We start from the raw sequence: 56,458 nt of genomic DNA on the forward strand, positions 1-56,458 counted from the left end.
CTGGCTGTGGTGGAACCCGTTGGTGCATGTCATCGGCCAGACCCGCAAAGGGTTCTATGCGGGCTATGAGGGCGCCTATCTCTCGCCGCTTTACGTGCTGACGGTTTCGGCGATCTGCTTTGCGGCGGGGCTGATCGCGCTGCGCCGCTATCACCGCGATATCGCGCCGTTCTGAGCCGCTCAGATGAAGATGAAGTCGGACGCGTCGAGGTCTTCGATCCAGAAATGCTCCAGAAAGATCGACTGGCCCGCGTAGGAAATCTCGACCCCGCCATCATGGGCTGAAATATCGAGCGCGCCGAACCGTGAGCCGCCGACCGGGGTCACGCCCATCAGGCGGATCTTGTCATAGCCATCCGCGAAATCGGTGATGACATCGGTTTCGCCTGCGAAATACTCGTTGAAGACGAAGGTATCGAGGCCCGGCCCGCCGGTGATCCGGTCATTGCCCTTGCCGGAGTTGATCGTGTCGTCGCCGGTGCCGCCGTCGATCAGGTCATTACCATAGCCCCCGGCGATGAAATCCTTGCCCGCGCCGCCCAGAAGTGTGTCGTCGGCCTCGCCCCCGCCAAGGCTGTCGTCACCATCCCCGCCGATCAGAATATCGCGCCCCGGCCCACCGCCAAGGTTATCGTTGCCCGGCCCGCCATCGACGCGGTCGGCGCCGTAGCTGCCAGCGATCTCGTCATTGCCCTCGCCGCCATAGCATTCGTCGTCGCCCGGCCCGCCGCTCATGTTGTCATGGCCGCCCTCGCCATAGAGCAGGTCATTGTGCGGCCCGCCGCCAAGCGTGTCGTTGCCCTCGCCACCGTAAAGCACGTCATCGCCATCGCCGCCGCCCAGATCGTCGTTGCCCAATTCGCCGTAGAGCACGTCATTGCCCTCGGCCGCGGCGATCGTGTCATCGCCATCCCCGCCGTAAAGCCAGTCATCGCCCTCACGCCCCAGAAGCGAGTCGTCCCCCGCGTGGCCGTAGATCGTGTCGTTGCCGCCATCGCCATCGAGGAAGTCATTCGACGAACTGCCCGAGATCAGATCGGCCAGATCGTCACCCACAATGATCAACGGGGCGGCCCCATTGACGGGCGGCGGAGGGTCGGGCTCGGGCGGGGGGAGCGTTCCGCTTTGCAGCGGGCCGACGGTGACGGTGACATGCGTGCCGCCCATCGCGATCAGCTGCGCGATATCGGATTGCGTCAGCGGCTGGCCCGAGGCGCTGCGCAGGATCAGGGTTTCCGCCCCAAAGCTCAGGATGCCGCCATCGCTGGTCGGCACGAACTGCGCCTGACTGGCGGCGTAGAACCCGCTCCAACCCGACAAGTCGATCCGGTCAACGCCCGGCGCGATATCGGTGATCGTGTCGCTTTTCCCATCGGCGCGCAGCACGAAGACATCGCGCCCCGCCCCGCCCGAAAGCACCTCCGACCCCGCGCCATCGCTCAGGATATCGTCGCCTGCGGTGCCAATCAGGCTGGAGCCCGTGGCCTGCGCGACGATGCCGAAGCTGGATAGATCGACACTATAGCTGCCCAAACCCGCCTCGGCCGAAGCAGTGGTGAAGATACGCAGCGTGTCGCCCTCGATCACTGCGGCGAGGGCGCTGACATTGTCGAGCACCGCCGCGCCGGTGTCGGCCAGCGTGCCCAGATGCACGAGCCGCCCCCATTCGGTCAGCACGAACAGGCTAAGCCCGTCATCGCTGCCCGCCACCACCACGAAAGCATGATCGCCATCCGAGACAACTGCCATCTGCGTGAGGCCCGCGAACCTGGTGCCCAGATCGTCGATCACATGATCGGTCACGCTCAGCGCGCCGCCCGCCCCCACCGCCATCACGGTCAGCGAGGATGACCCCGCCGCGCCCACCACCAGATAGGCGCCCCCGGCCAGTTGCGCCGCGCCGAGCGCCGTAACGGTATCGAGTGGCACGGAATCGAGTTTGCCCAACCCCGACACGGCACTCAGCGCGCCACCCGCATCAAGGGAATAGCCGGTCACGCCATCCTCGGTCGCCGAGCCCACGAAGACATAGCTTTGGCCGCCCACGCTCAGCCAGGCCATATCCGAGATCGCGCCGGCATGGGTCTCGGACGTATCGGCGAGGGTCTGCACCGGGGTCAGAACCCCGTTGGCCCAGGTGAATACCGTCAGACCCGCACCGCTTGCGGGCGCTGCCACCAGATAGTCCTGCCCGCCCGAACTAACCCCCAAAAGCGACACCGCCGTGATCTGCGAGGGCGCAAGCGACAAATAACCGGCCTGCGCGCTGTGATTGCCGATCAGACTGCTGGCAAAGGCCGCCTCGATCTCGGCCACCGACAGGCTTCCCGCGCGGCCCGCGATGGTGGCGGCCAGCCGCGTCTCGGTCAGATGGTAGCGTTCCAGAAGCAGGCTGGGGGCGCCACTTGCACCGATCCCAAAGATGTAGCTGGCGCCAAAGCCGTAATCGGCCACGGTGATCTGGCCGTCCGCGCTGAGCAGGATCGAGGCCATGGGCGAGGGCTGGCTCAGCCCGCCCCCGTAGATTGTCCCGGTGAAAACCAGATCCGACGCCATGCGCCCACCCCTGCCAGAAAGAAACCTCTGCCTGCGAGTGTCACCGATAGCCGTTTCGCAAGTGTTGATAAGGCAGGGTCAGGACAAGAATTGCCGCGCTCAGACCCGGTGATAGGGGGTGCCCGCCACGATCTGCCCGGCGCGGTAAAGCTGCTCGGCCAACATCACGCGCACCAGCATATGCGGCCAGACCATGCGCCCGAAGCTGAGCGACCAGTCGGCGCGGGCGCGCAGCGCGGGCGCGATGCCATCCGCCCCACCGATCACGAAGCTGACGTCGCGCGCCTGATCGCGCCAGCCTGCCAGTCGTTCCGCGAACTCGGGCGATGAAACCACATCGCCGCGCTCGTCGAGCGTGACCAGAACCGACCCCGCCGGGATCGCGCGATCCAGCAGCGCGGCCTCGGCCTCCATGCCGAGGTTCTTCTTGTCCTCGACCTCAATGACTGAGGCCGGCCCGAGCCCGAACGCCCGGCCGGCCTTGCCGAACCGTTCCAGATAGTCGGAGATGAGCTCCAGCTCGGGGCTCTTGCGCAGTCGGCCGACCGCGCAGATCGTCACTTTCATTCAGACGCGCCCGCCAGCCGGCATCCACATCTTTTCGAGCTGGTAGAACTCGCGCACTTCGGGGCGGAACACGTGGACGATGACGTCCTGCGTGTCGATCAGCACCCAGTCGCCCTGATCCTTGCCCTCGATCTTGCAAAGACGACCGAACTCGTCCTTGAGACGCTCGGTCAGCTTTTCGGCGATGGCGCCGACCTGACGCGAGCTGCGCCCCGAGCAGATGACCATGTAATCGGCAATCGACGAGCGCCCGCGCAGGTCGATCGTGACGATATCCTCGGCCTTGTCATCTTCGAGGGAGGAAAGGACGCGCGCCAGAAGCTGGTCGCTCGTCACTTCGGCACCTGCCAGCTTGGCCGTCATGAGTGCCACCTTTGCGCCGGAACTGCCGGACGCGACAGATAAATGAGACAGGACATTGTCCTCCAGAGGTTCAAGCGCCGCCTTTGCCCCGGCGCCGGGCATAATAAAAACGTAACATCGGCGGGGCCAAATCTCAACTTCCGGCCTGCGGATTTTCGCCGCTGGCCGTTGCGTCGGACGTGGACCCACCGAGAACCCGCACTTCGCGCTGCGGGAAGGGGATAGAGATTCCGTTCGCGTGGAACGCATCCCAGAGCGCCAGATACACGGCTCCGCGCACATTGGTAAGCCCCTCGACGGGGTCTTTGATCCAGAATCTGAGCACATAATCGACAGAACTCTCGCCAAATCCGGTGATATGGCACACCGCAGGGCGCGATCTGAGCACGCGCGAGACTGACTGCGCCGCACTGACGGCCAGTTCGCGTACCTTGTGCGGGTCGTCGTGATAGGAGGTGCCGAAGGTCAGGTCGATGCGGACGAATTCATCGGAATGGGACCAGTTGACCACCTGCCCGGTGATCAGATCCTCGTTCGGGATCAGGTATTCCTTGCCGTCGCGGGTCACCACACTGACATAGCGCGCGCCGAGCGAATTGATCCAGCCGAAGGTGTCGCCGATGCTGATCACGTCGCCCGGCTTGATCGACTTGTCGAGCAGGATGATCACGCCCGAGACAAGGTTCGACACCACCTTCTGCAAACCAAAGCCCAGGCCCACGCCGATGGCGCCCGACAGCACGGCCAGACCGGTCAGATCGAACCCCACCGACTTCAATCCGACAAACAGCGCCGCGCCGTAGAACAAGACCTGCATGACCTTGATCACCAGCTCGCTCATCGAGGGCGAGATGTCGGTATTGGCCCGGATACGCGCGGTGGCGCGCCGCGTGACCGCCCGCGCGCCGGAAACCAGCAGCGCCGTCAGCACCATCGCCTTGAGAACCGCCAGTGCCGAAAGCCGGAAGTCGCCAATCGTGATCGCGGCACTGTCGAGCAGCCCCGCCGCCTCGTCCGCAAAACCCAGATAGTAAAGCGCGACATAGATCCATACGCCCCAGGTCACGATCCGCCGCAACAGATCGTTATGGATCAGCCGCGCGAGCATGCCGACCACGAGCCAGGCCGTGACCAGCGTCGCCGCGAGCACCACGATGAAGCGGCGCGAGTAGAAGGGGCTCAGCTCGCTCAGCACGAACACCGCCGACCAGGCGAGCAGGATGAAGATCACGCCGCGCAGGCGCTTGCGAAAGATGATGGCGCTGCGCAGCTGCCGGGGGCTGAGTTCGCGGTTGCGCGCCCAGTCGTCCACCTTGGGCGCAAGCCAGATCCGGCCCAAATGCGCAATTCCGAAACAGACAAGGATGATTGCGAGTTGCCACAGCCGCGAAGGCAGGATGAGCGAGTGGAAGAAGATCTCCACCTGGTGCCAGATCGACTGGATGGTCTTGAGCGTCTCCGGGTTGATGAAGTCCACGTGGCCCTCCCTGAAACCACGATACAGGCAAATCAATTCCCGCCAACACGGTTTCTTTCATTGCCAGACTCGCTCGGGGCGCTTATTTAGCGGCGCATGAGCCGAATTATCGACATGGATGACCGCGCCCGCCTGCGCGAGCGCTTCTACGGCGAAAGCCGTTCCATCCTCGCCCGACTTTGATGTCGGCGCGGGGCCGCGATCATGCGTCCCTGTCGCCTGCGGTCGCCCCTTGCCGGCGCGGCCGCCTGCCCTGACCAATTCACAGCCATCGAAAGAGAGAGCCATGTCCGCTCCCAAAACGCTCTATGACAAGATCTGGGATGCCCACGTCGTTTCCCAGGACGAAGACGGCACCTGCCTGCTGTATATCGACCGCCACCTGGTCCACGAAGTGACCTCGCCCCAGGCCTTTGAAGGTCTGCGCATGGCGGGCCGCCCGGTGCGCGCCCCCGAAAAGACCATCGCCGTGCCGGACCACAACGTTCCGACCACGCTCGATCGCGTCTCGGGCGTGATCGCCAACGAGGAAAGCCGGATCCAGGTCGAGGCGCTCGACAAGAACGCCAAGGATTTCGGCATCAACTACTATCCGGTGAACGACATCCGTCAGGGCATCGTGCACATCGTCGGCCCCGAGCAGGGCTGGACGCTGCCGGGCATGACCGTCGTTTGTGGTGACAGCCACACGGCCACCCACGGCGCTTTCGGCGCGCTGGCCCACGGCATCGGCACTTCGGAGGTCGAGCACGTTCTGGCGACGCAGACGCTGATCCAGAAGAAATCGAAGAACATGAAGGTCGAGATCACCGGCAAGCTCAAGCCCGGCGTGACCGCCAAGGACATCACGCTCGCCGTCATCGGCCACACCGGCACCGCCGGCGGCACCGGCTATGTCATCGAGTATTGCGGCGAAGCGATCCGCGATCTGTCGATGGAAGGCCGCATGACCGTGTGCAACATGGCGATCGAAGGCGGCGCCCGCGCCGGCCTGATCGCGCCGGACGAAAAGACCTTCGAATATGTCAAAGGCCGCCCGCACGCCCCGAAAGGCGCGCAATACGAGGCCGCGCTGAACTGGTGGAAGACGCTCTTCACCGATGAAGGCGCGCATTTCGACAAGGTCGTCACCATCCGCGCTGAAGACATCGAGCCGGTCGTGACCTGGGGCACCTCGCCCGAGGACGTGCTGCCGATCTCGGCCGTCGTCCCGGCGGCGGAAAGCTTTACCGGCGGCAAGGTCGATGCGGCCAAGCGCTCGCTCGACTACATGGGCCTCGAGCCCGGCCAGAAGCTGACCGACATCAAGATCGACGTGGTCTTCATCGGTTCCTGCACCAACGGCCGGATCGAGGATCTGCGCGCCGCCGCCAAGGTGGTGAAGGGCAAGAAGCTCGCCAATGGTGTGCGCGCCATGGTCGTTCCGGGCTCGGGCCTTGTGCGTCACCAGGCCGAGGAAGAGGGTCTGGACCAGATCTTCACCGAGGCCGGGTTTGAATGGCGCATGGCGGGCTGCTCGATGTGCCTCGCGATGAACCCCGACCAGCTGGCCGAATACGAGCGCTGCGCCTCGACCTCGAACCGCAACTTCGAGGGCCGTCAGGGCTACAAGGGCCGCACCCACCTGATGAGCCCCGCCATGGCCGCTGCTGCCGCGATCACCGGTCACCTGACCGATGTGCGCGAGCTGATGGCCGCAGAAGAAATCGCCTGAGGAGCCGCGACGATGGAAAAGTTTCAAAAAGTGACCGGCATCGCGGCGCCCATGCCGCTGGTGAACATCGACACCGACATGATCATCCCGAAGGTCTTCCTCAAGACGATCAAGCGTTCGGGCCTCGGCGTGAACCTGTTCGACGAGATGCGCTATGACCGCGCGGGCAACGAGCTGCCCGACTTCGTGCTGAACAAGCCGCAGTACCGCGACGCCTCGATCCTGATCGCGGGCGACAACTTCGGCTGCGGTTCCTCGCGCGAGCACGCCCCCTGGGCGCTGGCGGATTTCGGCATCAAGGTCATCGTCTCGACCTCGTTTGCCGACATCTTCTTCAACAACTGCTTCAAGAACGGCATGCTGCCGATCGTGCTGCCGCAGGCCGAGGTCGATCTGCTGATGAAGGACGCTGAGAAGGGCGCCAACGCGCGCATGACCGTCGATCTGGAGAACCAGCAGATCACCACCTCGGATGGCGTCACCATTCCGTTCGAAGTGGATGCGTTCAAGAAGCACTGCCTGATCAACGGTCTCGACGACATCGGCCTGACGCTTGAGAAGGTCTCGGCCATCGATACCTTCGAGGCACAGTCGGCGCAGTCGCGTCCCTGGGTCTGATCCAGTTAGTGGCCTTAAACCACTGATATACAAGATATTGGGCCGCCCTCTGGGCGGCCTTATTTTTGCACCATTCTTGGTGCAAAGCGGCACCAGTCACTGGTGATTTGTTTTAAATTTGCGAGGATGGTGATTGAAAGATTGCCTGCCAATCCGGAATTGGGCAAAATGATGGCAAGAATGAGGCAGTCCGCCATAATCCGGCGGCAACAACATGGGACAAGGGGCCGGCATCGTATCGGAACCGTCCGTGGTGAGGGGTTAGAGCGGTGATTTCACGCATTGCAGGGGCGTTGCTGCGCGCAATTCTCGTGGGTCTGGTCATCGTGACCCCCGCGCTTCTGCTTCCTGCCGTGTCGCGTGATACTGTCCAGATCGTTGCTCTCGTGTCGCTCTTCGCAGCGATGTTCATCCTGTTCGAATATGCCTCGGTCTATCCCGGTCTGGTCGAGTTCCGCGACGCGCCGCCCTTCAATCGCATCCGGTTTCTGGCGCTTGCGGGGATCATCATCACCCAGTCGCTGATCATCCTTGACCGGTTCGAGCCTTCGACCCTGACCCAGTTCGTCGATGTGGTCAGCGCAAGCCTCGCTTCCAAGCTCGACTTTCCCTATAGCCCGGTGCGCATCCTCTCGCTGATGCTTCCGCGTGGCACCGACCCGGCGCATGTGGAGCTGCTGCGCACCGTGGGCGGGATCAGCTACCTGATCTCGATCACCACGCTTGGCCTCTTTATTCTGGTGATGCGTCTGGCGGGCTGGCCGACCGCGCGGGGCGGCTTCAACGTCTGGGTCAACCTGCCCACCTTCGACCCGACCGTCGGCGGCGACGTGGTCGAGCAGCTGCGCCGCGACAGCTGGGCCAATATCGCGTTGGGCTTCCTGCTTCCCTTCATCATTCCCGCGATCCTCAAGGCGATCTCGACGACCTTCGAGCCGATCACGCTGGAAACGCCGCAAACGATGATCTGGACGGTGACGGCATGGTCTTTCCTTCCGACAAGCCTGTTCATGCGCGGCCTCGCCATGGGGCGGATCGCCGACATGATCGAGGAAAAGCGCCGCCTCGCGGTTGGCTCGGGCTATCTGGCGGCCTGATCGCCCTTGCTCTGGCCGGGCCTGCTGCCGCTGAAACGCTTCGCATCGCCACCTGGACGCCCGATCTGACCCGCAAGGGGCCGGGCTTGCTACTGCGCGATATTGACGAAGGCAAGGATGCGCAGATCGCTGCCGCCATCGCGGTAATTGCCGAGACCGCCCCCGATATTCTGCTGCTGACCGGCTTCGACTGGGATTTCGACGGCGCCGCGCTGCGTGCCTTTGCCGATCGGCTGGCCGGGGCGGGGGTGGCCTATCCGCATCGCTTCGCCGCGCGGCCCAATAGCGGCATGGCAAGCGGTCTCGACCTGGATGGCGACGGCAAAACGGGCGGCGCGGGGGATGCACAGGGCTTTGGCCGCTTTTCGGGCGAGGGCGGCTTGGCGCTGTTGTCGCGCTATCCGATCGAGACTGAAGCTGCGCAGGATTTCTCGGGCTTTCTCTGGCGCGACCTGCCGGGAAACCTGATCGAGGGCGCGGGCCTCTCGCCCGAGGCGATGGCCGTGCAGCGTCTCTCTTCGACCGCGCATTGGGATCTGTCGCTGCGCGTGGGCGGCCAAAGCCTGCACCTGCTGGCCTGGGCCGCGACCCCGCCGGTTTTCGATGGCCCCGAGGATCGCAACGGCCGGCGCAACCATGACGAGGCCGCCTTCTGGCTGCGCTACCTCGACGGCGATTTGCCCATGACCCCGCCCGGGGGGCCTTTCGTGCTGCTCGGCGACGCGAACCTCGACCCGGTGGATGGCGAGGGCCGCCCCGAGGCGTTACGCGCGCTGCTGGCCCATCCGCGCTTGCAAGATCCCCGCCCCGCCAGCGTGGGCGCGGCCATGGCACCGCAGACCGGGCGCAACGCGCAGCATGGGGGCGAGGCGGCGCTTGATACAGCTGATTGGGACGATGCGCGCGTTGGCAATATGCGCGTCGATTATGTGCTGCCCTCGCGCGATCTGGCGGTGCGCGGCGCGGGCACCTTCTGGCCCGCCCCCGAGGCGCCGATGGCGCGCACAGCCGCAACCGCCTCGCGCCATGCTCTTGTCTGGGTGGATATTTCGCTGCCCTGAGGCGCATTTCCAAGGCTTGTCTTGACCCGGCGGCGGGCATTGGTTAGGCCGCTTCCAACCAATAGACGTTGGAGAAAACGAATGGCCAACCCTTCCATCCTCATCCTTGCCGGCGACGGTATCGGCCCTGAAGTCATGGCCGAGGTGAAAAAGATCATCAGCTGGTACGGCGACAAGCGCGGCCTCGTTTTCGACGTGAGCGAAGACCTCGTCGGCGGCGCCGCCTATGACGTGCATGGCAAGCCGCTGGCAGATGAGACCATGGCCAAGGCACAAGAGGTGGACGCGGTCCTGCTGGGTGCCGTGGGCGGCCCGAAATACGACAACCTCGACTTCTCGGTGAAGCCCGAGCGCGGCCTGCTGCGCCTGCGCAAGGAAATGGACCTGTTCTCGAACCTGCGCCCGGCGCAGTGCTTCGACGCGCTCGCCGATTTCTCGTCGCTCAAGAAAGATGTGGTCGCGGGCCTCGACATCATGATCGTGCGCGAGCTGACCTCGGGCGTCTATTTCGGCACGCCGCGCGGGATCTTCGAAGAGAACGGCGAGCGCGTGGGGATCAACACCCAGCGCTACACCGAGAGCGAGATTGAGCGCGTCGCGCGTTCGGCCTTCGAGCTGGCCAAGCGCCGCGGCAACAAGGTCTGCTCGATGGAGAAGGCCAACGTGATGGAATCGGGCATCCTGTGGCGCGAAGTCGTCCAGCGCATCCATGACGAGGAATATCCCGAGGTCGAGCTGTCGCATATGTATGCCGACAACGGAGCGATGCAGCTGGTGCGCTGGCCCAAGCAGTTCGACGTCATCGTGACCGACAACCTCTTTGGCGACATCCTCTCGGATTGCGCGGCGATGCTCACCGGCTCGCTCGGCATGCTGCCCTCGGCCTCGCTTGGTGCGCCGATGGAGAACGGCCGCCCGAAAGCGATGTACGAACCCGTCCACGGCTCGGCCCCCGATATTGCCGGTCAGGGCAAGGCCAACCCGATCGCCTGTATCCTCAGCTTCGCCATGGCGCTGCGCTACAGCTTCGATCAGGGCGACGAGGCGAGCCGCCTTGAGAAGGCGATCGAGAAGGTGCTGGCCGAGGGCGTGCGCACCGCTGACCTGATGGGCCCCGAGGGCGGCACCGCAGTTTCGACCGTCGAGATGGGCGCCAAGATCATCGAGGCACTCGACGCAAGCCTCTGATCAGCGGCTGACCGATTTGGAACGGCGCGGAGAAATCCGCGCCGTTTTGCGTTGCGTCCTTGCCAAATGCGCCACCCCGGGCGTATGGGAGCGCTAACAGGAGGGTTGCGATGCACGCAGGCAGATCCAACAGCAAGGGGGCGGGGCTCGCCCTGCTGGCGATGGCGATCTACGCGACGCATGATGCCGTGGTGAAGACACTGGGCGAGCGGTACTCGGCCGTTCAGATCATTTTCTTTGCCGCGCTGCTCAGCTTTCCGATCCTCTCGCTCATCATGCTCAAGGACAAACGCGAGGGCCATCTGCGCCCCATCCATCCCTGGTGGGTGCTGGCGCGCGCGATCTGCACCGTGATCACCGGGGTCTGCGCGTTTTACGCCTTTTCGCATCTGCCGCTCGCTCAGGTTTACCCGATCCTCTTCGCGATGCCGCTGCTGATCACGATCCTCGCAATTCCGGTCTTGGGCGAGAAGGTCGGCCCCCATCGTTGGGCGGCGGTGATCATCGGGTTGCTCGGGGTGCTGATCGTGGTGCGCCCGGGGCAGGCCGAGCTGGGCCTGGGCCATATCGCCGCGATGACGGCGGCGCTCTGCGGCTCGGTCGCGTCGATCATCATCCGCAAGATCGGCAATGAAGAACGCTCGGTCGTGATGCTGCTCTCGCCGCTTCTGGGCAACTTCCTGGCCATGGGGGCAGTGCTGCCGCTGGTTTGGGTCCCGCTGGAGCTGCGCGATCTGGGCTTGCTGGCGGTGGTCGCGCTCTTTGGTCTCACGGGGGCCTTTCTGCAGATCCTGGCCTATCGCGAGGGCGAGGCCGCGATCGTCGCGCCGATGCAGTATTCGCAGATCGTCTGGGCGGTGATCTACGGCTGGTTCTTCTTTGGCGAGGGGATTGACGGGCCAACGATGCTTGGCGCGGGCGTCGTCATTGCCTCGGGCACCTATATCGTCTGGCGCGAAAGCACTGCGAACGTGTCGCAAAACCGCCCCGTGCTGCAAACCCGCGGCCGCACGGAAACCGTGACAACACCGCGCTCGTCGCTGTTGCAGCGCGCGCTGAACCTGACCGGTCGCAGCGGCACAAGGTAACGGAAAAGACGCAGAATCCCCCTTGCAAATGCCGGACGGAGTCGGTAACTCGCCTCCACACGGTCGGAGCGTAGCGCAGCCTGGTAGCGCACCTGCTTCGGGAGCAGGGGGTCGGAGGTTCGAATCCTCTCGCTCCGACCAATTTCCCGACATCCTAGCCCAGACAGCCTCCTTTCTGCGCGGGTATGTCCGGCTGCCTTCATCAAGCCTCCCAAATCTGCCTTCGGCATGGGCTTGGCAGTCCGGTTCACATTGGGCCCCGCGCCTTTTTGCGCGCCCGCGGCGCGCCTGCCCCGGCATTCCACGCTCACACCCTGGCGAGGGGAAACCGTCGCAGTTGCCCGTGGCGCTGCGGGCGCGTAAAAGGGCGCGAACCCTACAGGAGGCCCCGATGACCCGTCCGAAACCTGTCGTGCTGTGCATTCTCGATGGCTGGGGCGAGCGCGCCGAGATCGAGGGCAACGCGCCTGCGCAAGCCAACACCCCCAACCTTGACCGCGTCTTCGCGACATGCCCCAAGGCCACGCTGATCACATATGGCCCCGATGTCGGCCTGCCGACCGGGCAGATGGGCAACTCTGAGGTTGGGCACACCAATATCGGCGCGGGTCGCGTGGTGGCGATGGATCTGGGCCAGATCGACCTCGCAATCGAGGATGGCTCCTTTTTCCAAAATGAGGCGATCTTGAAGTTCACCGAGACGGTGAAGATCGCTGGCGGTCGCGCGCATCTGATGGGCGTGATTTCGGATGGCGGCGTTCATGGCCATATCGAACACACGCTGGCCGCCTGCAAGGCGCTGGCCGGGGCGGGCGTTCCGGTCGTGGTCCACGCGATCACCGACGGGCGTGACGTGGCCCCCGACAGCGCCGCGCGCTTCATCGACGATTTCGTGGCGCGCCTGCCCGAGGGCTGCACCCTCGGCACGGTGATCGGGCGCTACTGGGCGATGGATCGCGACAACCGGTGGGAGCGCGTGGGCCTCGCCTATGACGCCATGGTCAAGGCCGAGGGGCTGCATGCCGCCACGCCGGCCGAGGCCGTCGCGCAATCCTATGCCAAGGGCGAGATGGACGAATTCATCAAGCCCACCGTGATCGCGGGCTACACCGGCACCGCCGATAATGACGGCTTCTTCTGCCTGAACTTCCGCGCCGACCGCGCGCGTGAGATCCTGCGCGCGCTCGCCGAGCCCGGTTTTGCCGAGCTCGATACCTCGGCCCGCCCGAAATGGTCGGCGCTACTGGGGATGGTCGAGTATTCGGTCGATCACAGCAAATACATGGACACCGCTTATCCCAAGCGCGACATCGTCAACACTTTGGGCGAGTGGGTCTCGAAACAGGGGCTGACACAGTTCCACCTGGCCGAAACCGAGAAATACCCGCATGTGACCTTCTTCCTCAATGGCGGCAAGGAAGCACCTTGGGAGGGCGAGGATCGCTTCATGCCGAAATCGCCCAAAGTCGCGACCTACGATCTGCAACCCGAGATGAGCGCGCCCGAGGTCACCGACAAATTCGTCGAGGCGATCGAGAAGGGCTATGACCTGATCGTGGTGAACTACGCCAACCCCGACATGGTCGGCCATACCGGCAGCCTGCCCGCCGCCATCGCCGCCTGCGAAGAGATCGACCGCGATCTGGGCCGCGTGCTGGCCGCGCTGGAAAAGGCCGGGGGTGCGATGATTATCACCGCCGACCACGGTAACTGCGAAACCATGATCGACCCGGTGACGGGCGGCCCGCACACGGCGCATACCACGAACCCGGTGCCGGTGGCGCTGGTCGGCGGCCCGGCGGGGGCCACGCTGCACAAGGGCCGTCTGGCCGATCTGGCGCCGACGCTGCTTGACCTGATGCAACTGCCCGTGCCGCCCGAAATGACCGGCAAGTCGCTGATCGGGCGGTGATGCGCGCCACCCTACTTGCCTGGATGCTGAGCGCCTCGGCGGCGCTGGCCAGCCCTGCCGCCGACAGCGCGTTGCAGGCGGCCGAGGATCTGCGCGCCTCGATCACTGCGTTGGATGAGGCGCAGACCAAGGCCGACCGCATCGCCGCGCTGACCGAGACGCTGACTGCTTATGAACGTGGCCTCGGTGCGTTGCGTGACGGGTTGCGCCGCGCCGTGATCCGCGAGCGCGAGATCAAGGCGGGCTTCGATGCGCAGCGCGACCAGATCGGGCGGCTTCTGGGTGTGATGAGCACGATGGAGCAATCCGAAGGGCCGCTCTTGCTGCTGCACCCAACGGGGCCTCTTGGCTCGGCGCGCTCGGGCATGGTGCTGGGGGCAGTGACCCCGGCCCTGCAGGCCGAGGCCGAGGCGATGCGCGGTGAGCTGGAAGAAATCGCCACCCTACGCGCCCTGCAAAAGAACGCGGCCGCGGTGCTGGAGGGCGGGCTTGCCTCGGCCCAAGCGGCGCGCACCGCGCTGAGCGAGGCGATCGCGCAGCGCAGCGCCCTGCCGGGGCGCTATCTGGAAGACCCCGAAGATCTGCGCCTGCTTGTCGAAAGCGCCGATACGCTGGAGGGCTTTGCCACCGGGCTGACCGGCCTCGACTATGACATCGGCCCGCCGCTTGAGGATTTCGCCAGCGCCCGTGGAACGTTGCCCCTTCCGGTCATGGGATCGGTGCTGCGCAAGTTCAACGAGGCCGACGCCGCAGGCATCCGCCGCCCCGGCCTTTTGATCGCCACGGCCCCCTCCGCGCTGGTCGCTGCGCCCTGGCCTGCGACGATCCGCTACCGCGGGCCGCTGTTGGACTACGGAAATGTGATGATCGTCGAGCCCGCAGAGGGCTATCTTCTGGTTCTGGCGGGGCTTGGCACGGTCTATGGTGAAACCGGCGATGTGCTTGAGCGCGGCTCTCCCATCGGGTTGATGGGTGGCGCCGAACCGGGCGCACAGGAATTCGGGGCGGAATTCGTTCAGGCGGCGCAAGATGGCGGTGGCGCAGGACGGACGGAGACGCTTTACTTGGAATTGAGAGAGGGCGATGCGCCCGTGGACCCCGCCGCGTGGTTCACCCAAACCAGAGACCAGTAGGATCAAGGGTTAAGAATGAAGAAGTTCGTGATGGCCGCAATTGGCGGCACCGTTGCCGGGGCGCTGATCTCCACGCAGATTGCAGCCCCCCTTCTGGCCCAGGAAGCGGCCAAGCCGGTGTCGGTCTATGAGCAGCTCGACCTGTTCGGCGACATCTTCGAACGCATCCGTCAGGACTATGTCGAGCAGGTGGATGACAAGAAGCTGATCGAGGCCGCGATCAACGGCATGCTCAGTTCGCTCGATCCGCATTCGAGCTACCTGCCGCCCGACGATTACACCGATATGAAGGTGCAGACGCGCGGCTCGTTCGGCGGTCTGGGGATCGAGGTCACGCAGGAAGAGGGCTTCGTCAAGGTCGTCTCGCCGATCGACGGAACCCCCGCGGCTGCGGCCGGCATTCAGGCCGGAGATTTCATCACCCATGTGGATGGCGAAAGTGTGCTGGGGCTGACGCTCGATCAGGCGGTGGACAAGATGCGCGGCCCAGTCGGCAGCGAGATCTCCATCACCGTCGTGCGCGAAGGCACGCCCGAGCCGTTCGACGTGGCCATCACCCGCGACACGATCAAGCTGACCGCCGTGAAGAGCCGGGTCGAGGGCACCACCGTCGTGCTGCGCATCACCACCTTCAACGACCAGACCTTCTCGAACCTTGAAGAGAACCTCAAGAAATCGGTCGAGGAAGCGGGCGGCATCGACAAGGTGAACGGCTTCGTCATCGACCTGCGCAACAACCCCGGCGGGCTGCTCACGCAGGCGATCTCGGTTTCCGATGCCTTCCTGAATGCGGGCGAGATTGTCTCGACCCGCGGTCGCAGGGCCGAGGAGAGCGAGCGTTTCAACGCAACCCCGGGCGATCTGGCGCAGGGCAAGCCGATGGTCGTCCTGATCAATAGCGGTTCGGCCTCGGCTTCCGAGATTGTTACCGGCGCGCTGCAAGATCATCGCCGCGCCATCGTTGTCGGCACGAAGAGCTTCGGCAAGGGCTCGGTGCAGACCGTGATCCCGATCCAGGGCGAGGGCGCCATGCGCCTGACCACGGCGCGCTACTACACGCCCTCGGGGCGCTCGATCCAGGCGCTTGGCATCGCGCCCGATATCGTCGTGGAACAACCCGCTCCGCCGCCGGTGACCGAAGAGGAAGACGAGGACAAGCGTGCCCCGCGTTCCGAGGCTGATCTGCGCGGCGTTCTGTCGAATGACTCGATGACCGACGATGAAAAGCGTCAGGCCGAGGAAGAGCTGAAGAAAGCCGAGGATGCTGCCAAGCTGCGGATTGAGGATTACCAGCTCGCCTATGCGATCGACATCCTCAAGGGCCTCTCGGCCATCGCCACCGCGCCCGAAAGCATCGTAGCTGCGCCCGCGAACTGATACCGGGGGCCTTCGGGCCCCCTTTTTTCTTGCCACGGATACCCCCAATGACGCCCGAACAGATCGCAGCGCTGCCCTATCGCAAGAATGTGGGGGTTGTGCTGATCAACCCGCAGGGGCTCGTGTTCACGGGCCAGCGGCTCGACAGCCAGGTGCCCGCCTGGCAGATGCCGCAGGGCGGGATCGATGAGGGCGAAAAGCCCAAAGAGGCCGCGCTGCGCGAGCTGTGGGAAGAGACCGGCGTGCGCCCCGACCTGGTCGAGAAACTCGCCAAGACGCAGGACTGGATCACCTATGATCTGCCCGCCGATCTGGTGGGCAATATCTGGAAGGGCCGCTATCGCGGGCAGAAACAGAAATGGTTCCTGTTCCGCTTCCTGGGCGATGACAGCCAGGTCAACATCGCGACCGAACACCCCGAATTTGCGGTCTGGTCGTGGAAGCCCCATACCGAGGTGATCGAAGGCATCGTGCCCTTCAAGCGCGCGGTCTACGAGGCGGTCTTCGCCGAGTTCCGCGACTTCTTCGCCTAGAAATCCAGCCCGAGGTCGAGCGTGCGCGCCGAATGCGTCAGCGCCCCCGACGAGATGTAATCCACCCCCGTCGCGGCCACTTCGGCGATGCGCTCAAGGCGCATGTTGCCCGAGGCCTCCAGCACCACGCGGCCCGCGTTGAGCGCGACGGCCTTGTGCAGGGTGGGGGTGTCCATGTTGTCGAGCAAGATGACATCGGCGCCGCCGACCTCCAGCGCCTCTTCAAGCTGCGCAAGGCTGTCCACCTCCAGCTCGATGCGCATCATGTGGCTGCGCGCGGCACGGGCGGCCTCTAGCACGGCGCGAATGCCACCGGCGGCGGCGACGTGGTTGTCCTTGATCAGGATAGCATCCGACAGGCCGAACCGGTGGTTCGAGCCACCGCCATGCGCCACGGCCATCTTTTCCACAACGCGCAGACCCGGCGTCGTCTTGCGGGTGCAGGTCACGCGGGCCTTGGTGCCCTTGGTTTGCGCAACAAAGGCCGCCGTCATCGTGGCAATGCCGGTCAGGCGGCCCGCGAAGTTCAGCGCGACGCGCTCACCCATCAGGATCGAGCCCGCATCGCCCTCGATCGTCATCAGCGTCTGGCCCGGCGCACAGGGCTGACCATCGGCCACCCGCGTTTCGACCTTCAGGCCGGGATCGACAAGGCGGAAGGCAATCGCCGCGATCTGCATCCCAGAAACCACGCCCGGCTCGCGCGCATTGAGCCGCGCGACATAGCGCGTGCCCGCCGGGATCACCGCGCGGGTCGTCACGTCGCCCATCGGCGTAAGGTCTTCGGTCAGCGCCGCGCGGACCAGCGGTTCGAGGATGAAATCGGGAAGCGTCGCGGTCATGTTTCCTCCAGCGCGCGGGTGCGGATCTCCAGCGCCTCGGCAAGGGTCATATGGGTGCGTTCGGCCTGCGCCGGATCGGCCTGCGGATAGTCCGAGCGATAATGCCCGCCCCGGCTTTCCCGGCGCCTGAGCGCGGCGGCAGCAATCAGCGTCGCCGTCGCGGTCATGTTGCGCATGGATTCCGAGGTCGCCTCGGCCTCGATCCCGGCGATCACGTGCAGGGTATCGGTCAAGCCCTCGGCGTCGCGCACAACGCCCACGCCATCGGTCATCGCGTGACGCAGGCGAGCCACGGCGGCCTCGTCAATCGCCTCGGTGCCCGGCGGGAAGCTCAGCGTCACCAGATCGGCCGGGGCGGGCGCGCCTAGCGCCTTGCCGATGCCAAGCGCGCAGATCCGGGCATAGACCAGCGCCTCCAGCAACCCGTTCGAGGCCAGTCGGTTCGCGCCATGCAGCCCGGTCGAGGACGCCTCGCCGCAGACCCAGAGGTTATCCAGCGACGCGCGCCCCTCGTGGTCGGTATCGACGCCGCCCATGTGGTAATGCGCGGCGGCGGCAACCGGGATCGGCTGCGAAACAGGGTCTATTCCAGCACGTTTGCAGGCTTCAGCCACGGCGGGGAAGCGGGTCAGAACCTCGTCGCCCAGAACTGCGCGGGTATCAAGCGCTGGCTCGCGCCCGGCCTGACGCTCAAGGTAAACGGCGCGGGCCACGATGTCGCGCGGCGCGAGTTCAGCCAGTTCATGCACAGCCAGCATGAAGCGCTCGCCGCGGTTGTTGATCAGGATCGCACCTTCGCCGCGCAAAGCCTCGGTCGCCAGCGGCGCCGGGTCTTCGCCGGTGGCGATGGCGGTGGGGTGGAACTGCATGAATTCCGGATCGGCGATGCGGGCGCCCGCGCGGGCCGCCATGCCGATGACCTGCCCGCGAATGCGCGGCGGGTTGGTGGTGACGGCGAACAATCCGCCCGATCCGCCGCCCGCCAGCAAAACCGCCGGAGCGCGCACCAGCGTACGCCCCGAGGGTTCATGCGCGCGCTCGACCCAGACGCCGGTGACCTTGCCGCCCTCGACCTCAAGCCCCGAGGCGATGACGCCCTCGGCCACCTGCACGGACGGGGTCTGGCGGACCTCGGCGATCAGGGTCTGCATGATCTCACGCCCGGCCTGGTCGCCCTTGACGCGCACGACGCGCGCGGTCGAATGCGCGGCCTCGCGCGACATGACATAGCCACCCGAGGCATCACGGTCGAAGGGCGTGCCGAGATCGGTCAGATCAAGGATATGGCGCCGCGCCTCTGCGGTGACCAGTCGCGCCACCTCGGCATCGACGGTGCCTGCGCCGGCATATTTCGTATCCAGCGCATGAGCCTCGGGCGTGTCGCCCTTGGCCATCGCGGCAGCAACCCCACCCTGCGCCCAAGCCGACGATGCACCTTCACCCAGCGTTTCGGGCGAGATCACCAGAACCGGCCGCGGCGCAAGTTTCAGCGCCGCATAAAGCGCGCCCAGACCCGCGCCGACGATGATGACGCGTTGGGTCTCGATAGTGGTCACTTGGCAATTTTCCGCGACAGCTCGATCATCCGCTCGACTGCGATGCGCGCCTTGGCAGCGATCTCGGGATCGACGAAGACCTCAGCCTGACCGCTGTGCAGCGACCAGAGGATCTTCTCGAGCGTGATCTTCTTCATATAGGGGCACATGTTGCAGGGGCCGACGAAATCGACCTCGGGCAGGGCATCCGCGATGTTCGAAGCCATCGAGCATTCGGTGACCAGCATCGCCTTTTGCGGCTTTTCGCGCTCGACATAGCTGATGATCCCCGAGGTCGAGCCCGAGAAATCCGAAACGCTGACGACCGAGGGCGGGCATTCGGGGTGTGCGATCACGCGGGTCTCGGGGTTCCATTTGCGGAACTCGGTGATGTCCTCGGCGGTGTATTGCTCGTGCACGATGCACGAACCGGCCCACCAGACGACCTTCTTCTGCGGAACCTGCTTGGCCACGTTCTGCGCCAGATACTGGTCGGGCGTCATGATGACGACGTCGCTCTCCATCGCGGCCACGATCTGGGCCGCGTTCGACGAGGTGCAGCAGATGTCCGAAGCGGCCTTCACCTCGGCAGTGGTGTTGACGTAGCTGACAACCGGCGCGCCCGGATATTGCGCACGCATCGAGGCGATGCCCTCGGCGGTGATCGACTCGGCCAGCGAGCAGCCCGCCGCCATGTCGGGGATCAGCACACGCTTGGCAGGGTTCAGGATCTTCGAGGTCTCGGCCATGAAATGCACACCGCATTGCACGATGGTGCCAGCCTCGACCTTAGTCGCCTCGATCGCCAGTTGCAGGCTGTCGCCGACCACATCGGCCACGCCGTGATAGATCTCGGGCGTCATGTAGTTATGCGCCAGGATCACCGCGTTCTTCTCGGCCTTCAGCCGGTTGATCGCGCGAATATAGGGGGCGTAGCGGGCGAAATCGACCAGCGGAACCACGCGATCCATCTTGGCATGGATGTCGCGCATCTCTTCGGCCAGCGCCATCGAGGGCGCGAGGTCATAGGCCTCGGCCAGCGTCGCGCGCATCGCAGCAAAGTCCAGCATGGGTATCCTCCCCCAAAACCGAGAACGGAGTTGCATGTAAGGGTAATGGCGTTGGGGTTAAATGGGAAAAATGCCTTTTGTAACGCATTTGTTGTAAAATACGGCCCTTGGGTCAGGCAAATCGCTTCCAGATCGCGCTATCGCCCAGCTTGGCGACGAAGGCGGCGTGCGCCTCGGCCTCGGCCTCGGTGATGCGTGGGGGCAGGGGTGCGGGGCGCGCATGGGGCCGCCATTGCTCAGCCGCGCCGTGGCCCTGGCTGTCCGAGGCCTCGATCGACAGGCCAAAGCCCGGCTGACGGCCACCGATCAGTTCCAGATAAACCTCGGCCAGGATTTCACTGTCGAGAAGCGCGCCGTGCAGCGTCCGCGCCGAGTTGTCGATGCCGAAGCGGCGGCAGAGTGCATCAAGCGAGGCGGGCGAGCCGGGAAACTTGCGCCGCGCGATCATCAGTGTGTCGAGCGCGCGATCATTGGCGATCAGCGGCTTTTTCACCCAGCTCAGCTCGGCGTTGAGGAACTTCATGTCGAAGGCGGCGTTGTGGATCACGAGCTTCGAATCCGGGCCGATGAAATCGAGGAAGTCCTGTGCGATCTGCCCAAACTTGGGCTTGTCGCGCAAGAAGTCGTCGCCAAGGCCGTGAACCTCGAAGGCCTCTTTCGGCATGGCGCGTTCGGGGTTGATGTACTGGTGATAGGTGCGCCCGGTGGGGACGTGGTTGAACAGCTCAAGCGCGCCGATCTCGACGATCCGATGCCCTTCCGAGGGTTCGAAGCCGGTGGTTTCGGTGTCCAGAACAATCTCACGCATGGCCGCCCCTGATCTGCGCAATCAGGTGTCGCACGGCGGCGCGGGTCTGATCAAGCGTCAGGGTCTCGATCACATGATCGGCGCGGGCGCGTTTCTCGGCATCTGGCAACTGGCGCGACAGGATCATGGCCAGTTGTTCCTCGCTCATCTGTCCGCGCGCCAGAACACGGGCGCGCTGCACTTCGGGTGGGGCCGAGACCACAAGCACCGCATCGCAAGCCGCATCAGCGCCGGTTTCATACATCAAGGGAATGTCGAGCAGGATCAGATCGGCATCGGCATGTTGCGCGATGAAGGCGCTGCGCGACGCCGTGGTCAGCGGATGAACGATGGATTCAAGCCGGGGCAGAGCCCGCTTATCGGCCTGCAATGCCTCGCGCAGGCGGGCGCGATCAACCGCTTCATCCACGACAACACCGGGGAAGGCGGCCGCAATCGGGGCCACCGCCGCGCCGCCCGGGGCGTACAGCGCATGCACCGTGGCATCCGCATCCCAGATCGGCACGCCTTCCTCGGCGAACATCTGCGCGGTCGTGGACTTGCCCATGCCGATGGAGCCCGTCAGGCCCAGAAGAAACGGGCGGCTCATGCGCGCAGGACCGCGTCGCGCAGCTCTTGCGTGACCTCGGGGCGTTGGCCAAACCAGCGCTCAAACCCCGGCACGGCCTGATGCAGCAGCATGCCCAAACCATCGACCGTCGCGCAGCCCATCGCCTCAGCCTCTTGCAGAAGATGCGTGCGCAGGGGGGTGTAGACGATGTCGGTGACCACGGCCGAGGGCGAGAGCGCATCAAGCGGCACCCGGAACTCGGCCTTGCCGTCCATACCAAGCGACGAGGTATTCACCACCGTCGCAGCACCTTCGAGCATATTGCCCGCCTGCACCCAGTCATAGACAACAACGCGGGCGCCGAACTCGGTGCGCAGGTTCTCGGCCCGGGCGCGGGTGCGGTTGGCGATGCGCACCTCGGGGCAGCCGACCTCAAGCAGCGAGGCAACGATGGCGCGCGCCGCGCCGCCCGCGCCAATCACCACCGCGGGCCCTGCATTCGGCTGCCAGCCCGGCGCACCGTCACGCAGGTTGGCGATAAAGCCGTAACCATCGGTATTGTCGGCGTGGATCTTGCCATCAGGGCGGAAGATCAGCGTATTCGCCGCGCCGATCAGCGCCGCGCGGTCCGAGACGACATCGGCAAGCGCCAGCGCAGCCTCTTTATGCGGGATGGTGACGTTGCAGCCGACAAACCCGGCCTTGGGCAGGGTGCGCAGCACGGTTTCCAGATCGTCCCGCGCCACATCCATCGGAATGTAGTGCCCCTTGATCCCGTAATGCTTCAGCCAATAGCCGTGCAGCGCGGGCGAGCGCGAATGGGCAATGGGCGATCCGATCACTCCGGCCAGAGGAATTCGGGGGTGATCCGTCATGTCGTCAGCTCTCCTCGCGCGCGCAGCCAGTTCAGAAATTCGATCAGGGGCAGGCCCAGGACGGCAAAGTAGTCGCCTTCGAGGCCCGAGAAAAGCCGAACGCCCTCCTCTTCCAGCTTATAGCAGCCGACTGCGTGACGGATGCTGTCCCAGTTGCGGGCCACATAATCGGTGATGAACTCGTCGGACAGCGGATGCATGGTCAACCGCACCTCGGCCACGTGCCGCCAGAGAGGGCGACCATCGCGCATCGCCACCAGCGCCGAGAGCAGCCGATGCGTGCGCCCCGACAGCGCGCGCAATTGTTCAACTGCCTGCTCGGGGCTTTCGGGTTTCGCGAATATGCGGCCTTTCAACTCCAGCACCTGATCGGCGCCGAGCGTCAGTACACCCGGATTGGCGGCCGAGACCTTGGCGGCCTTCATCTCGGCCAGCGTGTCGGCCACGTCGCGCGGGTTCGCGCCTTCGGCCTCCAGCGCATGGCGGATCATCTCTTCATCGATCCGGGCAGGGCGGGTTTCCACTACCAGCCCCGCATTGCGCAAAAGCTGCGCGCGGATGGCGGATTGCGAGGCAAGGATCAGCAACAGGCTCATGTGGATAAAACTCGGGAGAAGCCTCGGGGAAAGGCTGTGGGTGCAATTGTGGGTTTCATTTCCTCCCCAATGACGGGGGCTTTTGTCAAGGAAAGGCGCGAATTCTCCACCTGTGGGACCGGCTTCGCGGCAAATGTGGGATTTTTGCACAGCCCACAGACTGTACGCCTGCTATGCGCAAAGATATCAACTGACCAGCAGGCTGTAACAAACTGTTCTTATTGGAAGTTTCTGGGATTTCCACAGAAACCGCTCGGATTGACCGAATATCTGTCCAGACTCTGGATAAGTTCTGAAGAACCCTGTAATCCACATGACCCACAGGGCCTACATCCATCATCATCTTTTCTTTTATAAAGAATTTTATTTAGAAGTAGCCTGCGGCAAGCGAGGGACCCATGACCGACATCCTGTCCGACTACTACCTTTGGGTGAAAAGCTTTCACGTGATGTCCGTGCTCGCCTGGATGGCCGGGTTGTTCTACCTGCCACGGCTTTACGTCTATCATGTCGAGGGGCTGAAAAAGCAGGGCGTGGAGCGGGACTCGGACATGGATCTGCTGTTCCGTCATCAGGAGCGGTTGCTGCTCAAGGCGATCATGAACCCTTCGCTGATCGCGAGCTGGCTGTTCGGCCTGATGCTGGTCTTCACGCCTGGGATCGTCGATTGGGGCAGCGTCTGGCCGTGGACCAAGGCGGCCTCGATCCTGGGTATGACCTGGTTCCATATGTGGTGCGCGCGGCAACGCAAGGCGCTGGCCGATGGCTCAAACACGCTCACCGGCCGCCAGTACCGCATGATGAACGAGGTTCCGACGCTATTCATGGTGGTGATCGTCATCTCGGTGATCGTCAAATTCTGAGCATTCGTTGACTCAACGGGCCTTAGCGCGTAAATGCGGGGCAAGCCCCGGCCGTCCGGCCGATCGGTTCTTCGGAATATTTCTCTGATTTGCGCGCCGGCCCCGCCGGTGCTGGCACCGTTACAAGGTGGGATTCCCCATGAGCACTGAACGTTTGAACCTCTCTGACCTGAAGGCGAAAAGCCCGAAGGACCTGCTGGCCATGGCCGAGGAATGGGAGATCGAAAACGCCTCGACCATGCGCAAGGGCGAGATGATGTTCTCGATCCTGAAAGAACATGCCGAGGACGATATCGTGATCGGCGGCGATGGCGTGCTTGAAGTGCTTCAGGACGGCTTCGGCTTCCTGCGCTCGCCCGAGGCGAACTACCTTCCCGGCCCCGATGACATCTATGTCTCGCCCGAGATGATCCGTCATTTCAGCCTGCGCACCGGGGATACGGTCGAGGGCATCATCCGCGCCCCCGGCGAGAATGAGCGTTACTTCGCCCTTACCGGCGTCGAGCAGATCAACTTCGAAGACCCGGAGCGCGCGCGCCACAAGGTCGCCTTCGACAACCTCACGCCGCTCTATCCCGATGAGCGCCTGAAGATGGAAATCGAGGATCCGACGATCAAGGATCGCTCCGCCCGGATCATCGACCTGGTGGCCCCGATCGGGAAGGGGCAGCGTTCGCTGATCGTGGCGCCGCCGCGCACCGGTAAGACGGTGCTGCTGCAAAACATCGCCCACTCGATCGAGAAGAACCACCCCGAGTGCTACCTGATCGTTCTGCTGATCGACGAACGCCCCGAAGAAGTCACCGACATGCAGCGCTCGGTGAAAGGGGAGGTGATCTCGTCGACCTTCGACGAACCGGCGACGCGCCACGTGGCTGTGGCCGAGATGGTCATCGAGAAAGCCAAGCGCCTGGTCGAGCATAAACGAGATGTTGTGATCTTGCTTGACTCGATCACAAGACTTGGTCGTGCCTATAACACTGTCGTGCCGAGCTCGGGCAAGGTTCTGACCGGTGGTGTGGACGCCAACGCCCTGCAACGCCCGAAGCGTTTCTTTGGTGCGGCGCGGAATATCGAAGAGGGCGGCTCGCTCACCATCATCGCCACCGCGCTGATCGATACCGGATCGCGCATGGACGAGGTGATCTTCGAAGAATTCAAAGGCACGGGTAACTCGGAGATCGTGCTCGACCGCAAAGTGGCCGACAAGCGCGTCTTCCCGGCGATGGATATCCTCAAGTCCGGCACCCGGAAGGAAGACCTGCTGGTCGATCAGAAGGATCTGCAAAAGACCTACCTGTTGCGCCGTATCCTCAACCCGATGGGCACCACGGATGCGATCGAGTTCCTGATTTCGAAGCTCAAGCAGACCAAGACCAACGGCGAATTCTTCGAGTCGATGAACGGCTGACGCCCGGAGGGGCTCATGGACACGATCTTTGCTCTGGCCACCGCCCGCGGCAAGGCGGGGGTGGCCGTCATTCGTATTTCCGGCCCGCGCGCCTGGATCGCGGCCGAAGCGCTGGCGGGCAACCTGCCCGAACCGCGCGTGGCGGGGCTGCGCCGGTTGCGTCTGGGGGCGGAAGACCTCGACGAGGCGGTTGTGCTGTGCTTCCGGGGCGGCGCGAGCTTCACCGGCGAGGACGTGGCCGAGCTGCATATCCACGGCGCTATCGCCACGGTGGCGGCGGTCTTGCAGGCGCTTGGCCGGATCGACGGGCTGCGACTGGCTGAGCCGGGTGAGTTCACGCGCCGTGCGCTGGAAAACGGGCGGTTGGATCTGGCGCAGGTCGAAGGGCTTGCTGATCTGATCGACGCCGAGACCGAAGCGCAACGCAAGCAGGCGCTACGGGTTCTGTCGGGCGCTGTGGGGCAGGTTGTCGATCAATGGCGGTCCAAGCTGGTGCGCGCCGCCGCGCTGATCGAGGCGACCATCGACTTTGCCGATGAAGAGGTGCCCGTCGATGTTTCGCCCGAAGTGCTCGATCTGATCGGGGGCGTCGCGCAGGACATTCGCCGCGAGTTGGGGCGGCTGTCGGCGGCGGAGCGGATTCGCGAGGGGTTCGAGGTTGCCATCGTCGGCAATCCGAACGCGGGCAAATCCACGCTGCTCAACGCGCTGGCGGGGCGCGAGGCGGCGATCACCTCGGAAATCGCGGGCACGACGCGCGACGTGATCGAGGTTCGGATGGATCTGGCCGGGCTCGCGGTAACGCTGCTCGATACCGCGGGGTTGCGCGAAACCGAGGATGTGGTCGAGGCCATCGGTGTGCGCCGCGCATTGGAGCGCGCCGGACAATGCGATCTGCGGATATTCCTGCTTGATCAGGATGAAATCCCGCTGATCCAGCCGCAGGACGGCGATCTGATCGTGCATGGCAAGGCCGATCTGCACCCGACCGAGGGGCTGTCGATCTCGGGCAAGACCGGGAAGGGGTTGGATCGGCTGATTGCCGAGATCACCGCGCGGCTTTCAGAACGCGCCAGCGGCGCGGGCGTCATGTCGCGGGAACGGCATCGTGATGCGCTGATCCGCGCTATTGGGGCTTTGGAATCGGCGCAAGATGAGGTATTGCGCGGGGGCGAGCGGGCCGAGCTTGCGGCCGAAGGACTGCGGCAGGCGGCACGGGCGCTCGAATCGCTGTTGGGGCGGGTGGATGTTGAACACCTGCTTGACGAGATCTTCGCCAGCTTTTGCATCGGCAAGTAGGAGTGTTTCACGTGAAACATTTTGATGTCATCGTTGTCGGGGGCGGTCACGCCGGAACCGAGGCCGCCCATGCCGCGGCCCGCATGGGTGCGCGCACCGCACTGGTGACGCTGCGCGCCGATGCGATTGGTGTGATGTCCTGCAACCCGGCGATCGGCGGCTTGGGTAAGGGCCATCTGGTGCGCGAGATCGACGCGATGGATGGCGTCATGGGCCGCGCGGCCGATATGGCTGGCATCCAGTTCCGCCTGTTGAACCGCCGCAAGGGCCCTGCGGTGCAAGGCCCCCGCACGCAGGCGGACCGCAAGCTTTATCGTCTGGCGATGCAAGGCCTTACGGCCGAGCAGGCGAACCTTGAGGTGATCGAGGGCGAGGCCGCCAGTTTCATGACCGCGGGCGGCCGGATTACTGGCGTGCGCCTGGCCGATGGGGCTGAGCTTCCGGCGAAAGCGGTGGTGCTGACCACCGGCACCTTCCTGCGTGGGTTGATCCATATTGGCGATCAGAAACAGCCGGGCGGTCGGATGGGCGACAAGCCCTCGATCTCGCTCGCCGACAACTTGCGCGATTTGGGGATCGAGACGGGGCGCTTGAAAACCGGCACGCCGCCGCGTCTGGATGGCCGCACCATCAAGTGGGAGCTGTTGGATATGCAGCCGGGCGACGATGAGCCCGAGCTGTTTTCTTTCCTGCACCGCGCGCCTTTCGTAAGGCAGATTTCCTGTGGGATCACGCACACGAATGAGCAGACGCATCAGATTATCCGCGACAACCTTTCGCGCTCGGCCATGTATGGCGGGCATATCGAGGGGGTGGGGCCGCGCTATTGCCCCTCGATCGAGGACAAGATCGTGCGCTTCGCCGACAAGACCTCGCACCAGATCTTCCTAGAGCCCGAAGGGCTGGACGATCACACCGTCTATCCGAACGGGATTTCGACCTCGCTGCCCGTCGATGTGCAGGAGGATTATGTCCGCTCGATCTACGCTCTGGAGGATGTGAAGATCCTCCAGCCCGGTTACGCGATCGAATATGATTACGTCGATCCGCGCTCTCTGACGCAAAGTCTGGAGCTGCGGAGCCAGCCCGGCCTGTTCCTGGCCGGGCAGATCAACGGCACGACCGGTTATGAAGAGGCCGCCGCGCAGGGTTTGGTCGCCGGCCTGAACGCCGCGCGGGTGGCGGTAGGGCAGGAGCCTGTGCAGTTCAGCCGCACCAACAGCTATATCGGTGTCATGATCGACGATCTGACGACGCGCGGCGTGACTGAACCCTATCGCATGTTCACCTCGCGCGCCGAATTCCGCCTGTCGTTGCGGGCGGATAATGCCGACCAACGCCTCACGGGCTTCGGCCTCGATCTTGGCTGTGTGGGTGAAACCCGCCAGATAGCCTTCGAGAGCAAGATGGAGCAGCTGGCCTCGGGCCGCGCGCTGATGGAGGCGCTGACGCTGACGCCGCGCGAAGCGGCGGCGCACGGTTTTGCCGTCAATCAGGATGGGGCGCGGCGCAGCGCCTTTGCGCTCTTGTCCTTCCCGGATATCGCCCTGCCGGATCTGGAGCGGATTTTCCCTGATCTGTCGGCGCTGGCCCCGGAAATCTCGGCGCAGCTGGCTAAGGATGCGCTCTATGCGAATTACGTCGCGCGGCAAGAGCGCGACGTTGAGGCCATGAAGCGCGACGAGAATTGGGAGATCCCGGCGGATTTCGATTACGCGGCGATGTCCGGCCTGTCGAATGAGTTGAAGCTGAAACTGTCGCGCGCTCGTCCGCAGACGCTCGGGCAGGCGGCGCGGGTGGACAGCGTGACTCCGGCCGCGCTGACGCTGATCTTGGCCAAGTTGCGCCAGATGAAGCGGATGAAAACTGCATGAACGATCCGAAGGAAGCCCGGCTTGCCGCGGTGCTCGATGTTTCACGTGAAACATTCGACCGCCTGAACGCCTATGAGGCGCTGCTGAAAAAGTGGAACCCGGCGATCAACCTGGTTTCCGCGCCGACCCTCGCACAGGTGTGGGAGCGCCATTTCCTCGATTCCGCTCAGGTTTTCGCGCTGGCAATGCCGCATGCCGGGCATTGGGTAGACCTGGGCAGCGGTGGCGGCTTTCCGGGGCTTGTGATTGCAGCCATCGCGGCGGAGCTGGCGCCCGATCTGACTGTGACGCTGGTCGAAAGCGACCGGCGCAAATCGGCTTTCCTTGCTACGGTTTCGCGCGATCTCGGGCTGAATACCCAGGTGATTGCGAAGCGAATCGAGCAGGTTGAGCCCCTTGGCGCCGATTTCCTGAGCGCCCGCGCCCTGGCCTCGCTTGATGCACTTTTGGGCTTTGCCGAGCGGCACCTGCGGCCTTCTGGCACCGCTTTCTTCCCGAAGGGCGCGAAGTGGCGCGATGAGCTTGCCGAGGCCCGGAAAAGCTGGTCCATTTCCCTCAAAACCCATCCGAGCATGACCGATCCCGAAGCCGCGATTCTCGAGATCACAGGAGTTCAGCGTGTCTGATCCGACCCGTCCGCCAGGGCCGAAAATCATTGCCGTCGCGAACCAGAAGGGGGGCGTGGGCAAGACCACCACAACGATCAACCTCGCCGCCGCCCTTGCCGAACAGGGCTTTCGCGTGTTGCTCGTCGATCTCGATCCGCAGGGGAATGCCTCGACCGGGCTTGGGATTGAGCCCGAGGATCGCAAGCACAGCACCTATGACCTGCTGCTCGACGATGCACGGCTCAAGGATGTGATCTTGCCGACGGCGGTGGCGGGGCTGTGGATCAGCCCGGCGAACAGCGACCTGTCTTCGGCGGATATGGAGCTTGTCTCACTCGAAAAACGCAGCTTCTTGCTGCATGACGCGCTGCGTCAGCCGGATATCGACGCCTTCGCCTTCGATTACGTGCTGATCGACTGCCCGCCCTCGCTCAGCCTGCTGACGGTCAACGCGATGGTTGCTGCGCATTCGGTGCTCGTGCCGCTTCAGGCCGAATTCTTCGCGCTGGAAGGGCTTTCGCAGCTGATGCTGACGATCCGCGAAGTGCGCCAAAGCGCCAATCGCTTGCTGAGGATCGAGGGTGTTATCCTCACGATGTATGATGTTCGCAACAACCTGTCACAACAGGTTGAGGCAGATGCCCGCGCGACCCTGGGCGAAATCGTGTTCCGCACGATGATTCCGCGCAATGTGCGCGTGTCCGAAGCGCCGTCTTACGCGCTGCCGGTTTTGCAATACGACACCGCCTCGCGTGGGTCCGAGGCCTATCGCGCGCTTGCGAATGAACTGATCGCGCGTCACCTTGTGGCAGATAAGAAGGGGTGAGGATATGAGCGACAAGAAAATCGAACGCCGGGGATTGGGGCGCGGGCTGTCCGCCCTGATGGCCGACGTGAACCTGACGCGCTCCGAGCCCGAAGCCGCGCCGCGCCGCGCCGAGAACGTCATTCCGGTCGAGAAGATCGAACCCAATCCTGATCAGCCGCGCCGCGATTTCTCGCCCGAGGCGCTGGAGGAGCTGGCGGCCTCGATCCGTGAAAAAGGCGTGATTCAGCCGCTTCTGGTGCGCCCGCATCCGCGCAAGCCGGGGTCTTACGAGATTATCGCCGGCGAGCGCCGCTGGCGCGCGGCGCAGATGGCCCAGGTGCATGAACTGCCGGTAGTTGTCCGCGAACTCGACGACACCGAGGTTCTTGAGGTCGCGATCATCGAAAACATCCAGCGCGCCGATCTGAACCCGCTGGAAGAGGCGCTTGGTTACCGTCAGCTGATGGACCGCTTTGGCCATACGCAGGAGAAGGTGGCTGAGGCGCTCTCGAAAAGCCGCAGCCATATCGCGAACCTGCTGCGTCTGTTGCAACTGCCCGACGAGGTGCAGGGAATGCTGCGCGAAGGGCGGCTGACGGCCGGCCATGCGCGCGCGATGATCACCGCGCCCGATCCGGTCAAGCTGGCGCGGGAGGCGGTCGAGAAAGGCCTGTCCGTGCGCGAGGTGGAGCGCCTAGCGAAGCAGGACGCGCCGAAACCTGGCCGCGCTTCGGGCGGCGGTTCGGGCGGACGCGCGCCTGAGAAAGACGCTGATACGCGGGCGCTGGAATCGGATCTTTCCGCAACACTTGGTATGCGGGTCAATATTGATCACAAGGGAGAGGAGGGCGGCCAGCTCTCAATCCAGTACCGCGATCTTGATGAGCTGGATCAGATTTGCCAGCTTCTCAGCGCATTGCGCTAAGCCCTAGCCGTTCGGACGCGTCCAGATGAACAGGGTGACGCCCGCGAGCGCGATGGTCTGAATCGTCAGAACCTTCGTCGGAAAGCCCAGAACGACCGCGAGGATCAGGCTTGCGACGATGGAGATCGTCGCGGCCCATTTGCCGCGCGCGGAAATCGCTCCCCGATCGCGCCAGTCTGCGATGGCAGGGCCGAACTTCGGGTGTTCGAGCATCCAGTCGTGCAGGCGTTCGGACGAACGCGCAAAGCAGAAGGCCGCAAGCAGCACGAAGGGAACCGTGGGCAGCAGCGGCAGGAAGACCCCCAGCAGCCCAAGCCCAAGGCTGATTGATCCCGCGATGAGCCAGAGCACACGCATCAGGGCATCAACTCCCGAATGACGGCGTTCAGCACGGCACGGCCTTCCTTGGTGACCAGAATTCGACCCTGTTCCAGCGTAATCATGCCGATTTCTTGCAGCGCGGCCAGCTTCGCCGCATCCAGATCCTGCCCGCTCAAGGCGCGATAGCGCGCGGGGTCGATCCCTTCAGCAAGGCGTAGCCCGAACAGCAGAAATTCGATTGCCTGTTCATCGAAAGGCAACGCTTCGCGCAGGGTCTCGCCCGAGCCGCGCTCTTCGACCAGCGAGAGCCAGCGGGCGGGCATCTTCTCGGTGTCGGTGGCGTGGCGCTGGCCGTTCAGCGTCAGGCGGCCATGCGCGCCGGGGCCGATGCCGACATAGTCGCCGTAGTGCCAGTAAATCAGGTTATGGCGGCTTTCCGCGCCGGGGCGAGCGTGGTTCGACACTTCATAGGCCGGCAGGCCAGCCGCCTCGCAAATCTCTTGCGTGCGCAGATACATATCGGCGGCTTTGTCGTCATCGGGCAGGCCACGCAGCTTGCCCGCCGCGTGGCGCAGACCGAAGGCGGTGCCATCCTCGATCGTCAGTTGGTAGATCGAGAAGTGATCGACCGCCATGGCCAGCGCCTCGCGCAATTCGGCCTCCCAGGCGGTCAGATCCTGATCCTGGCGGGCATAGATCAGGTCAAAACTGACGCGGGCAAAGTGCTTGCGGGCGATGTTAAAGGCTGCGCGCCCCTCGGCCACGCTATGCATCCGCCCGAGCCGCCGCAGATCGTCGTCATTGAGCGCTTGCATCCCCATCGAGACGCGATTGACCCCCGCCTCAGCATAAGCGCTGAAGCGGCCGGATTCGATGCTGGTGGGGTTGGCCTCCAGCGTGATCTCGACATCATTGGCCAGGCGCCATGTCGCGCGCACCTTGTCGAGGATGTCCGAGACCAGCTGCGGCTCCATCAGCGACGGCGTACCGCCGCCGAAAAAGACCGAGTTCAACACTCGGTCCCCGGTCTGCGCCCCGGCGCGCTCGATCTCGGCCAAAAAGGCTCTGTTCCAGCGGTTTTGGTCGATTTCCGCGGCCACATGGCTGTTGAAATCGCAATAGGGACACTTTGAGGCGCAAAACGGCCAGTGCAGGTACAGCCCGAACCCGCCGTTGCGCCAGTCTTCGGTCATCCCTTGAACGCCGTGACTTCGATTTCGATCTTCATCGCCGGATTCACCAGCCCCGCGATGATCATCGTGGCGGCGGGGCGGATCTCGCCGAAGGTCTCCGAAAGCGCGGGGATGATTTCTTCCATATAGGCGCCGTCGGTGATGATGTAGGTGGCGCGCACCACGTCATTGAGCGAGAAACCCGCACCCTCGAGCACCGATTTGATCGTGGCGAGCGTGTTGCGCGCCTGATCGAGCACGCTGTCGGGGAAGGTCTTGGTGACCGGATCGACGCCGGTGGTGCCAGCGACAAAGCACCAGTCGCCCTGAACAACGGCGCGGGAATAGCCGAGTTTCGGTTCATAGGGCGATCCGCCCGAGATGTTCTTGCGTTGGCTCATGTCAGACCTCGAAACAGGTAGTAAGTTTGCGGAAAGCGTCAGCGCGGTGGCTGATTTCGTTTTTCTTCGCCGGGTCCATCTCGGCAAAGGTGATCTCATGCCCCTCAGGCTGGAACATTGGGTCATAGCCATGGCCCTGCTGGCCGCGCATCGGCCAGACCAGCTGGCCCTCGGCCTTGCCCTCGAAAACCTCGTCATGGCCATCGGGCCAGGCGAGAACGAGGGTCGAGCGGAACCGCGCCGTGCGGGGAGGGGGCGCGGATTTTGCCTCGCATTCGGCCCAGGTGCGCGTCATCGCCTGCACGAAATCGCGCCCGTTCGGGGTTTCGGCCCAATCGGCGGTATAGACACCCGGCGCGCCATCCAGCGCATCAACCTCGATCCCGCTGTCATCCGACAGGGCGGGAAGGCCGGTTGCCTCTGCCGCCGCGTGGGCCTTGATCCGGGCATTGCCGACAAAGGTCGTCTCGGTCTCGGCGGGTTCGGGCAGGTTCATCTCACCCGCGCCGACGACCTCGATGCCATAGGGTGCCAACAGGGCGCGCATCTCGTCGAGCTTGCCCTTGTTATGCGTCGCCACCAGCAGCTTGCGGTCGGTGAACTTTCTCATGCGACGGCGGCCTTTTGCGCTGCAACCAGCGCGTCGATGCCGGCCTCGGCCAGATCCATCAGCTGGTTCATCTGATCGCGCGAGAAGGTGGCGCCTTCGGCCGACATCTGCACCTCGATCAGCTTGCGCGATCCGGTCATGATGAAGTTGCCATCGGTGCCGGCCTCGCTGTCCTCGGCATAATCCAGATCGCAAACCGGTTGACCGGCGTAGATCCCGCAGGACACCGCCGCGACGTGATCGACCAGCGGGTCCGAGGTGATCAACCCGGCCTTCAAGAGCTTGTTCACCGCAAGGCGCAGCGCAACCCAACCCCCGGTGATCGAGGCGCAGCGCGTGCCGCCATCGGCCTGGATCACATCGCAATCGACGACGATCTGACGCTCGCCCAGGGCCACGCGATCAACGCCCGCGCGCAGCGACCGGCCGATCAGGCGCTGGATTTCCTGAGTGCGGCCCGATTGCTTGCCCGCCGCCGCCTCGCGCCGGTTGCGCGAGTTCGTGGCGCGCGGCAGCATCCCGTATTCGGCGGTGACCCAGCCAAGGCCCGACCCCTTGAGGAAGGAGGGCGCGCGGTCCTCGATCGTGGCGGTGCACAGAACATGCGTGTCGCCCACCTTGATCAGGCACGATCCTTCGGCATGTTTGGTCACGCCGGTCTCGATTGAAATCGGGCGCATTTCGCTTAAATTCCGTCCGGAGGGGCGCATGATCGGTCCTTTCGTGTGTTTCGTCCCATTTGAGGCCCCCGGCCTCGCGATGCAAGCCCCGAAGGCGTGATTGACGCGGCCCCGCTGGCAGCCTTTACTCTGCACCTATGAGCCCGCAGATGACCGAACAGACGAAACTGTTGACCGAGTTGAACGACCGCTCGCGCGAGGTGTTTCGTCGTGTGGTGGAAAGCTATCTGGAAACCGGCGATCCGGTGGGCTCGCGCAGCCTGACCCGAACGATGAGCGAGAAGCTCTCGGCGGCGACGATCCGCAACGTGATGCAGGATCTCGAGTATCTCGGCCTTCTGGGCAGCCCGCATGTCTCGGCGGGCCGGATCCCGACGCAGACGGGGCTGCGGATGTTCGTCGATGGGCTGATGGAGATCAGCGAGCCTGCCGCCTCGGACCGCGCGGCGATCGAGGCGACGGTCGGCGGCGATCCCGATGTGGGCACGCTTCTGGATCGGGTGGGCTCGGCGCTATCGGGCATCACCCATGGCGCGAGCCTTGTGCTGACACCCAAGCACGAAGCGCCGATCCGGCATATCGAGTTCGTCTCGCTTGGTGCCGAAAGGGCACTCGTGGTGCTGGTCTTTGCCGATGGGCAGGTCGAGAACCGGGTGTTCACGCCGCCGATGGGTCAGACGCCCTCCTCGATGCGGGAGGCCGCGAACTTTCTTAATGCCATGGCCGAGGGGCGCACCCTGTCAGAGCTGCGTGAGCATATCGCGCGTCAGATCGTTCTGCGCCGGCAGGAGCTGGACCGGCTGGCCGCCGATCTGGTCGAGGCAGGGCTGGCGCAATGGGAAAACAAGGGCGAATCCTACGAGCGGCTGATCGTGCGCGGGCGTGCCAACCTGTTGGGGGATGAGCTGGACCTCGAGCGCGTGCGCAGCCTCTTTGATGACCTGGAGCGCAAGCGCGACATCGCCGAGTTCCTCGATCTGGCCGAAACCGGCGATGGTGTGCGCATTTTTATCGGCTCCGAGAACAAGCTTTTTTCACTTTCGGGTTCCTCTTTGGTCGTCTCTCCCTATATGAACGCGGATCGAAAGATCATCGGCGCGGTCGGGGTCATTGGACCTACGCGGCTCAATTACGGGCGGATCGTGCCGATCGTGGATTATACAGCGCAACTGGTCGGGCGTATGCTCTCCGGCCGGGGCAAAGGATGAGACGCATGAGCGAGAAGAAAGACGAAATGGCCGAGGATCAGGCGCAGGTCGAGGAAGTGTTCGAGGATGTTCTCGAAGAGGCCGTGGATGAGCTGGAAGCGCTGCGGGCTGAACGCGATGAGATGCGCGACCGCTTCATGCGCGCGCTGGCCGATGCGGAAAACTCGCGCAAGCGGGCCGATCGCGATCGTCGCGAGGCCGAGAACTATGGCGGCTCGAAGCTGGCGCGCGACATGCTGCCGGTGTTCGATGCGCTCAAGCGCGCGCTCGATGCGGCATCGGACGAGGTGCGGGCGCAGGCCGCGGCCCTGATCGAGGGCGTGGAGCTGACGCAGCGCGAGTTGCTGAACGTGTTCGGCCGCCATGGTGTGAAAGCGATTTCGCCCAAGGTCGGCGACAAGTTCGACCCGCTGCTGCACGAGGCGATGTTCGAGGCGCCGGTTCCGGGGACCGTTGCTGGCGATATCATCCAGGTGATGGATGACGGCTTCCAGCTGCATGATCGCTTGCTGCGACCGGCCAAGGTCGGCGTTTCCTCGACGCCGAAGAGCTGATGGAGAGGCCGGGGGCTTTGCGCCCCCGGACCCCCGCAAGGTATTTGTCCCAAGAAGAAATCAGTCCTTGAGCAGGGCGCGGAGCGCGTAGAGCGCATCCATGGCCTCGCGCGGGGTCATCTCATCTGGATGGAGCGCGCGCAGCTGTTCCTCGACCGGCGATGGGCCTCTCGCCGGGGCTGGTGGCGGGGCCGCGGCCGAGAAGAGCGGCAAATCGTCGATCATCATCTGTTTTTTTGCGCCACCCTCGCGTTCGCCTTTTTCCAGCGCGTCGAGCACGACGCGCGCGCGGGCGACCACCGAATCCGGGAGGCCCGCGAGGCGTGCGACCTGAACGCCGTAGGAGCGGTCGGCGGCGCCCTTGCGGACCTCATGCAGGAAGATGACCTCGCCCTCCCATTCCTTGACGGTGACGGTGGCGTTTTCGACGCCGTGCAGCTTGGCTGATAGTGCGGTCATCTCGTGGTAATGGGTGGCGAAAAGGGCGCGGCAACGATTGACGCCGTGCAAATGCTCCATCACCGCCCAGGCGATCGAGAGGCCGTCATAGGTGGCGGTGCCGCGGCCGATCTCGTCGAGGATGACAAGGGCGCGATCATCGGCTTGATTGAGGATGGCGGCGGTTTCGACCATCTCGACCATGAAGGTCGAGCGGCCGCGCGCGAGGTCATCTGCGGCGCCGACGCGGCTGAAAAGTTGGCTGACAAGGCCGATATGGGCGCGGCGCGCGGGCACGAAGCTGCCCGCCTGAGCAAGAAGCGCGATGATCGCGTTTTGCCGCAGGAAGGTCGACTTACCAGCCATGTTGGGGCCGGTGAGCAGCCAGATTGCCGGGGTTTCGCCGCTGGTCAGGCCGCAATCGTTGGCGATGAAGGGCTCGCCTGCGCGTTTGAGCGAGGCCTCGACAACCGGGTGGCGGCCGCCCTCGATCTCGAAGGCGCGGGAGTTGTCAACCGTGGGTTCGACCCAGTCCTCGCCCGCGGCAAGGTCGGCGAAGGCGGTCGCAAGGTCGATCTCGGCCAGCGCGCGGGAGGCTTCGCCAATCGGGCCGGAATGGGCAAGAATGGCGCCTTTCAGGCTGTCATAGAGCCGCTTTTCGATCTCGAGCGCGTGGTTCCCGGCGTTCAGGATGCGGGTTTCCAGCTCGCTCAGCGCAACCGTGGTGAAGCGCACCTGATTGGCCGTGGTCTGGCGGTGGATGAAGCTTTCGTTGAGCGGCGGGGCGAGCATCTTATCGGCATGGGTTGCGGTGACCTCGATAAAGTAGCCCAGCACGTTGTTGTGTTTGATCTTGAGGCTCGGGATGCCAGCCTCGTCGCTATATTGCGCCTGCATTCGGGCGACGACGCTCCGACCCTCGTCGCGCAGCTGCCGGGTCTGGTCGAGCTCGTCGTCATAGCCCGGCGCGATGAAGCCGCCGTCGCGTGCCAGCAGGGGCGGCTCGGCCACCAGCGCGGCATCGAGCAGCGCCACGAGGTCGTCATGTCCGACGAGCGCACTGGCCGCGTCGCGCAAAAGCGCGGGGGCTTCGGAGTTCTCAAGCCGCTCGGCCAGCGTCAATGCCTGGCCCAGACCATTGCGAATGGCCGCCATATCGCGCGGGCCGCCGCGATCCATGGCAAGGCGCGAAAGCGCGCGGTCCATATCGGGGCAGCGGCGCAGATCGGCGCGCAAATCTTGCGCAAATCGACCCTGTTCCAGCAGAAAAGAGATTGAAGCATGGCGCGCATATATCTGATCGAGGTCGCGCGAGGGGGCAGAGATGCGACGCTCCAACAGACGCCCGCCGCCTGCGGTTACCGTGCGGTCGATGGTGGTCAGCAGCGATCCTTCACGCCCGCCCGACAGGGCTTGCGTCAGTTCCAGATTGCGACGGGTAGCGGTGTCGATCTGCATCAGGCGCCCGGCATCCTCGCGCACCGGGCGGCGCAGCAGCGGCAGTTTCCCGCGTTGCGTCAGGTCGAGATAATCGACGATCGCGCCCATGGCCGAAACTTCGGCGCGCGTGAAGGTGCCGAAGGCCTCAAGCGACCCCACCGCGAAAAGATCGCACAACCGCTTTTCGGCACCCTGGCTGTCAAAGCTTGAGCGCGCCAGCGGAGTCATCGAGGCGCGCAAATCAGAGACTATTTCAGCGCAATCGGCCTCTTTGGTGTCGCTGACCAGAACCTCGCGCGGGCTGAGGCGAGCGAGTTCGGGGCCAAGACGGGTCAGCGGGCAGGGCATGACGCGGAAATCGCCGGTCGAGATATCCACCCAAGCCAGCGCGCCTTCATCGCGCACCTCGGCCCAGGCGGCGAGGAAGTTGTGGCGGCGGGCTTCGAGCAGGCTTTCCTCGGTCAGGGTGCCGGGGGTGACCAGCCGCACGACGTCGCGCTTGACCACGGATTTGGAGCCACGCTTCTTCGCCTCGGCCGGATCTTCAAGCTGCTCGGCGATGGCCACGCGGAAACCCTTGCGGATCAGGGTCAGCAGATAGCCCTCGGCCGCGTGAACCGGCACACCGCACATCGGGATCTCTTCGCCCAGATGCATCCCGCGCTTGGTCAGTGCGATATCGAGCGCCGCCGCCGCCGCGACGGCATCGTCGAAGAACATCTCGTAAAAATCGCCCATCCGGTAAAACAGAAGCGCGCCGGGGTTCGCCTCGCGGATCGAGAGATACTGCGCCATCATGGGCGTGACGGTTTGCTCGGACATTCTTCCCCCTGCCTTTGCGCAGACCCTACAAAACGGCGAAAACCTCTGCAAATCCATTGAGACGCGCGGGGCAAATCGTTAAGAGAGGCTGGCCTGCAGGAGGATTGGCCCAATGTCCACCAAGAACCGTATCACGCCCGAAGAGGCGCTGGCTTATCACCTCGACCCGCGTCCGGGGAAATATGAGATCACGGCCTCGAAGCCGATGACCACCCAGCGGGATCTGAGCCTGGCCTATAGCCCCGGCGTCGCGGTTCCGGTCGAAGCCATCGCCGAGCGCCCCGAGACCGCCTATGACTACACGGTCAAGGGCAACATGGTCGCGGTCGTGTCGAACGGCACGGCGATCTTGGGGCTTGGCAACCTTGGTGCGCTGGCCTCCAAGCCGGTGATGGAGGGCAAGGCGGTTCTCTTCAAGCGCTTCGCGGATGTGAACGCGATCGATATCGAGCTTGATACCGAGAACCCCGATGAAATCATCCAGGCCGTCAAGCTGATGGGCCCGACCTTCGGCGGTATCAACCTTGAAGACATCAAGGCGCCCGAATGCTTCATCATCGAGCAGCGCCTGAAGGAAACCATGGACATCCCGGTGTTCCATGACGACCAGCACGGCACCGCCGTGATCTGCGCCGCGGGCCTGATCAACGCGCTCGAAATCTCTGGCAAGAAGATCGAGGACTGCAAGATCGTTCTGAACGGCGCGGGTGCTGCCGGCATCGCCTGTCTTGAACTGGTCAAGGCCATGGGCGCGCGGCACGACAATTGCATCATGTGCGACACCAAGGGCGTGATCTATCAGGGCCGCACCGAGGGCATGAACCAGTGGAAATCGGCCCATGCCGCCAATACCGAGGCGCGCACGCTGGAAGAGGCAATGGTGGGCGCCGACGTCTTCCTGGGCGTTTCGGCCAAGGGTGCAGTGACGCAGGATATGGTCGCCTCGATGGCCGATAACCCGGTCATTTTTGCCATGGCAAACCCCGATCCGGAGATCACCCCCGAAGAAGCCCATGAGGTACGCGAGGATGCGATCGTCGCCACCGGTCGTTCGGATTACCCCAACCAGGTGAACAACGTTCTGGGCTTCCCCTATCTGTTCCGCGGCGCGCTCGATATCCACGCCCGCGCGATCAACGATGAGATGAAGATCGCCTGCGCCCGCGCGCTGGCCGATCTGGCGCGCGAGGATGTGCCCGACGAGGTCGCGATGGCCTATGGCCGCAAGCTCAGCTTTGGCCGCGACTACATCATTCCCACGCCCTTCGACCCGCGCCTGATCCATGTGATCCCGCCGGCGGTCGCGAAAGCGGGCATGGAGACCGGCGTTGCACGCCGCCCGATCATCGACATGGAAGGCTATGCCCAAAGCCTCAAGGCGCGGATGGACCCGACCGCCTCGATCCTGCAAGGCATCCATGCCCGCGCGCGCCAGGCGCAGGCCAAGATGATCTTTGCCGAGGGCGACGATCCGCGCGTGCTGCGCGCGGCCGTAGCCTATCAGCGCGGCGGCATGGGCCGGGCGCTAGTTGTCGGGCGCGAGCATGACGTGCGTGAAAAGCTTGAGGCCGCCGGTCTGGGCGACGCCTATCGTGAGCTGACCATCGTCAACTCGGCGAACTCGAAGCATATCGAGACCTACAAGGAATTCCTCTACAAGCGCCTGCAGCGTCGCGGCTTTGACCGGCACGATGCGCATAAGCTGGCGATGCGCGACCGGCATGTGTTTGCCGCGCTGATGCTGGCACATGGCCATGGCGACGGGATGATCACCGGCGTGACGCGCAAGTCTGCCCATGTGCTCGAACTGATCAACAAGGTCTTCGACGCGAAGCCCTCGGACGGTGCGGTTGGGATCACGGCGCTGCTCAGCAAGGGCCGTATCGTGCTGATCGGCGATACGCTGGTGCATGAGTGGCCGAGCGAGAACGACCTGGCCGATATCGCCACCCGTGGCGCACAGGTTGCCCGCGCTCTGGGGCTTGAGCCGCGCGTGGCCTTCGTCTCCTTCTCGACCTTCGGCTATCCGGTCTCCGAGCGCGCTTCGAAAATGCACGAGGCGCCGCGGATCTTGGATTCGCGCGGGGTCGATTTCGAATACGATGGCGAAATGGCGGTGGATGTGGCGCTCAACCCCGAGGCCATGGCGCAATACCCGTTCTGCCGCCTGTCGGGTCCGGCCAACGTGCTGGTGGTTCCGGCGCGGCACTCGGCCTCGATCTCGGTCAAGCTGATGCAGGAAATGGGTGGCGCGACCGTGATCGGCCCGATCCTGACCGGTGTTCCGGCACCGTTGCAGATCTGCTCGACCGTTTCGACGGTGAACGACATCCTGAACATGGCGGTCATCGCGGCCTGTCGCCTGGGTCAGTCCAAGTAAGCGATTTCCGGGGGTTTACCGCCCCCGGCGCCCTGTGGATAGTTGCGCAAGCAACGGGAGGGCGCCATGGCGATCTACAATCTCGGCTCGATCAACGCAGATCACTTCTACCGGCTGGCGCATTTGCCCCAGCCGGGCGAAACGCTGGCTGCGCAATCTTATGCGCTGGGGTTGGGCGGCAAGGGGGCGAATCAATCCGTTGCCGCCGCGCGGGCCGGGGCCGAGGTGCGCCATATCGGTGCCGTGGGTGCAGATGGCCGCTGGATGGCGGCGCGCCTTGCCGGTCTGGGTGTGGATTGCGGCGCGGTTTTCGAACTGGCGGAGCCCTCGGGCCATGCGATCATTCAGGTCGATGAAGCGGGCGAGAATGCAATCGTTCTTTACCCGGGCGCGAACCGCGCGATTGCGGGCGAAGATGTGCGCCGCGCGCTGGCTGGCGTCGGCCCCGAGGACTGGCTGATCTTGCAGAACGAAACATCGGCCCAGGTCGAGGCGGCCCGTTTTGCGCAAGAACAGGGTCTATTTGTGGTCTATTCCGCGGCTCCGTTCGAGGCCGAAGCCGCGCAGGCGGTGATGCGTTACGCCTCGCTCCTGATCCTCAATGAGGTCGAGGCCGGGCAGCTTTGTTCCGCATTGGGTGTGACGCTGGCCGATCTGCCCGTGCCGCATGTTCTGGTCACGCTCGGCTCGCGCGGTGCGGTCTGGCACGATCTGGGCGCGGGGGCCGAGGTGCGCGTGCCCGCCTTCCCGGTCGAGCCGGTCGATACCACGGCGGCGGGGGATACGTTTGCGGGCTATCTTGTCGCCGGACTGGCAGAGGGGCTATCGCCCGCCGCCGCGATGCGCCTTGCCGCCGGGGCTGCGGCGCTGAAAGTGACACGGGCAGGAACGGCCGATGCCATTCCCGCCCGCGATGAGGTTAACGCGTTCCTGGCCGCTCAGCCGAGCGAATAGCCCGTTCCGCGCACGGTGCGCACCGGATCCGAGCCACCAAAGGCCATCAGCGCCTTGCGCAGACGCCCGACATGCACGTCGATCGTGCGGGTATCGACATAGATATCGCGGCCCCAGACCCGGTCGAGCAGCTGATCGCGCGTCCAGACCCGGCCGGGCTTTTCCATCAAGGTGGACAGCAGGCGGAATTCGGTCGGCCCGAGTTTCAACTGCTGGCCGTCGCGAAACACCCGATGTTCGGCCGCATCGAGCAGAATATCCTCGAATTGCAGTCTTTCGCCCATCGTGGCCGGTCGCGTTCGACGTAGCTGAGTGCGCAAACGCGCCATCAGCTCGACTACAGAGTAAGGCTTGACGACATAATCATCCGCCCCGGTTTCGAGGCCGCGCACCCGATCCGCCTCTTCCGAGCGGGCCGAGAGCATGATGATCGGAATCGAGCGCGTTTCCGGGTTGGCCTTGACCCGCCGGCAGATCTCGATTCCGCTGACATTGGGTAGCATCCAGTCCAGAACGATCAGGTCGGGCTTTTCTTCACGCACCATCAAGAGCGCCTCGTCCCCGTTCACCGCCATGGCGACGCGGAAGCCTTCGGCCTCAAGGTTGTACTGCAGAACTTCACGCTGGGCCGATTCATCCTCGACCACCAGCACGCAGGGCTGTTGGGCGGGGCTCATGGCTTAATCCTCCGCTGCATTGAAATCGCTCACGCTCTCGGTTTTCGGGCGCGATTCCTCGGGCAACTGGCCGGTGACCAGATAGATCACCTGCTCGGCGATGGCGGTGGCGTGGTCGCCCATGCGCTCGATGTTCTTGGCGATGAAGTGCAGGTGCATGCAGGCGGTGATGTTGCGCGGATCTTCCAGCATGTAGGTCAGGAATTCGCGGAACAGCGCATTGTACATCTGGTCCACCTCGACGTCGCGGGCGCGCACGTCGGCGGCAAGGGCGGCGTCGCGCTGGATGTAGCTGTCGATCGCGTCCTTGAGCATCGTCTCGACCGCCTGGGCCATGCGCCGGATCGCGCCGGTCGAGCCGTTGATCGCGGGCATCGCCATGACCACCTTGGCGCGTTTGGCGGTATTCTTTGCATGATCGCCGACGCGTTCGAGATTGCCGGCGATCTTGATGACCGTCAGGGCCACGCGCAGATCGCTTGCCGCAGGTGCGCGCAACGCGATCAGGCGTGCGGCATCGACGTTGATGCGTTCTTCAAGCTCGTCGATGGCCTTGTCGCGTTGGCGCACGGCTTCGGCCAGTTCCTCGTCGCGGGTTTCGAGCGCGAGCGCCGAATCAAGGATCTGCGCCTCGACCATGCCGCCCATCTTGACGACAGAGGCCTGAACCGATTCGAGGTCGCGGTCGAAGGCGGTAAGAATATGTTGGCTCATCGTCGTCTCCCGTCAGCCGATCCGGCCGGTGATGTAGCTTTCAGTGCGCGGATCTTTCGGATTGGTGAAGATCTGCGTGGTATCGCCAAGTTCCACCAGGTTGCCCAGGTGGAAGAAGGCGGTGCGCTGGCTGACGCGTGCGGCCTGCTGCATCGAGTGGGTCACGATCACCACCGAGAAATTCCCGCGCAGCTCGTCGATCAGTTCCTCGACCTGGGCCGTCGCGATTGGGTCAAGCGCCGAGCAGGGCTCGTCCATCAAGAGAACCTCGGGCGAGGTCGCCACCGCGCGGGCGATGCACAGGCGCTGCTGCTGGCCGCCCGAAAGCCCGGTGCCGGGCGAGTCGAGACGGTCTTTGACCTCGTTCCAGAGCGCGGCCTTGCGCAGGCTCGATTCCACCACCTCGTCGAGTTCCGCCTTGTTGCGGGTCAGGCCGTGGATCTTCGGGCCATAGGCCACGTTGTCGTAGATCGACTTGGGGAAGGGGTTGGGCTTTTGGAACACCATGCCGACCTTGGCGCGCAGTTGCACCGGATCGACCTTCTTGTCGTAGATATCCTCGCCATCGAGCAGGATGTCGCCCTCGACGCGACAGACGTCGATCGTGTCGTTCATCCGGTTAAGGCAACGCAGGAAGGTTGATTTCCCGCAGCCCGAGGGGCCGATGAAGGCCGTCACGGTCTTGTCGAGAATGTCGATGTTGACGTCCTTGATCGCGTGGGAGGTGCCGTAATAGACCTGCACGTCGCGGGCGGCGAACTTGATTTCAGTGGCCTCCAAGGCTCTCTCCGTCAGTGTCATGTCGTTCATGTCCGTGTTCCCTACCAGCGCCGTTCGAAACGGCGGCGCAGAATGATTGCCAGAATGTTCATCGTCAGCAGGAATACGAGCAGTACGATGATGGCCCCGGAGGCGCGTTCAATAAAGGCCGGATCGGCGCGTTGGGTAAAGTTGTAGACCTGCACCGGAAGCGCCGAGGCAGGGTCGAGAAAGCCTTCCGGCGGCGCCCCGGGATAGTCGCGAACGAAGGCCACCATGCCGATCAGCAGCAGCGGGGCGGTCTCGCCCAGTGCCTGGGCCAGACCGATAATGGTGCCCGTCAGAATACCCGGCATGGCAAGCGGCAGAACGTGGTGGAAGACGGTCTGCGTTTTCGAGGCGCCGACGCCAAGTGCTGCATCCTTGATTGAGGGCGGCACTGCCTTGAGGGCCGCGCGGGTCGCGATGATGATCGTGGGCAGCGTCATCAGCGTAAGCACCAGCCCGCCCACGAGCGGCGAAGACTGCGGCATGTTCGCGAAATTGATGAACACCGCGAGGCCGAGAATACCGAAGACGATCGACGGCACGGCCGCCAGATTGGCGATATTGACCTCGATCAGATCGGTCCAGCGGTTCGTCGGCGCGAATTCCTCAAGGTAGATCGAGGCGGCCACGCCAAGCGGCAGCGACAGCACCAGAACGATAATCATCATGTAGAGCGAGCCGAGGATCGCAACGCCCAGACCAGCCGCCTCGGGGCGCAGTTCGGACGCGTCCGGATCGAAGATGAAGCCCCAGTTGAAGCTCAGGCCCAGCAGGTTCGCGGCGCGCATCTTGTCGGCCAGCTCAAGCTGTGCGGGGCTGACGTTGCTGTCGAGTGCGGCGCTCTCCATCGTCACGCGGCCTTTGAAGTAGCCGTCGATGCGGCCGTTCGCCAGCGCACGGAAGGTGATCGTTTGACCCACCAGCTCGGGATTGGCGAGCACCTTGTTGCGAAGCTGGGCCGGGGCCTCTTTCGAGATCAGACCGCCCACATCCTTGGCGCTCATCCCCTCGGGGATCAGCTTTTGCTCGGTCAACTCGGCGATCAGCGCTTTCTCCAGGATCTTCTGGTAGCCGATCGTGGTGACCTTGGCCATTTCGGCCGGATCGCGGTTGCCCTTCTTGTCGAGCGTCGCGGCATCAAGCGCCACCGGCATCGTCAGGAAGGTCTGGCGGAACGCCCCAAGGCCGGTGCCGAGCACCGAGGTCAGCAGGACGATCAGCGCCAGCACGCCAAAGCCGACGGCGGCCATGCCATAGATGCGAAACCGGGCCTCGGATGCGTTGCGGCGTTTGGTGCGCGCATCGGTCTTGTAGAGCGACGTGCCGCTATTGGTCGATTCGGCGGTCATTCGTATTGCTCCCGGTATTTGCGCACGATGTAGAGTGCGAGAACATTGAGCCCCAGCGTGAAGACGAACAGCGTCAGGCCAAGCGCAAAGGCAACCAGCGTCTCGGGCGAGGCGAACTCGGTATCGCCGGTCAGCTGGCTGACGATCTTGACGGTCACGGTGGTCATCGCGTCGAACGGGTTGAGCGACATTTTCGCCGCCGCGCCCGCGCCCAGAACCACGATCATCGTCTCACCGATGGCGCGCGAGGCGGCCAGAAGGATCGCGCCGACGATGCCCGGAAGGGCTGCGGGCAGGATCACCTGCTTGACGGTTTCCGATTGCGTGGCGCCGAGACCATAGGAGCCATCGCGCAGCGATTGCGGCACGGCGTTGATGATGTCATCCGAAAGCGAGCTGACGAAGGGGATCAGCATGATCCCCATCACGAGGCCCGCAGTCATCACCGAACTTGACGAGCTGCCGATCCCCATTGGCTGTGCGAAGAAGTCGCGCAGCATCGGGCCCACCGTGATCAGCGCGAAAAGACCGTAAACGATGGTCGGGATACCGGCCAGGATCTCGATCATCGGCTTGGCGACCGCGCGAACCCTTTTCGACGCATATTCAGCAAGATAGATCGCGGCGAAGATGCCCACCGGCACCGAGACCAGCAGCGCGATCAGCGAGACATACATCGTGCCCCACAGAAGCGGCCAGATGCCCAGATCCGAGCCGCCGCGGAACTGCGGGTTCCACACGGTGTTGAAGAAGAACTTGTCCGCCGAATAGAGGCGGAAGAAATGCACCGTCTCGAAAACAAGCGACAGCACAATGCCGACCGTGGTCAGGATCGCAACGGTTGAGGCCGCGATCAGCAGGTAGCGCACGAAGGTTTCCGACACGTTGCGGGCGCGGAAATCAGGCGAGATCCGGCGCAGCGCGAAGGCCATGCCAGCCAGGGCGAGGGCCAGCACCAGACCGCTCATCGCCAGCGAGCTGGCCGGCGACAGGTCGCGATAGTTGCGCGCGGCCTCGACGACCGAGGGGCGGACGTCATTGCCAAGGGCCACGCCCGCGCTGGCAAGCTCGCCGCGGATATCGTCATGGGCTGCCAGTTCCGGCTCGGTCATGCGGCCTTCCGAGACGACGCGCTCGATCCCATCCGCGATGCGGCGAACATCGGACATCACAAGGCCCACGCTCGAACCCTCGGGGATATCCGCGGGGGCGATTGTTCCGGCGACGCGGTTCTCGATAACGATGGGCTGGATCAGCAGCCACAGGCCCAGAACGAGGAAAGCGGGAACAGCGGTGAAGAGAAAGACGGTCTGCCCGTAATATCCGGGCAACGAATGCAGACGACGGGCGTCACCCGCCACCTTGGCGAGAGCAAAACGCCGCCCCAGAAAGAATCCGGCGGCGGCCAACGCGGCTACGATCAGCGACAGAATGCCAAGGCTCATTTCAGGCTCCTGGAAGGAGGAGGGTGGCGCCCGAAGGCGCCACCCGTCAGATCAGTTCAGCGGACCCATCGCGGTCTCGGCGGCAACCATTTCCTGGGTCGCGGCCAGTTCCGGGTCCGAAACCAGACCGTATTCAGCCAGCGGGCCTTCCGGGCCAGCCATATCGTCCGACACGAAGAACTCGATGTATTCCTTCAGGCCGGGGATAACGCCCAGGTGCGCCTTCTTGACGTAGAAGAAGAGCGGACGCGACACCGGGTAGTCGCCCGAGGCGATCGAGTCGACCGAGGGGACGATGCCGTCCATGGTCGCCACTTTCAGCTTGTCGGTGTTGTTCTGGTAGAACGACAGGCCGAACACGCCGATGGCGTTCTTGTTGGCGTCGATGCGCGAGAGGGTCTCGGTGTAGTCACCGTCGATATCGACCGAAACGCCGTCGGTGCGCAGGTTGAGGCACTTCTTGGCGCCTTCCTTCTCGTCGCCGCCAGCGGCAGCGGTAAAGGCTTCGAGCGCGCCGGTGGCCTTGCAGCCGGCTTCCAGAACCTTCACGTCGAACACTTCGCGGGTGCCGTGCTTGGTGCCCGGGATGAAGGCCAGGATGTCCTGCGCGGGCATGGCGGCGTTCACGTCGGCCCAGGTCTTGTTGGCGTTGGCAACCAGCGCGCCGTCCTTGACGACCTCGGCGGCCAGCGCGTTGTACCAATCGGCCGGGGTGAAGGCGAAGTCGGCGCCGTTGATGTCCGAAGCGAAGACGATGCCGTCATAGCCGATGCGGACTTCCATGATTTCGGTCACGCCGTTGGCGGCGCAGTTGTCGATGTCCGACTGCTTGATGCGCGACGACGAGTTGGCGATGTCGATGGTGTTCTCGCCCACGCCTTCGCACAGCTTCTTGCGGCCAGCGCCCGAACCGCCCGATTCCACGACGGGGGTCGGGAAGTCGAAGTTCTCACCGAAAGCTTCGGCGACGATGGTTGCGTAGGGCAGCACGGTCGAGGAACCTGCCGACTGGATCTGGTCGCGGGCGTAGGCGCCCGACGCCGAGGCGGCGATGATCGCCAGGGCCGATACGGTGAACTTCGCGGTTTTCATGGATCACTCCTGAATTCTTGAACTGGGCCGTTCGTGGCCTCGGCGCCCCTCGTAAGAGCTTCGCGTGACGCTTATGCAAAAGTAGTGTGACAGTTGCATGACAAGCCGAAACGGCCTGTCATTCGCGCGCAATGGCGGCGGCAATCAGCGCGGGAACCTGCGGATGTTCGCCGATCGCGGGCAGGAGCGGGCCGTTGAAAGCAGCCTCCTCAAGCGCCTCGGGGATGTCGTTTTCCACATGGCCTGCGCGCAGGGCGAAGAAGGGCAGGCACAGCCCGCGCAGCGATTGCGCCGCGATATTCGCAAGGAACGGGGGCTCTTCGATCAGCGCCACGCGGATGCGCCAGAAGGGCAGGCTGCCGCGCAGGGTTTCGGCCATCGCATAGGTCGAATCCTTCGAGCGATGCGCGACCTTCGAACCGTGGCCGACAAGGATCAGATCTGCCGATTCAGGCTCTAATCCGGCCTGAATCGCGGCATCGTGACAGGTCTGTGCGATCAGGGCGGGCAGATGCGGATCAAGGCCGAAGGGGCGCATGTGCCGCGCGGAAAGCCCGGCCTTGGCCAGTCGGCGGGGCAGTTCGCGCCGGGTGAACCAGCCCTCGGCCATGAAGAAGGGATAGACGAGCGGGTCGGCCAGCCCCTCGAAGGCAGTCTCGAGCGCGCCGGGACAGGCAAGCGTTGCGGCGCGCACGGTATCATCTGGGCAAAGCGCACCCACCCGCTGCGCAAGATCCTGTAGCGCCGCCTCCTGCGGGGCGGGATCGGAGGGGGAGCCATGGGCGACGATGACGATCTGCTTCATAAGCGCAACTTAGTGCCTTTGCGGGCCGGGGCAAACCTCAAACATTAACAGCGCGATAATGATAACACATTGAATTTGAAGTGTATTATCGGCATGAGTCGATTGCCTCGAATCGCAGATGCCTCTACGCAGGGCGTACCGGCCAGGATGGCCAGGTCCTCATTCAGTTTCACCGGTGGTGCGCAGGGGTGCGCCTGGGGGTGACGAAGGGTCCTGGTAAGGGGTTGCCGGGACCCTTCGACGTTTGAGGGTCAGGGCGCGATACCGCCAAGCTCGCAGACGATCTTCCATTCTTCTTCCGTCACCGGCTGCACCGATAGGCGCATCGAAGTGACAAGCGCCATCTGCGACAGCCGGGGGTCATTCTTGACGTCGGCCAGCGTGACGGCGCGCGCCAGCGGTTTCACCGCGCGAATATCCACGCAATCCCAACGCGGATCGTCACTGGTCGAATCGGGGTGCGACTCGGCACAGACCTCGGCAATACCGACGACTTCCTTGCCGACGTTCGAGTGGTAGAAGAACCCCCGATCGCCCACCTTCATGGCGCGCATGTTGTTGCGCGCCAGATAGTTGCGCACGCCGTCCCATTCCTCGCCCGCGTCGCCCTTGGCGACCAGATCGTCCCAGGAAAACTTGTTCGGCTCGGATTTGAACAGCCAATACGCCATCAGCCGATCACCTTCTTCCATTCGGTGACCGAGACGCTCTCGAAGAGGCCCGCGGCGGCATAGGGATCGCCTGCGGCCCAGGCCTGCGCGGCCTCAAGGCTGTCGGTCTCAAGGATGACCAGCGAGCCGCACATCTGTCCCCCTTCAAGGAACGGGCCGGCCATCTTCACGATGCCCGTCGCCTCGATATAGGCAAGATGCGCCGCACGGGTGTCGAGGCGGGTTTGCAGGTGGCCGGGCTTGTCGCGGCAGATGACGGCATAGAGCATGGGTTACTCCTCTTTCAGCGGGCGCGAGAGCAGCGCCTGAACGGCTTCGGAAACGGTGATCTGGCGGTCGGCCAGGGCGGTGATCATGGTCGCGATCGGCATGTCGATAATATGCTTTTGCGCCAGAATAGAGACTGCTTTGGCGGTTGCCACCCCTTCGACGGTGATCGAAGTGTCGAAATCCTCACCCGCGCCAAGCGCACGGCCATAGCGGAAGTTGCGCGACTGGACCGAGGTGCAGGTCAGCACCAGATCGCCAAAGCCCGACAGGCCCGAGAGCGTCTCGGCCCGCGCACCCATGGCGGTGGCGATGCGGCTCATCTCGGCAAAGCCGCGCGTCATCAGCGCCGCGCGCGCCGAGTCGCCCAAGCCCGCGCCGATGACCACGCCCGCCGCGATGGCGATGACGTTCTTCAGCGCGCCGCCCAGTTCCGCCCCGGTGGTGTCAGTGGTGCGGTAAAGCCGCAAGGTGGGGGTGGATAGTTCGCGTTGCAGCGCCTCGCCATCTTCGGCGCAGGCCAGCGTCAGCGCCGTGGGTAGGCCGCGCGCGATATCGGCAGCGAAGCTTGGCCCGGTCAGGATCGCCGCACGGGCCGAGGGGCTGGCGGCGGCGATCAGCGCGGTCGGTCCCTGACCGCTTTCAAGGTCAATCCCTTTCGAGCAGGCGACGAGCGTCTTGCCCTGCAGCAGTTCCGCATGGGTGGCCAGAAAGCCGCGCATCTGCTGCATCGGCATGGCAAGCAGGATCGTCTCAGCCTCGGTCGCGACGCTGATGTCGGCGGTCGCCGCCACTTTGCGGGGCAGGTTCACACCGGGCAGGCGGCGCTCATTCCGGCCGGTCTCTTGCATCAGCGTGGCCTGATCGGCGTCGCGCGCCCACAGCGTGACGGGCCCGTTTTGCGCCAGCGTCACCGCCAGGGCCGTGCCGAATGCGCCTGCGCCCAGAACCGATACCGTCACGCCTTCGCTCCTTTCTTGCCCGAGCCGAGCAGGGCCGGGGCGCTTTGATCGAGCGGCCAGCGTGGCCGTGCGGTCAGATCCATGCCGTCGCGCGCGCCGGTGCGGAAACGCTCGATACCCGCGAAGGCGATCATCGCCGCATTGTCGGTGCACAGGCGCAGCGGGGGCGCGGTGAAGGCCACGCCCATCTCGGCCGAAACAGTCTCTAATGCGGCCCGAATGGCCTTGTTTGCCGCGACGCCCCCGGCGACCGCAAAAGAGGGTTGGGCAGGGTTGAGGTCCAGGTACTGCACCAGCGCGCGGCGCGATTTTTCGGCCAGCGTGTCGCGCACGGCCGCCTGGAACGAGGCGCAGAGATCGCGCCGCACCTGACGCGGCAACCCGCCGTGCTCCACCACCACCGCGTCGCGGGCGCGCAGAAGGGCGGTCTTGAGGCCGGAGAAGGACATATCGCAGCCGGGGCGATCAAGCAGCGGACGCGGGAAGGCGAAGGCCTTCGGATCGCCCTGCGCCGCCTCGGCCTCGACCACCGGGCCGCCGGGTTGCGGCAGGCCAAGAAGCTTGGCGGTCTTGTCGAAAGCCTCGCCGGGGGCGTCGTCGATGGTGCCGCCAAGCCGTGAGAATTCCTCGGGGCCATGGGCGATCAGGAACTGGCAATGCCCGCCCGAAACCAGAAGCATAAGATAGGGGAAGGCCAGATCGTCGGTCAGGCGCGGCGTCAGCGCGTGGCCCGCCAGATGGTTCACACCGATCAGCGGCAGCCCGCTGCCTGCCGCGAGCCCCTTGGCGCACATCACCCCTGACATGACGCCGCCGATCAGGCCCGGCCCCGCCGTCACAGCGATACCGTCAAGATCGCGCAAGCCAAGACCGGACTCGGCCAGTGCCTCCTCGACGCAAAGATCAAGTTTCTCGGCATGGGCCCGCGCGGCGATCTCGGGGACGACCCCGCCGAACGGGGCGTGCAGTTCGGTCTGGCCTGCGACGACCGAGGACAGGATCTGCGCACCATCGGGCCCGACGCGCACGACGGCGGCCGCCGTGTCGTCGCAACTCGACTCGAGCCCGAGAAAGGTGAGATGCTGTTTCATGCCGCTCCGGTTGCGCCTGTGTCCCTTCGCAGGTAACACCGGGGCATTGATCGCACAATCCCGGGGCTGCCCGTGACAGCGCAAAGCAAGATGTTTCCGGTTCTGCTGCTGACCCGCCCCGAGGCGGCCTCGCGCCGTTTTGCGATGCAGTTTCATGATCGCTTCGGCCCGGATTTCAGCGTGGTGATCGCGCCCCTGATGGAGATCGTGGCGCTTGCGCCGCCGATCCCCGAGGCGCAGGCGCTGATCTTTACCTCGCAAAACGCGGTGACGCCGCTGGTCGCGCTGTCGCCCGCGATGGGGCGGCGGGCCTATTGCGTCGGTGCACGCACGGCGGATGTGGCGCGCAAGGCCGGGTTCGAGGTGATCGAGGGCCCCGGTGATGCGCGCACGCTCATGCCGATGATCGCCAAGCACCACCAGGAGGGCCGCCTGTTGCACGCGCGGGGCGTCGAAGTGGCCGTGGCGGTGGCCGATATCCTGAGCACGGCGGGGTTCGAGACGCTTGAGGCCGTGGTCTATCGGCAAGAGGCGCGCCCGATCGCGCCCGACTCGCTTGCCCTTTTGCGCAAGGCCGGGGTGATTCTGGCGCCGGTTTTCTCACCCAAATCCGCGCGGCTTCTGGCCGGGCTTGGCCTGCACCGGCTGCAAATTGCCGCGATCAGCCCTTCGGTGGCCGAGGCATGCGCGGAAATCGGCCCCGATCGGCTGGAAATCGCGCCCTCACCGGATGCCGAGGGGATTCTTGAGGCTCTGGCGCGGCTTATTGGCTCAGGCAATGCTGCTTGAGACGCTGGCGGGGCGCTCATAGATTGATATGGTGGGGCGGGGCTACCCGAGGCCCACAGGTTTGAGGAGGGATTGGCCGTGGCGGACGAAAAGACGCAGAACCCCGAGATCGCAGATGCGGAGCAGGGGAAGGATACGCCCGATGCGCCCTTCGTTTTGATCACGCCCGCGACCGATGAACCGGAAGCCTCCGCGCCGGAGGCAGAGGCCAATGACGAGGCCGCGCCGGAAGAGGTGACGGAAGCCCTCGAACCCGAAGAAGCTGTCGAAGCCCCGACCGAGCCCGCGGCGGCCCGCGATGTTCTGCCGCCGCCCGCCGCGCCTGCCTCGGCTGAGGCGCCGAAACAGGGTGGTGGCTTCATGCCGCTTCTGTTGGGCGGTGTCGCTGCTGCTGCCATCGGCGCGGGGGCGACGCTTTTCGTTTTGCCGAGCCTGCCGGCTTCGCTGCTGGAGAGCATGGGGCTTCAACCCAAGGCCGAGCTGGATGCTGCCGGCCTGAGCACGGCGCTGGCCAATCAGGCGGCGCGCACCGAGGCACTGACGGCCGAGTTGGCGGCGCTGCGCTCGGCGCCCGCGCCTGCGGCCGACCTGTCCGGCGTTCAGGCCGCGCTTGATCAGGCGACGGCGGCTGCCCGCACGGCATCCGAGGCGCAGGTGGCGCTTGAGGCGCGGATCGCCGCGCTTGAATCCCGCCCGGCGGCCGAAGCCGTGCCCCCTGCCGCGCTCGATGAGTTGCGGGCCGAGGTGCTGGCGCTGCGCGGTCAGTTGGATCAGCGCAGCACCGGCGATGCCGCCGCACAGGAACAGATCGCCGCAGCCGTCGCGGTCGCGCAGGAGCGCATCCTTCAGGCCGAAGAAGAGGCGGCCCGTCTGCGTGGCCAATCCGAGGCTTCGGCGCGCCGTATGCTGGTGCAGGCCGCCATTGCCCGCGTTGCGACCGCGATTGACAGCGGGGCCTCGCTGGTGTCCGCGGTGGCCGAGTTGGAGGCCGCAGGCATTTCCGCGCCCGACGCGCTGAAAGTGACTGTCCCGACCATCACCCAGTTGCAGGCCGGCTTCCCGCAGGCCGCGCGCGATGCGCTCGCCGTGGCGCGTAAGGAGGCCGCAGGCGATACGATGACGGGCCGCGTCGGCGCCTTCCTGATGGCGCAGGTCGGCGCGCGCTCGCTTGATGCGCGCGAGGGTGATGACCCCGATGCGATCCTGTCGCGCGCGCAAAGCGCGGTCGATCAGGGCGACATCGCCGCTGCGGTGGCTGAAGTCGGCAAACTGCCGCCTTCGGGTCAGGCCGCGCTGGGTGACTGGCTGGTGCAGGCGCAGGCCCGCGTCGCCGCGCTCGAGGCGCTGACGTCCTTGTCGCAGTCGGTCAACTGAGGAGGGCGGTCATGATCTGGTCATTCATCAAAATCGCGCTTTTCCTGATTGTCGTTGCGGCGCTGACGCTGGGTGCCACGCATCTGGCCGACAGTGGTGAGGGCGTGCGCATCGTTCTCATGGGGATGGAATTCACCCTCGGGCCGCTGCAGGCGGTGATCGTCGCGCTTCTGGCCTTTGTGCTGGTCTGGGTGGTGATCCGCGTCGTCGGCTTGCTCGTGGCGTTCCTGCGCTTTCTCAATGGCGATGAAACCGCGATCAGCCGCTATTTCGACCGCAACCGCGAGCGCAAGGGATATGAGGCGCTGGCCGAGGGGATGCTGGCCGTGGCCTCGGGCGAGGGGCGTCTGGCGCTGTCCAAGGCCGCGCGGGCCGAGCGTTTCCTGCGCCGCCCCGAACTGACCAACCTTCTGACCGCGCAGGCCGCAGAGGCAGCGGGCGACAACAAGAAGGCGACCGAGGTTTACAAGCGCCTGCTCTCGGATGACCGGACCCGATTTGTCGGTGTGCGCGGGCTGATGAAGCAAAAGCTGTCCGAGGGCGACACCGATACCGCGCTCAAGCTGGCCGAGAAGGCCTATGCGCTCAAGCCCAAGCATCAGGAGGTGCAGGATACCCTGCTTAGCCTGCAGACCGCTAAGGGCGATTGGGCGGGGGCGCGCTCGACCCTGCAATCCAAGGTGCGCCAGGGCCAGTTGCCCAAGGATGTGCACCGCCGCCGCGATGCGGTTCTGGCCCTGCAAGAGGCCAAAGGCGTGTTTGACGAAGGCGCCAGCATCGAGGCGCGCGAGGCCGCGATTGCGGCGAACAAATCCTCGCCCGATCTGATTCCCGCCGCAGCGATGGCCGCGCGCGCCTATATCGCCAAGGGTAACACCAAGGCTGCGGGGCGCGTGATCCTGAAGGCATGGGAGGCGCAGCCGCATCCCGATCTGGCGGCGGTCTATGCCGAGATGGCGCCCGATGAGGCCGCCGATGCGCGCCTCAAGCGGTTCGAGAAACTGCTGAGCCTGCGCCCGGATCACCCTGAAACCCGGCTGTTGCGGGCCGAGTTGAACATCGCGTCCGAGGATTTCCCCGGCGCCCGCCGCGCGCTTGGCGATCTGATCGAAACCCACCCGACCGCGCGCGCCCTGACCATCATGGCCGCGATCGAGCGCGGCGAGGGCGCCGACGATGCGGTTGTGCGCGGCTGGCTGACCCGTGCGTTGACGGCGCCGCGCGGCCCGCAATGGTGCTGCGACAAGTGTCACAACATCCAGGGCGAATGGACGCCTGTTTGCGACAATTGCGGCGGTTTCGACACGCTGAGCTGGCGCGAGCCGGTGCAGGCCGACGTTCCGATGCCGCATGGCGCCGAGATGCTGCCGCTGATCGTGGGACAGCCCGCGCATGAGGCGGAACCCGAGCACGATGGCCCGGTCGAATCCATCATCGACGCCGATCTGATCGTCACGCCTGACGATATTCGCAAGCGCGAAGGGCAAGCCGACGACTAGATGCAAATTAGGGCTACACATCGGCCGAGCGGCGTGCTATCCGCCCGCCACCAGGCCGGTGTAGCTCAGCTGGTAGAGCACGTCATTCGTAATGATGGGGTCGGGGGTTCGAGTCCCTTCACCGGCACCACTTCCCAAAAAGTAGTGTAGCAAACCCGCCCGCGAGGCTTACGCCTCGCCGCGTCAGAGCTGCTTGCCGATCGGCAGGAAGCCATAGACCCCCGACATGAACGCCCGCCAGACCGAGTCGTAAGGCTCCCACAGGTGCAGCAGCGTCACGCCATCCTCACGGCGCGACAGCCAGTTGAGCTTGCCGTTCTCATCGGCGGTGACCTGGTAGGCGCGATCGGGCAGGTCGCGCTTGAAGATGCGCAACACCTCTTGCGTCAGTTCGGGCGAGTCGATCATCAGGCCCATCTCGGTGTTGATGTGAACTGAGCGCGGGTCCCAGTTGAACGAGCCGATGAAGAGGTGCCGGCCGTCCACGGCAAAGGCCTTCGAATGCAGGCCCGAGAGCGATTTCTCCAGCCCCAGGCGCTTGCGATCCTCGCGTGCGGTGTTGGAGCGTAGCTCCCACAGATCCACGCCTGCCTCGATCAATGCGCGGCGCGACAGGGCGTAATGGCCGTAAACCGCCAGAACGTCGGTTGAGTCCATCGAGTTGGTGAGAACCGTGACATCGACGCCACGCGCCTCCATCCCGGCCAGCAGGTCGACCCCGCGCCGGCGAGGTATAAAATAGGCCGAGACGACGTAAAGCTCGGATTGCGCCGAGGTGATATAGGGTTCCAGCGCCGCGCTCAGGAAGGTTGCGCTGTCTGCGCCACCTTTCGCCTTGTCGGGCGCATCGGCAAAGACCTGGGCCGGAACCCAGTGCAGCTTGAGGCTGTTATTACCCAAAGCGTCGCGAATCCCGTGGTGGAGCGCTTCTCCATAGGGGCTTGCCTGCGCCTCGCGCGCCAAATCCTGCAGATGTGCCCGATTGGTCGACACCGCGGCCGCATCGCGATGGTCCTTGATCACGACCCCGGAAGGCACCGCATAGGGGCTGTTCCAATAGGTATCGAACGAAGACGAGACCTCTTGCGCGGCGGGGCCTGCGGCAAGAATGTCCAGATCGTCGTAATTGCTGTCGTCGCGGGCGGCGAAATACTCGGCCCCGATGTTGCGCCCGCCAAGGATCGTGAC

The 56,458-nt window shown here is 64.5% G+C and carries 54 protein-coding genes and 2 tRNA genes (2 of these 56 running past the window's edge); 27 read left to right on the top strand and 29 right to left on the bottom strand.

The features are described from left to right. Positions 1-175 carry the final stretch of an ABC transporter permease gene (locus KTQ37_RS08830; RefSeq protein WP_218630141.1) on the top strand. It extends 632 nt beyond the left edge of the window, so the window shows 175 of its 807 coding nt (coding positions 633-807); its start codon lies off the left edge, out of view; it ends in the stop codon at positions 173-175. A gap of 5 nt (positions 176-180) precedes the next feature. Here the strand turns inward: KTQ37_RS08830 and KTQ37_RS08835 are convergent, their stop codons facing one another. The 4 genes from KTQ37_RS08835 to KTQ37_RS08850 all read right to left on the bottom strand — a co-directional run bounded on the left by KTQ37_RS08835 (position 181) and on the right by KTQ37_RS08850 (position 4,963). Next, entirely contained in the window at positions 181-2,556 is a 2,376-nt protein-coding gene (locus KTQ37_RS08835) for a calcium-binding protein (RefSeq protein ID WP_218630142.1), read from the bottom strand. A 99-nt stretch (positions 2,557-2,655) separates the two neighbouring features. Next, the gene (gene rlmH / locus KTQ37_RS08840) at positions 2,656-3,123 is read right to left on the bottom strand and encodes a 23S rRNA (pseudouridine(1915)-N(3))-methyltransferase RlmH (protein ID WP_218630143.1); all 468 of its coding nucleotides are present in this window, start codon (positions 3,121-3,123) and stop codon (positions 2,656-2,658) included. After that, positions 3,124-3,486, bottom strand: a complete 363-nt coding sequence (gene rsfS, locus KTQ37_RS08845; RefSeq protein WP_236021143.1) for a ribosome silencing factor — start codon at positions 3,484-3,486, stop codon at positions 3,124-3,126. Positions 3,487-3,619: 133 nt separating this feature from the next. Continuing rightward, the gene (locus KTQ37_RS08850) at positions 3,620-4,963 is read right to left on the bottom strand and encodes a mechanosensitive ion channel family protein (RefSeq protein ID WP_328799708.1); all 1,344 of its coding nucleotides are present in this window, start codon (positions 4,961-4,963) and stop codon (positions 3,620-3,622) included. A gap of 286 nt (positions 4,964-5,249) precedes the next feature. Here KTQ37_RS08850 and leuC point away from each other — a divergent pair, with 286 nt between their 5' ends. The 11 genes from leuC (at position 5,250) to KTQ37_RS08905 (ending at position 16,684) form a co-directional block, all read left to right on the top strand. Continuing rightward, positions 5,250-6,677 carry a 3-isopropylmalate dehydratase large subunit gene (leuC, locus tag KTQ37_RS08855; protein WP_218630145.1) on the top strand — a complete coding sequence of 476 codons (1,428 nt, stop codon included), beginning with the start codon at positions 5,250-5,252 and terminating at the stop codon, positions 6,675-6,677. A 12-nt stretch (positions 6,678-6,689) separates the two neighbouring features. Then, complete coding sequence (gene leuD / locus KTQ37_RS08860; RefSeq protein ID WP_218630146.1) at positions 6,690-7,295, top strand: 3-isopropylmalate dehydratase small subunit; 606 nt, start codon at positions 6,690-6,692, stop codon at positions 7,293-7,295. Between the two features lie 269 nt (positions 7,296-7,564). Further along, complete coding sequence (locus KTQ37_RS08865) at positions 7,565-8,392, top strand: hypothetical protein (RefSeq protein ID WP_218630147.1); 828 nt, start codon at positions 7,565-7,567, stop codon at positions 8,390-8,392. 86 nt (positions 8,393-8,478) lie between these two features. Beyond that, positions 8,479-9,453, top strand: a complete 975-nt coding sequence (locus tag KTQ37_RS08870) for an endonuclease/exonuclease/phosphatase family protein (protein ID WP_328799709.1) — start codon at positions 8,479-8,481, stop codon at positions 9,451-9,453. An 81-nt stretch (positions 9,454-9,534) separates the two neighbouring features. Further along, complete coding sequence (gene leuB, locus KTQ37_RS08875; RefSeq protein ID WP_218630149.1) at positions 9,535-10,641, top strand: 3-isopropylmalate dehydrogenase; 1,107 nt, start codon at positions 9,535-9,537, stop codon at positions 10,639-10,641. 110 nt (positions 10,642-10,751) lie between these two features. After that, complete coding sequence (locus KTQ37_RS08880; protein ID WP_218630150.1) at positions 10,752-11,729, top strand: DMT family transporter; 978 nt, start codon at positions 10,752-10,754, stop codon at positions 11,727-11,729. Positions 11,730-11,793: 64 nt separating this feature from the next. Continuing rightward, positions 11,794-11,870, top strand: a tRNA-Pro gene (locus KTQ37_RS08885). Positions 11,871-12,120: 250 nt separating this feature from the next. Continuing rightward, positions 12,121-13,641 (top strand): 2,3-bisphosphoglycerate-independent phosphoglycerate mutase, encoded by a 1,521-nt coding sequence (gpmI, locus tag KTQ37_RS08890; protein ID WP_218630151.1) that lies wholly within the window; start codon positions 12,121-12,123, stop codon positions 13,639-13,641. Further along, positions 13,638-14,774: a murein hydrolase activator EnvC family protein gene (locus tag KTQ37_RS08895; RefSeq protein ID WP_218630152.1), complete on the top strand. Its 1,137-nt coding sequence runs from the start codon at positions 13,638-13,640 to the stop codon at positions 14,772-14,774. Before gpmI ends, KTQ37_RS08895 begins: the two co-directional genes overlap by 4 nt. Before the next feature lie 15 nt (positions 14,775-14,789). Beyond that, a complete protein-coding gene (locus KTQ37_RS08900; protein ID WP_218630153.1) occupies positions 14,790-16,151 on the top strand; it encodes a S41 family peptidase in 1,362 nt (453 codons plus the stop codon). 47 nt (positions 16,152-16,198) lie between these two features. Beyond that, positions 16,199-16,684 carry an RNA pyrophosphohydrolase gene (locus KTQ37_RS08905; RefSeq protein ID WP_218630154.1) on the top strand — a complete coding sequence of 162 codons (486 nt, stop codon included), beginning with the start codon at positions 16,199-16,201 and terminating at the stop codon, positions 16,682-16,684. On the opposite strand, the gene nadC is transcribed toward KTQ37_RS08905, so the two are convergent. The 7 genes from nadC to KTQ37_RS08940 all read right to left on the bottom strand — a co-directional run bounded on the left by nadC (position 16,681) and on the right by KTQ37_RS08940 (position 22,960). Further along, positions 16,681-17,526 (bottom strand): carboxylating nicotinate-nucleotide diphosphorylase, encoded by an 846-nt coding sequence (nadC, locus tag KTQ37_RS08910; RefSeq protein ID WP_218630155.1) that lies wholly within the window; start codon positions 17,524-17,526, stop codon positions 16,681-16,683. The two genes, KTQ37_RS08905 and nadC, sit on opposite strands and share 4 nt — an antisense overlap. Further along, positions 17,523-19,082, bottom strand: coding sequence for an L-aspartate oxidase (locus tag KTQ37_RS08915; RefSeq protein ID WP_328799710.1), 1,560 nt, complete (start codon positions 19,080-19,082; stop codon positions 17,523-17,525). The genes nadC and KTQ37_RS08915 overlap by 4 nt, the downstream gene beginning before the upstream one ends. Then, positions 19,079-20,131, bottom strand: coding sequence for a quinolinate synthase NadA (nadA, locus tag KTQ37_RS08920; RefSeq protein ID WP_218630156.1), 1,053 nt, complete (start codon positions 20,129-20,131; stop codon positions 19,079-19,081). The genes KTQ37_RS08915 and nadA overlap by 4 nt, the downstream gene beginning before the upstream one ends. Positions 20,132-20,243: 112 nt before the next feature. Beyond that, entirely contained in the window at positions 20,244-20,939 is a 696-nt protein-coding gene (gene dnaQ / locus KTQ37_RS08925) for a DNA polymerase III subunit epsilon (RefSeq protein ID WP_218630157.1), read from the bottom strand. Then, positions 20,932-21,528 carry a dephospho-CoA kinase gene (gene coaE, locus KTQ37_RS08930; RefSeq protein ID WP_218630158.1) on the bottom strand — a complete coding sequence of 199 codons (597 nt, stop codon included), beginning with the start codon at positions 21,526-21,528 and terminating at the stop codon, positions 20,932-20,934. The genes dnaQ and coaE overlap by 8 nt, the downstream gene beginning before the upstream one ends. Then, on the bottom strand, positions 21,525-22,364 hold the full coding sequence (locus KTQ37_RS08935; RefSeq protein ID WP_218630159.1) for a shikimate dehydrogenase: 840 nt from the start codon (positions 22,362-22,364) through the stop codon (positions 21,525-21,527). The genes coaE and KTQ37_RS08935 overlap by 4 nt, the downstream gene beginning before the upstream one ends. Then, positions 22,361-22,960: a Maf family protein gene (locus KTQ37_RS08940; protein ID WP_218630160.1), complete on the bottom strand. Its 600-nt coding sequence runs from the start codon at positions 22,958-22,960 to the stop codon at positions 22,361-22,363. The genes KTQ37_RS08935 and KTQ37_RS08940 overlap by 4 nt, the downstream gene beginning before the upstream one ends. 398 nt (positions 22,961-23,358) lie before the next feature. Here KTQ37_RS08940 and KTQ37_RS08945 point away from each other — a divergent pair, with 398 nt between their 5' ends. The 7 genes from KTQ37_RS08945 (at position 23,359) to KTQ37_RS08975 (ending at position 30,748) form a co-directional block, all read left to right on the top strand. After that, positions 23,359-23,823 carry a CopD family protein gene (locus tag KTQ37_RS08945; RefSeq protein WP_218630161.1) on the top strand — a complete coding sequence of 155 codons (465 nt, stop codon included), beginning with the start codon at positions 23,359-23,361 and terminating at the stop codon, positions 23,821-23,823. Between the two features lie 139 nt (positions 23,824-23,962). Continuing rightward, positions 23,963-25,234, top strand: coding sequence for a transcription termination factor Rho (rho, locus tag KTQ37_RS08950; RefSeq protein ID WP_218630162.1), 1,272 nt, complete (start codon positions 23,963-23,965; stop codon positions 25,232-25,234). A gap of 15 nt (positions 25,235-25,249) precedes the next feature. Next, positions 25,250-26,533 carry a tRNA uridine-5-carboxymethylaminomethyl(34) synthesis GTPase MnmE gene (mnmE, locus tag KTQ37_RS08955; RefSeq protein ID WP_218630163.1) on the top strand — a complete coding sequence of 428 codons (1,284 nt, stop codon included), beginning with the start codon at positions 25,250-25,252 and terminating at the stop codon, positions 26,531-26,533. 11 nt (positions 26,534-26,544) lie between these two features. Then, positions 26,545-28,407: a tRNA uridine-5-carboxymethylaminomethyl(34) synthesis enzyme MnmG gene (gene mnmG, locus KTQ37_RS08960; RefSeq protein ID WP_218630164.1), complete on the top strand. Its 1,863-nt coding sequence runs from the start codon at positions 26,545-26,547 to the stop codon at positions 28,405-28,407. Next, positions 28,404-29,033 (top strand): 16S rRNA (guanine(527)-N(7))-methyltransferase RsmG, encoded by a 630-nt coding sequence (gene rsmG, locus KTQ37_RS08965; RefSeq protein ID WP_218630165.1) that lies wholly within the window; start codon positions 28,404-28,406, stop codon positions 29,031-29,033. Before mnmG ends, rsmG begins: the two co-directional genes overlap by 4 nt. Further along, positions 29,026-29,841: a ParA family protein gene (locus KTQ37_RS08970; protein ID WP_218630166.1), complete on the top strand. Its 816-nt coding sequence runs from the start codon at positions 29,026-29,028 to the stop codon at positions 29,839-29,841. Before rsmG ends, KTQ37_RS08970 begins: the two co-directional genes overlap by 8 nt. Before the next feature lie 4 nt (positions 29,842-29,845). Continuing rightward, complete coding sequence (locus KTQ37_RS08975; RefSeq protein ID WP_218630167.1) at positions 29,846-30,748, top strand: ParB/RepB/Spo0J family partition protein; 903 nt, start codon at positions 29,846-29,848, stop codon at positions 30,746-30,748. Positions 30,749-30,751: 3 nt separating this feature from the next. Here the strand turns inward: KTQ37_RS08975 and KTQ37_RS08980 are convergent, their stop codons facing one another. The 5 genes from KTQ37_RS08980 to rph are packed head-to-tail and all read right to left on the bottom strand — an operon-like array spanning position 30,752 to position 33,962. Continuing rightward, on the bottom strand, positions 30,752-31,105 hold the full coding sequence (locus tag KTQ37_RS08980; protein ID WP_218630168.1) for a YbaN family protein: 354 nt from the start codon (positions 31,103-31,105) through the stop codon (positions 30,752-30,754). Continuing rightward, entirely contained in the window at positions 31,105-32,262 is a 1,158-nt protein-coding gene (gene hemW, locus KTQ37_RS08985; protein ID WP_218630169.1) for a radical SAM family heme chaperone HemW, read from the bottom strand. The genes KTQ37_RS08980 and hemW overlap by 1 nt, the downstream gene beginning before the upstream one ends. Further along, positions 32,259-32,642: a RidA family protein gene (locus tag KTQ37_RS08990; RefSeq protein ID WP_218630170.1), complete on the bottom strand. Its 384-nt coding sequence runs from the start codon at positions 32,640-32,642 to the stop codon at positions 32,259-32,261. Before KTQ37_RS08990 ends, hemW begins: the two co-directional genes overlap by 4 nt. A 1-nt stretch (position 32,643) precedes the next feature. Further along, positions 32,644-33,252 carry an RdgB/HAM1 family non-canonical purine NTP pyrophosphatase gene (gene rdgB / locus KTQ37_RS08995; protein ID WP_218630171.1) on the bottom strand — a complete coding sequence of 203 codons (609 nt, stop codon included), beginning with the start codon at positions 33,250-33,252 and terminating at the stop codon, positions 32,644-32,646. Then, a complete protein-coding gene (gene rph, locus KTQ37_RS09000) occupies positions 33,249-33,962 on the bottom strand; it encodes a ribonuclease PH (protein ID WP_218630172.1) in 714 nt (237 codons plus the stop codon). Before rph ends, rdgB begins: the two co-directional genes overlap by 4 nt. Before the next feature lie 119 nt (positions 33,963-34,081). On the opposite strand from rph, the gene hrcA reads away from it, so the two are divergent. Together hrcA and KTQ37_RS09010 are read left to right on the top strand one after the other, a co-directional pair. Beyond that, the gene (gene hrcA / locus KTQ37_RS09005; protein ID WP_218630173.1) at positions 34,082-35,140 is read left to right on the top strand and encodes a heat-inducible transcriptional repressor HrcA; all 1,059 of its coding nucleotides are present in this window, start codon (positions 34,082-34,084) and stop codon (positions 35,138-35,140) included. 5 nt (positions 35,141-35,145) lie between these two features. Continuing rightward, a complete protein-coding gene (locus KTQ37_RS09010; RefSeq protein ID WP_218630174.1) occupies positions 35,146-35,694 on the top strand; it encodes a nucleotide exchange factor GrpE in 549 nt (182 codons plus the stop codon). A gap of 60 nt (positions 35,695-35,754) precedes the next feature. On the opposite strand, the gene mutS is transcribed toward KTQ37_RS09010, so the two are convergent. Continuing rightward, complete coding sequence (mutS, locus tag KTQ37_RS09015; protein WP_218630175.1) at positions 35,755-38,394, bottom strand: DNA mismatch repair protein MutS; 2,640 nt, start codon at positions 38,392-38,394, stop codon at positions 35,755-35,757. Positions 38,395-38,506: 112 nt separating this feature from the next. On the opposite strand from mutS, the gene KTQ37_RS09020 reads away from it, so the two are divergent. Together KTQ37_RS09020 and KTQ37_RS09025 are read left to right on the top strand one after the other, a co-directional pair. Beyond that, positions 38,507-40,774 carry an NADP-dependent malic enzyme gene (locus KTQ37_RS09020; RefSeq protein WP_218630176.1) on the top strand — a complete coding sequence of 756 codons (2,268 nt, stop codon included), beginning with the start codon at positions 38,507-38,509 and terminating at the stop codon, positions 40,772-40,774. A gap of 66 nt (positions 40,775-40,840) precedes the next feature. Then, positions 40,841-41,728 (top strand): ribokinase, encoded by an 888-nt coding sequence (locus KTQ37_RS09025; protein ID WP_218630177.1) that lies wholly within the window; start codon positions 40,841-40,843, stop codon positions 41,726-41,728. Here the strand turns inward: KTQ37_RS09025 and phoB are convergent. From phoB to tsaD, 11 genes are all read right to left on the bottom strand, one after another. After that, positions 41,713-42,405, bottom strand: a complete 693-nt coding sequence (phoB, locus tag KTQ37_RS09030) for a phosphate regulon transcriptional regulator PhoB (protein WP_218630178.1) — start codon at positions 42,403-42,405, stop codon at positions 41,713-41,715. The two genes, KTQ37_RS09025 and phoB, sit on opposite strands and share 16 nt — an antisense overlap. Before the next feature lie 3 nt (positions 42,406-42,408). After that, a complete protein-coding gene (gene phoU, locus KTQ37_RS09035; protein WP_218630179.1) occupies positions 42,409-43,119 on the bottom strand; it encodes a phosphate signaling complex protein PhoU in 711 nt (236 codons plus the stop codon). 12 nt (positions 43,120-43,131) lie between these two features. Beyond that, entirely contained in the window at positions 43,132-43,929 is a 798-nt protein-coding gene (pstB, locus tag KTQ37_RS09040; protein WP_218630180.1) for a phosphate ABC transporter ATP-binding protein PstB, read from the bottom strand. Between the two features lie 11 nt (positions 43,930-43,940). Further along, positions 43,941-45,275, bottom strand: coding sequence for a phosphate ABC transporter permease PstA (gene pstA, locus KTQ37_RS09045; protein WP_218630181.1), 1,335 nt, complete (start codon positions 45,273-45,275; stop codon positions 43,941-43,943). Next, complete coding sequence (pstC, locus tag KTQ37_RS09050; RefSeq protein ID WP_218630182.1) at positions 45,272-46,720, bottom strand: phosphate ABC transporter permease subunit PstC; 1,449 nt, start codon at positions 46,718-46,720, stop codon at positions 45,272-45,274. Before pstC ends, pstA begins: the two co-directional genes overlap by 4 nt. A 51-nt stretch (positions 46,721-46,771) precedes the next feature. Further along, positions 46,772-47,812, bottom strand: a complete 1,041-nt coding sequence (locus tag KTQ37_RS09055; RefSeq protein WP_218630183.1) for a substrate-binding domain-containing protein — start codon at positions 47,810-47,812, stop codon at positions 46,772-46,774. A gap of 118 nt (positions 47,813-47,930) precedes the next feature. Next, a complete protein-coding gene (locus tag KTQ37_RS09060; RefSeq protein WP_218630184.1) occupies positions 47,931-48,617 on the bottom strand; it encodes a CbiX/SirB N-terminal domain-containing protein in 687 nt (228 codons plus the stop codon). Between the two features lie 251 nt (positions 48,618-48,868). Further along, positions 48,869-49,288, bottom strand: coding sequence for an EVE domain-containing protein (locus tag KTQ37_RS09065; RefSeq protein ID WP_218630185.1), 420 nt, complete (start codon positions 49,286-49,288; stop codon positions 48,869-48,871). After that, on the bottom strand, positions 49,288-49,557 hold the full coding sequence (locus KTQ37_RS09070) for a YciI family protein (RefSeq protein WP_218630186.1): 270 nt from the start codon (positions 49,555-49,557) through the stop codon (positions 49,288-49,290). The genes KTQ37_RS09065 and KTQ37_RS09070 overlap by 1 nt, the downstream gene beginning before the upstream one ends. A 3-nt stretch (positions 49,558-49,560) precedes the next feature. Then, the gene (locus KTQ37_RS09075) at positions 49,561-50,517 is read right to left on the bottom strand and encodes an NAD(P)H-dependent glycerol-3-phosphate dehydrogenase (RefSeq protein WP_218630187.1); all 957 of its coding nucleotides are present in this window, start codon (positions 50,515-50,517) and stop codon (positions 49,561-49,563) included. After that, positions 50,514-51,608, bottom strand: a complete 1,095-nt coding sequence (gene tsaD, locus KTQ37_RS09080) for a tRNA (adenosine(37)-N6)-threonylcarbamoyltransferase complex transferase subunit TsaD (RefSeq protein ID WP_218630188.1) — start codon at positions 51,606-51,608, stop codon at positions 50,514-50,516. Before tsaD ends, KTQ37_RS09075 begins: the two co-directional genes overlap by 4 nt. Before the next feature lie 72 nt (positions 51,609-51,680). Between tsaD and KTQ37_RS09085 the strand changes: the two genes are divergently transcribed. From KTQ37_RS09085 to KTQ37_RS09100, 4 genes are all read left to right on the top strand, one after another. Next, entirely contained in the window at positions 51,681-52,397 is a 717-nt protein-coding gene (locus KTQ37_RS09085) for a uroporphyrinogen-III synthase (RefSeq protein ID WP_218630189.1), read from the top strand. A 78-nt stretch (positions 52,398-52,475) separates the two neighbouring features. Beyond that, on the top strand, positions 52,476-53,771 hold the full coding sequence (locus KTQ37_RS09090) for a COG4223 family protein (RefSeq protein ID WP_218630190.1): 1,296 nt from the start codon (positions 52,476-52,478) through the stop codon (positions 53,769-53,771). Positions 53,772-53,782: 11 nt separating this feature from the next. Next, entirely contained in the window at positions 53,783-55,270 is a 1,488-nt protein-coding gene (locus KTQ37_RS09095; protein WP_218630191.1) for a heme biosynthesis protein HemY, read from the top strand. Between the two features lie 54 nt (positions 55,271-55,324). Next, positions 55,325-55,400, top strand: a tRNA-Thr gene (locus KTQ37_RS09100). Between the two features lie 53 nt (positions 55,401-55,453). On the opposite strand, the gene KTQ37_RS09105 is transcribed toward KTQ37_RS09100, so the two are convergent. After that, positions 55,454-56,458: the 3' portion of a phospholipase D family protein gene (locus KTQ37_RS09105; RefSeq protein ID WP_218630192.1), read on the bottom strand. The gene runs 549 nt beyond the window's last position; only the last 1,005 of its 1,554 coding nucleotides appear in the window; its start codon lies off the right edge, out of view; the stop codon is at positions 55,454-55,456.

This window comes from Sedimentimonas flavescens (assembly GCF_019264375.1).
GTDB lineage: Bacteria > Pseudomonadota > Alphaproteobacteria > Rhodobacterales > Rhodobacteraceae > Rhodobacter > Rhodobacter flavescens.

What these genes read in the sequence shown, in the direction of transcription:
- KTQ37_RS08835 (WP_218630142.1), bottom strand. Translation starts at nt 2,556, where the DNA reads ATGGCGTCGGATCTGGTTTTCACCGGGACAATCTACGGGGGCGGGCTG.
- rlmH (WP_218630143.1), bottom strand. Translation starts at nt 3,123, where the DNA reads ATGAAAGTGACGATCTGCGCGGTCGGCCGACTGCGCAAGAGCCCCGAG.
- rsfS (WP_236021143.1), bottom strand. Translation starts at nt 3,486, where the DNA reads ATGACGGCCAAGCTGGCAGGTGCCGAAGTGACGAGCGACCAGCTTCTG.
- leuC (WP_218630145.1), top strand. Translation starts at nt 5,250, where the DNA reads ATGTCCGCTCCCAAAACGCTCTATGACAAGATCTGGGATGCCCACGTC.
- leuD (WP_218630146.1), top strand. Translation starts at nt 6,690, where the DNA reads ATGGAAAAGTTTCAAAAAGTGACCGGCATCGCGGCGCCCATGCCGCTG.
- leuB (WP_218630149.1), top strand. Translation starts at nt 9,535, where the DNA reads ATGGCCAACCCTTCCATCCTCATCCTTGCCGGCGACGGTATCGGCCCT.
- KTQ37_RS08880 (WP_218630150.1), top strand. Translation starts at nt 10,752, where the DNA reads ATGCACGCAGGCAGATCCAACAGCAAGGGGGCGGGGCTCGCCCTGCTG.
- gpmI (WP_218630151.1), top strand. Translation starts at nt 12,121, where the DNA reads ATGACCCGTCCGAAACCTGTCGTGCTGTGCATTCTCGATGGCTGGGGC.
- KTQ37_RS08900 (WP_218630153.1), top strand. Translation starts at nt 14,790, where the DNA reads ATGAAGAAGTTCGTGATGGCCGCAATTGGCGGCACCGTTGCCGGGGCG.
- KTQ37_RS08905 (WP_218630154.1), top strand. Translation starts at nt 16,199, where the DNA reads ATGACGCCCGAACAGATCGCAGCGCTGCCCTATCGCAAGAATGTGGGG.
- nadC (WP_218630155.1), bottom strand. Translation starts at nt 17,526, where the DNA reads ATGACCGCGACGCTTCCCGATTTCATCCTCGAACCGCTGGTCCGCGCG.
- nadA (WP_218630156.1), bottom strand. Translation starts at nt 20,131, where the DNA reads ATGCTGGACTTTGCTGCGATGCGCGCGACGCTGGCCGAGGCCTATGAC.
- dnaQ (WP_218630157.1), bottom strand. Translation starts at nt 20,939, where the DNA reads ATGCGTGAGATTGTTCTGGACACCGAAACCACCGGCTTCGAACCCTCG.
- coaE (WP_218630158.1), bottom strand. Translation starts at nt 21,528, where the DNA reads ATGAGCCGCCCGTTTCTTCTGGGCCTGACGGGCTCCATCGGCATGGGC.
- KTQ37_RS08935 (WP_218630159.1), bottom strand. Translation starts at nt 22,364, where the DNA reads ATGACGGATCACCCCCGAATTCCTCTGGCCGGAGTGATCGGATCGCCC.
- KTQ37_RS08940 (WP_218630160.1), bottom strand. Translation starts at nt 22,960, where the DNA reads ATGAGCCTGTTGCTGATCCTTGCCTCGCAATCCGCCATCCGCGCGCAG.
- KTQ37_RS08945 (WP_218630161.1), top strand. Translation starts at nt 23,359, where the DNA reads ATGACCGACATCCTGTCCGACTACTACCTTTGGGTGAAAAGCTTTCAC.
- rho (WP_218630162.1), top strand. Translation starts at nt 23,963, where the DNA reads ATGAGCACTGAACGTTTGAACCTCTCTGACCTGAAGGCGAAAAGCCCG.
- mnmE (WP_218630163.1), top strand. Translation starts at nt 25,250, where the DNA reads ATGGACACGATCTTTGCTCTGGCCACCGCCCGCGGCAAGGCGGGGGTG.
- rsmG (WP_218630165.1), top strand. Translation starts at nt 28,404, where the DNA reads ATGAACGATCCGAAGGAAGCCCGGCTTGCCGCGGTGCTCGATGTTTCA.
- KTQ37_RS08975 (WP_218630167.1), top strand. Translation starts at nt 29,846, where the DNA reads ATGAGCGACAAGAAAATCGAACGCCGGGGATTGGGGCGCGGGCTGTCC.
- KTQ37_RS08980 (WP_218630168.1), bottom strand. Translation starts at nt 31,105, where the DNA reads ATGCGTGTGCTCTGGCTCATCGCGGGATCAATCAGCCTTGGGCTTGGG.
- hemW (WP_218630169.1), bottom strand. Translation starts at nt 32,262, where the DNA reads ATGACCGAAGACTGGCGCAACGGCGGGTTCGGGCTGTACCTGCACTGG.
- KTQ37_RS08990 (WP_218630170.1), bottom strand. Translation starts at nt 32,642, where the DNA reads ATGAGCCAACGCAAGAACATCTCGGGCGGATCGCCCTATGAACCGAAA.
- rdgB (WP_218630171.1), bottom strand. Translation starts at nt 33,252, where the DNA reads ATGAGAAAGTTCACCGACCGCAAGCTGCTGGTGGCGACGCATAACAAG.
- rph (WP_218630172.1), bottom strand. Translation starts at nt 33,962, where the DNA reads ATGCGCCCCTCCGGACGGAATTTAAGCGAAATGCGCCCGATTTCAATC.
- hrcA (WP_218630173.1), top strand. Translation starts at nt 34,082, where the DNA reads ATGACCGAACAGACGAAACTGTTGACCGAGTTGAACGACCGCTCGCGC.
- KTQ37_RS09010 (WP_218630174.1), top strand. Translation starts at nt 35,146, where the DNA reads ATGAGCGAGAAGAAAGACGAAATGGCCGAGGATCAGGCGCAGGTCGAG.
- mutS (WP_218630175.1), bottom strand. Translation starts at nt 38,394, where the DNA reads ATGTCCGAGCAAACCGTCACGCCCATGATGGCGCAGTATCTCTCGATC.
- KTQ37_RS09020 (WP_218630176.1), top strand. Translation starts at nt 38,507, where the DNA reads ATGTCCACCAAGAACCGTATCACGCCCGAAGAGGCGCTGGCTTATCAC.
- KTQ37_RS09025 (WP_218630177.1), top strand. Translation starts at nt 40,841, where the DNA reads ATGGCGATCTACAATCTCGGCTCGATCAACGCAGATCACTTCTACCGG.
- phoB (WP_218630178.1), bottom strand. Translation starts at nt 42,405, where the DNA reads ATGAGCCCCGCCCAACAGCCCTGCGTGCTGGTGGTCGAGGATGAATCG.
- phoU (WP_218630179.1), bottom strand. Translation starts at nt 43,119, where the DNA reads ATGAGCCAACATATTCTTACCGCCTTCGACCGCGACCTCGAATCGGTT.
- pstB (WP_218630180.1), bottom strand. Translation starts at nt 43,929, where the DNA reads ATGAACGACATGACACTGACGGAGAGAGCCTTGGAGGCCACTGAAATC.
- pstA (WP_218630181.1), bottom strand. Translation starts at nt 45,275, where the DNA reads ATGACCGCCGAATCGACCAATAGCGGCACGTCGCTCTACAAGACCGAT.
- pstC (WP_218630182.1), bottom strand. Translation starts at nt 46,720, where the DNA reads ATGAGCCTTGGCATTCTGTCGCTGATCGTAGCCGCGTTGGCCGCCGCC.
- KTQ37_RS09055 (WP_218630183.1), bottom strand. Translation starts at nt 47,812, where the DNA reads ATGAAAACCGCGAAGTTCACCGTATCGGCCCTGGCGATCATCGCCGCC.
- KTQ37_RS09060 (WP_218630184.1), bottom strand. Translation starts at nt 48,617, where the DNA reads ATGAAGCAGATCGTCATCGTCGCCCATGGCTCCCCCTCCGATCCCGCC.
- KTQ37_RS09065 (WP_218630185.1), bottom strand. Translation starts at nt 49,288, where the DNA reads ATGGCGTATTGGCTGTTCAAATCCGAGCCGAACAAGTTTTCCTGGGAC.
- KTQ37_RS09070 (WP_218630186.1), bottom strand. Translation starts at nt 49,557, where the DNA reads ATGCTCTATGCCGTCATCTGCCGCGACAAGCCCGGCCACCTGCAAACC.
- tsaD (WP_218630188.1), bottom strand. Translation starts at nt 51,608, where the DNA reads ATGAAACAGCATCTCACCTTTCTCGGGCTCGAGTCGAGTTGCGACGAC.
- KTQ37_RS09095 (WP_218630191.1), top strand. Translation starts at nt 53,783, where the DNA reads ATGATCTGGTCATTCATCAAAATCGCGCTTTTCCTGATTGTCGTTGCG.